General features: G+C 69.3%; 53 protein-coding genes, 2 tRNA genes and 2 pseudogenes (1 of these 57 running past the window's edge). 24 read left to right on the plus strand and 33 right to left on the minus strand.

All coding sequences use genetic code 11. From position 1 onward, the window contains the following. From EV193_RS31350 to EV193_RS31385, 8 genes are all read right to left on the minus strand, one after another. Positions 1–556: the 5' portion of a glycine betaine ABC transporter substrate-binding protein gene (locus EV193_RS31350; RefSeq protein WP_130348583.1), read on the minus strand. Its footprint begins 422 nt before the window's first position; the window shows 556 of its 978 coding nt (coding positions 1–556); its start codon is at positions 554–556; the stop codon falls past the left edge of the window. A 29-nt stretch (positions 557–585) separates the two neighbouring features. Next, positions 586–1392 carry an ABC transporter permease gene (locus EV193_RS31355; protein ID WP_242613802.1) on the minus strand — a complete coding sequence of 269 codons (807 nt, stop codon included), beginning with the start codon at positions 1390–1392 and terminating at the stop codon, positions 586–588. After that, complete coding sequence (locus tag EV193_RS31360) at positions 1389–2381, minus strand: ABC transporter ATP-binding protein (protein ID WP_130348584.1); 993 nt, start codon at positions 2379–2381, stop codon at positions 1389–1391. The genes EV193_RS31355 and EV193_RS31360 overlap by 4 nt, the downstream gene beginning before the upstream one ends. Then, positions 2371–2922: an ABC transporter permease gene (locus EV193_RS31365; protein ID WP_242613803.1), complete on the minus strand. Its 552-nt coding sequence runs from the start codon at positions 2920–2922 to the stop codon at positions 2371–2373. The genes EV193_RS31360 and EV193_RS31365 overlap by 11 nt, the downstream gene beginning before the upstream one ends. A gap of 652 nt (positions 2923–3574) precedes the next feature. Further along, positions 3575–4975, minus strand: a complete 1401-nt coding sequence (locus tag EV193_RS31370) for an MFS transporter (RefSeq protein WP_242613804.1) — start codon at positions 4973–4975, stop codon at positions 3575–3577. Positions 4976–4990: 15 nt separating this feature from the next. Then, on the minus strand, positions 4991–5497 hold the full coding sequence (locus tag EV193_RS31375; protein ID WP_130348585.1) for an SRPBCC family protein: 507 nt from the start codon (positions 5495–5497) through the stop codon (positions 4991–4993). Positions 5498–5609: 112 nt separating this feature from the next. Next, positions 5610–6827 (minus strand): RNA polymerase sigma factor, encoded by a 1218-nt coding sequence (locus EV193_RS31380; RefSeq protein ID WP_130348586.1) that lies wholly within the window; start codon positions 6825–6827, stop codon positions 5610–5612. Beyond that, entirely contained in the window at positions 6824–7159 is a 336-nt protein-coding gene (locus EV193_RS31385) for a YciI family protein (RefSeq protein WP_130348587.1), read from the minus strand. The genes EV193_RS31380 and EV193_RS31385 overlap by 4 nt, the downstream gene beginning before the upstream one ends. Positions 7160–7330: 171 nt before the next feature. Between EV193_RS31385 and EV193_RS31390 the strand changes: the two genes are divergently transcribed. Then, positions 7331–8386 carry a chitinase gene (locus EV193_RS31390; RefSeq protein WP_130348588.1) on the plus strand — a complete coding sequence of 352 codons (1056 nt, stop codon included), beginning with the start codon at positions 7331–7333 and terminating at the stop codon, positions 8384–8386. Between the two features lie 68 nt (positions 8387–8454). Here the strand turns inward: EV193_RS31390 and EV193_RS31395 are convergent. Next, a tRNA-Lys gene (locus tag EV193_RS31395) sits at positions 8455–8527 on the minus strand. Between the two features lie 241 nt (positions 8528–8768). Between EV193_RS31395 and EV193_RS31400 the strand changes: the two genes are divergently transcribed. Then, positions 8769–9962, plus strand: a complete 1194-nt coding sequence (locus EV193_RS31400) for a L,D-transpeptidase (RefSeq protein WP_242613805.1) — start codon at positions 8769–8771, stop codon at positions 9960–9962. Between the two features lie 15 nt (positions 9963–9977). On the opposite strand, the gene EV193_RS31405 is transcribed toward EV193_RS31400, so the two are convergent. Beyond that, on the minus strand, positions 9978–10193 hold the full coding sequence (locus tag EV193_RS31405; RefSeq protein WP_130348590.1) for an RNA-binding S4 domain-containing protein: 216 nt from the start codon (positions 10191–10193) through the stop codon (positions 9978–9980). A 215-nt stretch (positions 10194–10408) separates the two neighbouring features. Between EV193_RS31405 and EV193_RS31410 the strand changes: the two genes are divergently transcribed. Further along, entirely contained in the window at positions 10409–10651 is a 243-nt protein-coding gene (locus tag EV193_RS31410; protein WP_130348591.1) for a hypothetical protein, read from the plus strand. Positions 10652–10654: 3 nt separating this feature from the next. Here the strand turns inward: EV193_RS31410 and EV193_RS31415 are convergent, their stop codons facing one another. Then, entirely contained in the window at positions 10655–11662 is a 1008-nt protein-coding gene (locus EV193_RS31415) for a hypothetical protein (protein ID WP_130348592.1), read from the minus strand. 50 nt (positions 11663–11712) lie between these two features. Beyond that, positions 11713–12546: a dienelactone hydrolase family protein gene (locus tag EV193_RS31420; protein WP_130348593.1), complete on the minus strand. Its 834-nt coding sequence runs from the start codon at positions 12544–12546 to the stop codon at positions 11713–11715. Positions 12547–12684: 138 nt separating this feature from the next. Between EV193_RS31420 and EV193_RS31425 the strand changes: the two genes are divergently transcribed. Next, positions 12685–13611 carry a GlxA family transcriptional regulator gene (locus EV193_RS31425; RefSeq protein ID WP_242613806.1) on the plus strand — a complete coding sequence of 309 codons (927 nt, stop codon included), beginning with the start codon at positions 12685–12687 and terminating at the stop codon, positions 13609–13611. A gap of 2 nt (positions 13612–13613) precedes the next feature. Next, the gene (locus EV193_RS31430; protein WP_130348595.1) at positions 13614–14120 is read left to right on the plus strand and encodes a hypothetical protein; all 507 of its coding nucleotides are present in this window, start codon (positions 13614–13616) and stop codon (positions 14118–14120) included. A gap of 172 nt (positions 14121–14292) precedes the next feature. On the opposite strand, the gene EV193_RS31435 is transcribed toward EV193_RS31430, so the two are convergent. Beyond that, a tRNA-His gene (locus tag EV193_RS31435) sits at positions 14293–14368 on the minus strand. Positions 14369–14432: 64 nt separating this feature from the next. Further along, positions 14433–15038, minus strand: coding sequence for an oligoribonuclease (gene orn / locus EV193_RS31440; RefSeq protein WP_130348596.1), 606 nt, complete (start codon positions 15036–15038; stop codon positions 14433–14435). Between the two features lie 130 nt (positions 15039–15168). Between orn and EV193_RS31445 the strand changes: the two genes are divergently transcribed. The 5 genes from EV193_RS31445 to EV193_RS31460 are packed head-to-tail and all read left to right on the plus strand — an operon-like array spanning position 15169 to position 22459. Continuing rightward, the gene (locus EV193_RS31445; RefSeq protein ID WP_130348597.1) at positions 15169–16716 is read left to right on the plus strand and encodes a helicase HerA-like domain-containing protein; all 1548 of its coding nucleotides are present in this window, start codon (positions 15169–15171) and stop codon (positions 16714–16716) included. Between the two features lie 44 nt (positions 16717–16760). Beyond that, complete coding sequence (locus EV193_RS31450; RefSeq protein ID WP_130348598.1) at positions 16761–18236, plus strand: glutamate-cysteine ligase family protein; 1476 nt, start codon at positions 16761–16763, stop codon at positions 18234–18236. Between the two features lie 24 nt (positions 18237–18260). Then, a complete protein-coding gene (locus EV193_RS33570; protein WP_165401573.1) occupies positions 18261–18410 on the plus strand; it encodes a hypothetical protein in 150 nt (49 codons plus the stop codon). 27 nt (positions 18411–18437) lie between these two features. Then, complete coding sequence (locus EV193_RS31455) at positions 18438–19673, plus strand: AfsR/SARP family transcriptional regulator (RefSeq protein WP_130348599.1); 1236 nt, start codon at positions 18438–18440, stop codon at positions 19671–19673. Next, positions 19670–22459: an AfsR/SARP family transcriptional regulator gene (locus EV193_RS31460; RefSeq protein ID WP_165401574.1), complete on the plus strand. Its 2790-nt coding sequence runs from the start codon at positions 19670–19672 to the stop codon at positions 22457–22459. Before EV193_RS31455 ends, EV193_RS31460 begins: the two co-directional genes overlap by 4 nt. On the opposite strand, the gene EV193_RS31465 is transcribed toward EV193_RS31460, so the two are convergent. The 3 genes from EV193_RS31465 to EV193_RS31475 are packed head-to-tail and all read right to left on the minus strand — an operon-like array spanning position 22424 to position 24857. Further along, the gene (locus tag EV193_RS31465) at positions 22424–23212 is read right to left on the minus strand and encodes an ESX secretion-associated protein EspG (protein WP_130348601.1); all 789 of its coding nucleotides are present in this window, start codon (positions 23210–23212) and stop codon (positions 22424–22426) included. The two genes, EV193_RS31460 and EV193_RS31465, sit on opposite strands and share 36 nt — an antisense overlap. Continuing rightward, positions 23209–24420 carry a hypothetical protein gene (locus EV193_RS31470; protein ID WP_130348602.1) on the minus strand — a complete coding sequence of 404 codons (1212 nt, stop codon included), beginning with the start codon at positions 24418–24420 and terminating at the stop codon, positions 23209–23211. The genes EV193_RS31465 and EV193_RS31470 overlap by 4 nt, the downstream gene beginning before the upstream one ends. Continuing rightward, positions 24417–24857, minus strand: a complete 441-nt coding sequence (locus EV193_RS31475) for a hypothetical protein (RefSeq protein WP_130348603.1) — start codon at positions 24855–24857, stop codon at positions 24417–24419. The genes EV193_RS31470 and EV193_RS31475 overlap by 4 nt, the downstream gene beginning before the upstream one ends. Positions 24858–25038: 181 nt before the next feature. On the opposite strand from EV193_RS31475, the gene EV193_RS31480 reads away from it, so the two are divergent. After that, positions 25039–25476 carry a hypothetical protein gene (locus EV193_RS31480; RefSeq protein WP_130348604.1) on the plus strand — a complete coding sequence of 146 codons (438 nt, stop codon included), beginning with the start codon at positions 25039–25041 and terminating at the stop codon, positions 25474–25476. A gap of 39 nt (positions 25477–25515) precedes the next feature. Further along, positions 25516–26793: a hypothetical protein gene (locus EV193_RS31485; RefSeq protein WP_130348605.1), complete on the plus strand. Its 1278-nt coding sequence runs from the start codon at positions 25516–25518 to the stop codon at positions 26791–26793. 113 nt (positions 26794–26906) lie between these two features. Here the strand turns inward: EV193_RS31485 and EV193_RS31490 are convergent, their stop codons facing one another. Then, a complete protein-coding gene (locus tag EV193_RS31490; protein ID WP_130348606.1) occupies positions 26907–27128 on the minus strand; it encodes a hypothetical protein in 222 nt (73 codons plus the stop codon). A 217-nt stretch (positions 27129–27345) separates the two neighbouring features. Here EV193_RS31490 and EV193_RS31495 point away from each other — a divergent pair, with 217 nt between their 5' ends. Beyond that, the gene (locus tag EV193_RS31495; protein WP_130348607.1) at positions 27346–28578 is read left to right on the plus strand and encodes an NAD(P)/FAD-dependent oxidoreductase; all 1233 of its coding nucleotides are present in this window, start codon (positions 27346–27348) and stop codon (positions 28576–28578) included. Between the two features lies 1 nt (position 28579). On the opposite strand, the gene EV193_RS31500 is transcribed toward EV193_RS31495, so the two are convergent. Then, positions 28580–29329, minus strand: coding sequence for an SAVMC3_10250 family protein (locus tag EV193_RS31500; protein WP_130348608.1), 750 nt, complete (start codon positions 29327–29329; stop codon positions 28580–28582). Positions 29330–29364: 35 nt separating this feature from the next. Beyond that, positions 29365–30618, minus strand: coding sequence for a glycosyltransferase 87 family protein (locus EV193_RS31505; RefSeq protein ID WP_130348609.1), 1254 nt, complete (start codon positions 30616–30618; stop codon positions 29365–29367). Positions 30619–30826: 208 nt separating this feature from the next. On the opposite strand from EV193_RS31505, the gene EV193_RS31510 reads away from it, so the two are divergent. Next, positions 30827–32107 (plus strand): sulfatase-like hydrolase/transferase, encoded by a 1281-nt coding sequence (locus EV193_RS31510; RefSeq protein WP_130348610.1) that lies wholly within the window; start codon positions 30827–30829, stop codon positions 32105–32107. On the opposite strand, the gene EV193_RS31515 is transcribed toward EV193_RS31510, so the two are convergent. After that, entirely contained in the window at positions 32061–32987 is a 927-nt protein-coding gene (locus tag EV193_RS31515) for a LysR substrate-binding domain-containing protein (RefSeq protein WP_130348611.1), read from the minus strand. The two genes, EV193_RS31510 and EV193_RS31515, sit on opposite strands and share 47 nt — an antisense overlap. A gap of 118 nt (positions 32988–33105) precedes the next feature. Here EV193_RS31515 and EV193_RS31520 point away from each other — a divergent pair, with 118 nt between their 5' ends. From EV193_RS31520 to EV193_RS31530, 3 genes are all read left to right on the plus strand, one after another. Beyond that, positions 33106–34131, plus strand: a complete 1026-nt coding sequence (locus EV193_RS31520) for a tetratricopeptide repeat protein (protein ID WP_130348612.1) — start codon at positions 33106–33108, stop codon at positions 34129–34131. 144 nt (positions 34132–34275) lie between these two features. Beyond that, positions 34276–34935, plus strand: a complete 660-nt coding sequence (locus EV193_RS31525) for an HNH endonuclease family protein (protein WP_130348613.1) — start codon at positions 34276–34278, stop codon at positions 34933–34935. Between the two features lie 129 nt (positions 34936–35064). After that, a complete protein-coding gene (locus EV193_RS31530) occupies positions 35065–36231 on the plus strand; it encodes a lactate 2-monooxygenase (RefSeq protein WP_130348614.1) in 1167 nt (388 codons plus the stop codon). Between the two features lie 104 nt (positions 36232–36335). On the opposite strand, the gene EV193_RS31535 is transcribed toward EV193_RS31530, so the two are convergent. From EV193_RS31535 to EV193_RS31545, 3 genes are read right to left on the minus strand one after another with little or no spacing between them, the layout of a single operon-like run. Further along, positions 36336–38195: a Na+/H+ antiporter gene (locus EV193_RS31535; RefSeq protein ID WP_130348615.1), complete on the minus strand. Its 1860-nt coding sequence runs from the start codon at positions 38193–38195 to the stop codon at positions 36336–36338. 46 nt (positions 38196–38241) lie between these two features. Then, positions 38242–38415, minus strand: a complete 174-nt coding sequence (locus EV193_RS31540; protein WP_242613807.1) for a DUF397 domain-containing protein — start codon at positions 38413–38415, stop codon at positions 38242–38244. A 36-nt stretch (positions 38416–38451) separates the two neighbouring features. Then, entirely contained in the window at positions 38452–39297 is an 846-nt protein-coding gene (locus tag EV193_RS31545) for a helix-turn-helix domain-containing protein (protein WP_130348617.1), read from the minus strand. Positions 39298–39496: 199 nt separating this feature from the next. Here EV193_RS31545 and EV193_RS31550 point away from each other — a divergent pair, with 199 nt between their 5' ends. Beyond that, positions 39497–40009: a hypothetical protein gene (locus tag EV193_RS31550; protein WP_130348618.1), complete on the plus strand. Its 513-nt coding sequence runs from the start codon at positions 39497–39499 to the stop codon at positions 40007–40009. Positions 40010–40693: 684 nt separating this feature from the next. On the opposite strand, the gene EV193_RS31555 is transcribed toward EV193_RS31550, so the two are convergent. From EV193_RS31555 to EV193_RS31565, 3 genes are all read right to left on the minus strand, one after another. Beyond that, complete coding sequence (locus EV193_RS31555; protein ID WP_130348619.1) at positions 40694–41704, minus strand: hypothetical protein; 1011 nt, start codon at positions 41702–41704, stop codon at positions 40694–40696. 504 nt (positions 41705–42208) lie between these two features. Next, a complete protein-coding gene (locus tag EV193_RS31560; RefSeq protein ID WP_130348620.1) occupies positions 42209–42868 on the minus strand; it encodes an SAV_915 family protein in 660 nt (219 codons plus the stop codon). A gap of 217 nt (positions 42869–43085) precedes the next feature. Then, positions 43086–44693, minus strand: a complete 1608-nt coding sequence (locus tag EV193_RS31565) for a bifunctional 3'-5' exonuclease/DNA polymerase (protein ID WP_423202257.1) — start codon at positions 44691–44693, stop codon at positions 43086–43088. Between the two features lie 204 nt (positions 44694–44897). On the opposite strand from EV193_RS31565, the gene EV193_RS31570 reads away from it, so the two are divergent. The 3 genes from EV193_RS31570 (at position 44898) to EV193_RS31580 (ending at position 49397) form a co-directional block, all read left to right on the plus strand. Further along, positions 44898–46466 (plus strand): acyl-CoA synthetase, encoded by a 1569-nt coding sequence (locus tag EV193_RS31570; protein WP_207222891.1) that lies wholly within the window; start codon positions 44898–44900, stop codon positions 46464–46466. 6 nt (positions 46467–46472) lie between these two features. Then, positions 46473–47816, plus strand: coding sequence for an FAD-binding oxidoreductase (locus EV193_RS31575; protein WP_130348622.1), 1344 nt, complete (start codon positions 46473–46475; stop codon positions 47814–47816). A gap of 369 nt (positions 47817–48185) precedes the next feature. Further along, a complete protein-coding gene (locus tag EV193_RS31580; protein ID WP_130348623.1) occupies positions 48186–49397 on the plus strand; it encodes a S8 family peptidase in 1212 nt (403 codons plus the stop codon). Between the two features lie 270 nt (positions 49398–49667). On the opposite strand, the gene EV193_RS31585 is transcribed toward EV193_RS31580, so the two are convergent. The 5 genes from EV193_RS31585 to EV193_RS31605 are packed head-to-tail and all read right to left on the minus strand — an operon-like array spanning position 49668 to position 54136. Next, positions 49668–50327 carry a histidine phosphatase family protein gene (locus EV193_RS31585; RefSeq protein WP_130348624.1) on the minus strand — a complete coding sequence of 220 codons (660 nt, stop codon included), beginning with the start codon at positions 50325–50327 and terminating at the stop codon, positions 49668–49670. Beyond that, on the minus strand, positions 50327–51385 hold the full coding sequence (locus EV193_RS31590) for a phosphotransferase family protein (protein WP_130348625.1): 1059 nt from the start codon (positions 51383–51385) through the stop codon (positions 50327–50329). The genes EV193_RS31585 and EV193_RS31590 overlap by 1 nt, the downstream gene beginning before the upstream one ends. Next, on the minus strand, positions 51382–52131 hold the full coding sequence (locus tag EV193_RS31595) for an SDR family oxidoreductase (protein ID WP_278044239.1): 750 nt from the start codon (positions 52129–52131) through the stop codon (positions 51382–51384). The genes EV193_RS31590 and EV193_RS31595 overlap by 4 nt, the downstream gene beginning before the upstream one ends. Then, positions 52131–52931 carry an SDR family oxidoreductase gene (locus EV193_RS31600; RefSeq protein WP_207222884.1) on the minus strand — a complete coding sequence of 267 codons (801 nt, stop codon included), beginning with the start codon at positions 52929–52931 and terminating at the stop codon, positions 52131–52133. The genes EV193_RS31595 and EV193_RS31600 overlap by 1 nt, the downstream gene beginning before the upstream one ends. After that, the gene (locus tag EV193_RS31605; RefSeq protein ID WP_130348627.1) at positions 52928–54136 is read right to left on the minus strand and encodes an acyl-CoA dehydrogenase family protein; all 1209 of its coding nucleotides are present in this window, start codon (positions 54134–54136) and stop codon (positions 52928–52930) included. Before EV193_RS31605 ends, EV193_RS31600 begins: the two co-directional genes overlap by 4 nt. A gap of 76 nt (positions 54137–54212) precedes the next feature. Between EV193_RS31605 and EV193_RS31610 the strand changes: the two genes are divergently transcribed. From EV193_RS31610 to EV193_RS34865, 3 genes and pseudogenes are all read left to right on the plus strand, one after another. Beyond that, on the plus strand, positions 54213–54806 hold the full coding sequence (locus tag EV193_RS31610; RefSeq protein ID WP_130348628.1) for a TetR/AcrR family transcriptional regulator: 594 nt from the start codon (positions 54213–54215) through the stop codon (positions 54804–54806). Positions 54807–54844: 38 nt separating this feature from the next. Next, positions 54845–55009 (plus strand): annotated as a pseudogene (locus EV193_RS34340) (MerR family DNA-binding transcriptional regulator); the annotation flags it as partial. A 16-nt stretch (positions 55010–55025) separates the two neighbouring features. Beyond that, positions 55026–55262 (plus strand): annotated as a pseudogene (locus EV193_RS34865) (MerR family DNA-binding protein); the annotation flags it as partial. Here EV193_RS34865 and EV193_RS31620 read toward each other — a convergent pair. Next, positions 55263–55454 carry a hypothetical protein gene (locus EV193_RS31620; protein ID WP_130348629.1) on the minus strand — a complete coding sequence of 64 codons (192 nt, stop codon included), beginning with the start codon at positions 55452–55454 and terminating at the stop codon, positions 55263–55265. Positions 55455–55540: the final 86 nt, after the last annotated feature.

Here is a 55540-nt window from a genome sequence, read left to right on the forward strand (position 1 = left end):
TCGAGGCCGCCGCCGGGTCCCGCTTCGCGAGTGCGGCGTAGTCCGACAGCGTGGTGATGTTGTGCTTGGCCTTGGTGCCACTGCTGACCGCGATCGCGTAGGTGTTGTTGGCCGGAGCCGCCGGGAACCAGGTGACGCCGTTCGCCGCGTCGGCGGCCTTGACGGCGTCGAACATCTGCTGGGGTTCGGCGAACTTCTCGGTCTTCCGCAGGAAGCTCACCCACGCGGTGCCGGTGTACTCCCAGTACAGGTCGATCTCACTGGTGACCAGCGCCTTGCGCACGTTGTCCGAGCCGGTGATGTTGGTCTTGTCCACCGGGTCGGCGCCGGCCGCCCGCAGCGCGACGATCGCGATCTGGCCGAGCAGCAACTGCTCGTCGAACTCCTTGGAGCTGACGTTCAGTTTGACGCCGCGCAGGGAACTGATCTCTTTGATCGATCCCGAACCGGGTTTGGTGTCCGTCGAGCCCTTGTCCTCCTCGATCGTGCAACCGGCCAGCATGCCGGCTGCCATGGCCAGGCCGAGTACGGCGGTGAACATCCGGTGCTTTCGCATGCGGTCACTCCTGTGCTGCGGTGGGCGGGTCAGATGCCGTGCGGGCGCAGAACTTCCTCGATGATCAGCGCGAGCCAGTCGACGAGCAACGCGAGGGCGGCGACGATCACGCCGTAGGTGATGGACACCAGCGGACGGTTCAGGCTCAGCCCGACGACCAGGCCGCCGCCGAGTCCGCCGGCATCGATGAACGTGCCGAGTACCGCACTCGCGACGGTCAGCACCAGCGCGGTGCGCACCCCGGCGAGGATCACCGGAACCGACAGCGGCAACTCGACCCGGAACAGCACCCCGAGGCGGGACATGCCCATCCCGTGCGCCGACTCGATCACCGTTCGGTCGACCGCTTCCAGACCCGCGATCGTGTTGCGCAGCACGGACAGCGCCGAGTACGCGACGAGCGCGATCACCGCCGTCCAGAAGCCGATGCCGATCACCAGGGCCAGCAGGACGATCAAGCCGATCGACGGGATTGCCTGGCCGAGGTTGCCGAGGCCCAGACCGATCGGGCGCAGCCAGCGCAGGTGTGGCCGGGTGAGCGCGATCCCGAGCGGGATGGCGATCGCGACCGTCAGTACCGCCGAGACACCGGACAGGACGATGTGTTCGCGCAGCTCGGTGAGGATCGCGCTCATGGTCAGCGTGCGCGCCTCGATCGGATCGAGCGTCTGGCTGTTCACCACGAGGTAGAGCACGAGCATGGCCAGCGCGACGATCACCGGCCGCAGGACCAGCGCGCGCCAGTTGGCGGCCAGCCGGCCCGCGACGGTCAGCGCGGCGCCGTGATACCGGCCGCGCTCCGGCAGCACCTGTCCGGTGACCGGGTCGCCGCTCACGATGTCGCCCGCCCGGTGCCTTGGGCGATGCGCAACACCTCGGTCAGCCGGAGTAGCCCGACGGTGTCGCCGCCCTCCTCGACGACCGCGACGGCGTCGCTTCCGGTCCCGAGGAGCACGTCCAGCGCGTCGCGCAGTGAGCCGCCGGCGTCGACCCGAGGCAGGTTCGTGTCGTCCGCGCCGACCGGCTCGAGTGTCTCCTCGCGCAGCGGCATGAGCGTGAGCCGCTTGAGGTTGGGGCCGGCTCCGATGAAGCTCTCGACGTACTCGTCGGCCGGGTTGGCCAGGATCGCGGCCGGCGTGTCGTACTGCACGATCTCCGATCCCGGCCGCAGTACGGCGATCCGGTCGCCGAGTTTCAGCGCCTCTTCGAAGTCGTGCGTGACGAACACGATCGTCTTGCGCAGCTCGGACTGCAGGCGCAGGAACTCGTTCTGCAGGTGCTCGCGGGTGATCGGGTCGGTGGCGCCGAACGGCTCGTCCATCAGCATGACCGGCGGGTCGGCGGCCAGCGCCCGCGCGACGCCGACGCGCTGCTGCTGCCCGCCGGACAGTTCACGCGGGAACCGCTGCCCGTAGTCGGCGGGCAGGCCGACGAGTTCGAGCAGCTCGTCGACCCGCGCCCGGATGCGCGCACGGCTCCACCCGAGCATGCCGGGGACCAGGCCGATGTTGTCGCGCACCCGCATGTGCGGGAACAGGCCCGTCTGCTGGATGACGTAGCCGATGCCGCGCCGGTGCTGATCGACGTCGAGCTTGAGCACGTCGGTGCCGCCGATGGTGATGCGACCCGACGACGGCTCGATCAGCCTGTTGATCATCTTCATCGTGGTGGTCTTGCCGCAGCCCGACGGGCCGACCAGGACGACCAGCTCTCCGGCGGGGATGGTCAGCGACACGTGGTCGACCGCCGGCTGCTCCTGGCCGCGGTAGACCTTGCTCACGTCGTCCAGGACGATTTCCTGGCACTCGGTGCTGTCAGTTGCCACGGATTCCCCTCGAGGTGGTCACTCGGCCGATCACGACGTAGACGAGGTCGAACAGCAGCGCCAGCAGCATCACGCCGACGGTGCCGATCAGGACTTGGTTGAGCGAGTTCGCCGCGCCGAACCGGCCGAGCCCGCCGAAGATCTGGTTGCCCAGCCCGGGGCCCTTCACGTACGCGCCGATGGTCGCGATGCCGATGATCATCTGGGTCGACACCCGGATGCCGGACAGCACGACCGGCCAGGCGAGCGGGAACTTGACCTGGTAGATCAGCCGCCCGCGTCCGACGCCCATGCCCTGTGCCGCGCCGACGACCGCGGGGTCGACGCCGCGCAGGCCGACGATCGTGTTGCGGGTGATCGGCAGCAGCGCGTAGAGGACCAGCGCCACCACGACCGGCACGGTGCCGAGGCCGAACGGCCCGATCAGGATGCCGAGCAGGGCCAGCGACGGGATGGTCAGGAACGCCGACGTGGTGCTCGTCGCCAGCGACGCGAGCGCCGGCTGGGTGTAGGTCATCAGCCCGATGCCGACGCCGATCACGACCGCGATCGCGATGACTCCGATGGTGAGGTTGGCATGCCGGATCGCATCGTTGACGATGCTGATCCAGTTCTGCTGGAAGTACTCCCAGACCGACAGAGTGCACCCTCCAAGATCAGACGGTTGTCTGACGATACCGAAGTGATCAGCGTTCGAAGCCGTTTCTGGCAGATCGGAACGGATCAAATGAAGAATCGGGGCGGTCACAAGCCGTTCGGGCAAGCAAGCGCGTCGGGAGGCCGCGAGGGTGGACCGCTACACAGCGTATGAGGATCTCACCCCGATCGGGGTTCGCGTTGCCGGTCCAGCGGTGCGCCGTTCGAGTGCTTCGGGGACGAGTTCGAGATCTGCCGTAACTGACGACGATCGCGCCCTGGAGTCGCGCGCGCCGATAGCTCGGGCAGACCGCTCAGGAAGCTCCGGCCTACAGGCCGAGTCGGGCCTTGGTCCGCGGCAAGGGTTCGTCGACGGGAATGTCCTCGCCGGTCAGCTTCGCGGCCGCGCGACGGTGTCCGCTGCGGATTCGTCCTGACCGGTACTGCCGATTCGGCGCTCGCCGTGGGGGAGAGGTGCCCGTGATCACCGCACGGTCGAGCTGAAGATCAAACGGTCCTGCCCCACACGGTGAGTGCGAGGCAGGACCGTTTGGCGGTCAAGCAGTGCGTCGGAATCCGATCGCCGCGGTGATGGCGCCGAGACCGGCGAGGACGCCGATGGCGGCGAACGCCGTGTGGAAGCCGGCGAGGCCGGTTCCGGCCACGAGAACCGTGGACACGGCGGCGACGCCTGCCGCGCCGCCGATCTCACGCATCGTCTCGATTAGTCCCGAAGCGAGTCCTGATTCCGATTCTGTGACGCCGGACAGCGCGCCGATTTGCAGCGAGGGCACGCAGAGCCCGAAGCCGAGTCCGGCGAGCAGGAACGTCGGAAGCAGGTCGGAGACGTAGTCGGCGTCGGCGGGGACCCGCGTCAACCACACCATTCCGACGGTCAACAGTGCCAGGCCGATGACCAGTAGGCGCCGCACGCTCACGGCGGCTGCGAGGCGACCGGCGACGAATGAGGTCACGAGGACGGTCGTTGTCGTGGCCAGCCACGCCAGACCAGTATGTGTCGGCGAGTAGCTGAGTCCCTGCTGCATCAGCAGCGATCCGAGGAAGATGAACGAGAAGAACGCGCCGAACGTGAGCAGCGCGGTGAAGTTCGCCGCGATGAGCGTGCGGTTCCTCAGCGCGCTGGCCGGCACGAGGGGTGCTGGTGAACGCTTCTCGAGCCAGACGAACGCGGCTATCAGCACGCCGGCCGCGATGAACCACGCCAGTGTGATGGCGGAGGTCCATCCGTGGGTGGAGGCATGGTGGAGTGCGTAGACGAATGTCACAAGGCCGCCGGTCACCGTGCTCGCTGCTGCGATGTCGAGTCGCCCGGAACGGCCACGGGCCGCATCGGCCGCAAGGCCGATGGTGGCGAGTGCGATGAGCACGAGGCCGGTGGGAACGTTGATGAAGAACGCCCACCGCCAGCCCGGGCCGGCGGCGATGAGACCGCTCGCGACAACGCCGGCCGTTCCGCCCACGCTGGCGACGGCTCCGAGGATGCCGAGGGCTCGATTGCGTTCCCGCCCTTCGCGGAAGGTGACGGCCAGCAGCGACAAGGCTGCTGGTGCGGTGAGTGCCCCGCCCAACCCCTGGAGCCCACGGGCCGCGACCAGAATACCGACGTGCTGCGCCACGCCCGCCAAAAGCGATGCGGCGGTGAACAAACCAAGGCCGGCAAGCAAGATCCGGCGCGGTCCCAACAGGTCGGTCATCCGGCCACCGACGAGGAGGAATCCGCCGAGCAGGAGGCCGTAGGCGACGACGACCCACTGCACGCTGCTCTGGCTGACGCCGAGGTCGCGCTGGATCGAGGGCAGGGCCACGTTCACGATGGCGATGTCAAGGCCCACCATCGCCTGGGCGGCGCACGCCAGGCCCAGCACGAGCCCGTGGCGAGGACGTGCGCCGGTCGGCGGAGCGGCGGCGGTTTCCCTGGGGCTTTCGATGACAGTCATGGTTCGTCGCTCCTTTCAGCTCGCGGCGGGGCGGTGGTAGCTCTGAATGGGCTGACCGGTACCGGTCGTGATCAGTTGCGGCAGGCTCGTGGTGATGTAGAAGGTCCAGCCGCGCGAGCACGCGTCGAAGCACTCGGATTCGGCCGCGCTGAGCCCGACGTGGGTGAAACGCAGCGTCGTGCCGTTCTCGTCGGTGGTGATGTCGAAGACGACGTCGGTGTCGGTCCACTCGTCGCGGTCGTCGACGAAGGTGAGGTAGGAGTCCACGACGTGCCAGACCATCCGTCGGCCGGGCACGACCTCGGTGAGCTGGAACCGGGCGAAACGGATGCCCTCCTTGCCTTGGGCGGTCTCGCCGGCGTGGGTGAAGTCGTCGGTGAAGACGAACTCGTCGCGCGGGCCGGCGGTGTCGCCGATGATGTTCTCGTTCCACCATCCGCGCACGTTGGTGATGGCCGCGAAGACCTCGTCCGGCGTTTGGTCGACGGTCATGGTGGCGCTCAGGTACTCGGTGTTCGACATCGTTCTCGCCTCTCTGTCTGGTGGTTTGCCCCACCGACGCGGGAGGTCGCCCGGGATCGACATCGACCGGGAAGAAATTCGAAAAAGTTGGCCGCGATGGTGTTCGTGCAGGTCAGAGGCTGCGCAGGCGTGCGGCCAGGTAGCGACGTTCGGCCTCGGACGGTGCCAGCTCCAGCGCCTCTTCGTATGCGGCGGCGGCCTCGGTGAGGCGGCCGCCCCGACGGAGAAGATCGGCCCGGGTCGCGGGCAGCAGGTAGTAGCCGTCGAGTTCGCCGGACTCGGCGAGCTGGTCGACGATGGCGAGCCCGGCGGGGATGCCGTCGGCCATCGCGATCGCCACGGCGCGGTTGAGGTCCACCACGGGAGACGGCGCCAGGCGCGTCAGCTCGGCGTAGAGGGCGGCGATCTGTGGCCAATCGGTGGCTTCGGCGTCGGGTGCGGTGGCGTGACAGGCGGCGATCGCGGCCTGCACCTGATACGGCCCGGAACGCCGCATGGTCAACGCTTCGTCAAGCCTGGCTTCACCTTCGGCGATCAGCGCGCGATCCCACCGGGACCGGTCCTGGTTCTCCAACGTGACCAGCACGCCGTCGTCGGTGCGGCTCGCGCGGCGGGCCTCCAGCAGCAACATCAACGCCAACAGGCCGCGCGCCTCGGACTCGGTCGGCATCAGATGAACCAGTACCCGGGCGAGGTGGATCCCCTCGGCCGCCAGCGCCCTGCGCTCGTCCACCTCGTCGTAGCCCTCGTTGAAGATCAGGTACAGCACCGCGAGGACCGCGGTCAGCCGCCGCGGCAGCAGCTCGGCCGGGGGAACGCGGTACGGGATCCCGGCCTCGACGATCTTGCGCTTTGCGCGCACAAGGCGTTGCGCCATCGTCGGCTCGGCGGTCAGGAACGCCTTGGCGATCTCACCCGTGCTCAGCCCCGCCAACGTGCGCAGCGTGAGGGCGACGCGGGCCGGGAACGGCAGCGCGGGGTGACAGCACGTGAAGATCAGCCGCAACCGCTCGTCCGGAATCTCCTCCGACGACGGCTCGATCGAATCCCGCTCCAGCACGGCGAGCTGTCGCAGCTTCGCCGCCGCCGTCGTGTCCCGGCGCAGCCGATCGATCGCCCGGTGCCGGGCCGCCGTCGTGAGCCACGCACCCGGACGAGCCGGAACCCCGTCGCGCGCCCAGGTCGTCAGCGCGGCGGCGAACGCGTCCTGCACGCAGTCCTCGGCGAGGTCCCAGTTCCCGGTCAGCCCGATCAGCGTGGCGACCACCTGGCCCCACTCGTCCCGATACGCCGCGTCGACCGCGGTACGGATCTCCTTCGGCGCGGTCATTCCCACACGGGACGCACCTCGATGCAACCGTGCTGCGCGTAGGGATGCCGCGACGCGATCGCGATCGCGTCGTCCAGATCGGCGCACTCGATGATGTCGATGCCGCCGACGAAGTCCTTCGTCTCCGCGTACGGGCCGTCGGATACCAGCGTCTCGCCGTCACGGACGCGGACCGTCGTCGCGTCCGCCACCGGACGCAGCCGCGCGCCACCGAGGCTGGCTCCCCGCCGATCCAGCTCCGCCGCGTACGCGTGGTGCGCGGGGTCGGCGGCGATCTCCTCCATGGACGGCGACACTTTCTCATCGTCACAGATCAGCAGTACGTACTTCACGACGCCACTATGGCCCGGCGTCCCCTGTTCCGCACGCGCGTCGCCGGCACGTCGAGAAGACCATGGTCTAGACCACCCGATCGCCGGTACTCAGCGGCGGGCGCGTGTGCCTATGTTGAGCGGACGGCCGTTAACCGCTTTACGTCCGCCTGCTTCGAGATGGGAGTCGGGATGTTCGGTCGGAAAACACGCATGCTCGGAATCGCTCTCGCGGCCGCACTCGCCGTGCCGCTTGTCAGCCTGGCCTCGGCGAACGCCGCGGCCCCCGCTGACACCTGTCCGGTGAAGTCCCGGCCGGAAGGGAAGATCCTCCAGGGCTACTGGGAGAACTGGGACGGCGCCGCGAACGGCGTGCACCCGCCGTTCGGCTGGACGCCGATCACCGACAGCCGCATCAAGCAGCACGGCCACAACGTGATCAACGCGGCGTTCCCGGTCATCCGCTCGGACGGCACGGTGCTGTGGGAGGACGGGATGGACGCCACCGTGAAGGTCGCGACGCCCGCCGAGATGTGCCAGGCCAAGGCCGACGGCGCCACGATCCTGATGTCGATCGGCGGCGCGGCGGCCGGCATCGACCTCAACTCGGCCGCGGTCGCGGACCGGTTCGTCGAGACGGTCGTACCGATCCTCAAGACGTACAACTTCGACGGCATCGACATCGACATCGAGACCGGGCTCGTCGGTAGCGGGAGCATCACCACGCCGTCGGCGTCGCAGGCCAACCTCATCCGCATCATCGACGGGGTGCTCGCGCAGATGCCGGCGAACTTCGGCCTCACGATGGCGCCAGAGACGGCCTACGTCACCGGCGGCAGCGTCACCTACGGCTCGATCTGGGGCGCGTACCTGCCGATCGTCAAGAAGTACGCGGACAACGGCCGGCTCTGGTGGCTGAACATGCAGTACTACAACGGAAGCATGTACGGCTGCTCCGGCGACTCCTACCAGGCGGGCACCGTCCAGGGCTTCACCGTGCAGACCGACTGCCTGGACCGTGGTCTCGTCGTGCAGGGCACCACGATCCGGGTGCCCTACGACAAGCAGGCACCCGGCCTGCCCGCACAACCCGGCGCCGGCGGCGGGTACATGTCCACAGGTTTGGTGGCGCAGGCGTGGAACCACTACTCGGGCGCGCTGAAAGGCCTGATGACGTGGTCGATCAACTGGGACGGCTCGAAGAACTGGACGTTCGGCGACAACGTCAAGAGCCTCCAGGGCCGCTGAGAAAGGCCAGGCTGCTCGGAAACCGCAAAACCGCAGGCCAACATGAAAGTTGACCTGCGGTTTGGGGGTGCGCCGCCAGGGACTCGAACCCCGAACCCGCTGGTTAAGAGCCAGCTGCTCTGCCAGTTGAGCTAGCGGCGCTCGCACGAATGGTGTCGCACGAACGGCGAAACCGTAGCACAGCGCGACTCCCGGCTTGAAATCCGGGGGTGTGATCGCGTTGGCGTCTGCAAAACCTCGATCCGGTGACGCCCTGTCGGGGGCATCCGGCACACTAAGGGGTGGGGCCGGGTGCAGGCCGTTCGACAAGTCGGGACGGGGGTCTTGGATGTTTGCAACTGGAGGTGCTCGGCACCGCCGCCAAGGACGTGGCCGGAGCGCGTTGATCATCGCGTTCGCCGGTGCGTTGCTGGCAGCCGTGACGGCGTGTACGTCGGGTTCGCCCGCCGCGGAACAGCCGTCCGGGCAGAACAGCTCGTCACCTCCGAGTTCCGGGGCGCCCACCAGCTCCTCGGCCCCCAAACAGCTCGCGCTCGCCCTCACGCCGGCCGATCGCGCGGCCGATGTCGCCCCCGGCGAGCCGGTCACCGTCGCCGCCACCGACGGCAAGCTCAACCAGGTCACGCTCACCGGCCAGGACGGCCGCCAGGTCGCCGGCGCGCTGAGCCCGGACGGCACGAAGTGGCAGTCCTCCGAGCCGCTCGGCTACGGCAAGACCTACACCACCGTCGCGGTCGCCCAGGGCGCCGGCGGTGGCACCCAGGAGTCGCGGTCCACGTTCAACACGGCGCGCCCCAAGCGCCAGATCTCCCTGTCGGTGAACCCGCAGGACGCGCAGACCGTCGGCGTCGGCCAGCCGCTGGCGTTCTACTTCTCCTCCGCCGTCCCCGACAAAGCCGCGGCCGAGCGCGCCATCCAGATCAACACCACGCCCGCGGTCGAGGGCGCCTTCTACTGGATGGACAACAACGAGGTGCACTGGCGCCCGAAGGAGTTCTGGAAGCCCGGCACCAAGATCTCGATCAACGCGGCGATCTACGGCAAGCACCTCGGCGGCGGCGTGTACGGCCAGGAGGACAAGCGCTCCAACGTCACCATCGGCGACTCGGTGATCATCCGAGCCGACGGCGGGTCGCACCAGATGATCGTCGAGATCAACGGCGCGGTCGCCCGCACGATCCCGATCTCGATGGGCAAGCGCGGCCACGAGACCCCGCACGGCACCTACGTGGTGATGAGCGAGCACACCAACTACGTGATGGACTCCTCCACCTACGGCGTGCCGATCGACTCGCCGCAGGGCTACCGGACCCCGGTCGCGGTCGCCACGCGCGTGTCCAACAGCGGCATCTTCTACCACTCCGCACCCTGGTCGGTGAAGCAGCAGGGCCACTCGAACGTGAGCCACGGCTGCATCAACATGTCCACCGACAACGCCAAGTGGCTGCAGAGCATCTCCAACAGGGGCGACGTCTTCATCGTCGCCAACTCCGGCGGGCCGGCCCTGCAATCCTGGGACGGCCTCGGCGTCTGGCAGATCCCGTGGGAGCAGTGGCGGGGCGGCGGCAAGCGCTAGTCGTCGGGGCAGTCGTCAGCGCGGCCCGGTGACGCGGAACCGTTGCGTCCCAACGGAAATCACGTCACCGGGGTGCACCTGTCGGCCGCGCCGGTGCTCCGGCTCGTTGTTGACCGACACCTCGCCGTCCTCGAGCATCTCCTTGGCGTCGACGCCGTCCTCGGCCAGCCCGGCCAGCTTCAACAGTTGGCCGAGTCGGATCATCTCGTCGCGGATTTCCAGTTCTTGCACGTGACCATCATGCCGGTCCGCGCACGCGTGGGCGCGGCTGCTCGAAGGTGCCTGGGCGCAAGAGCGTTCTTACAGTAGCTTGCAAGAACACTCTTGTGGTGGATGCTGAGCATGCACGGCTTCCAGTCCTTCCCGCTCGGGCAGGAGTTCGCCTCGGGCTGGAGCGGTTTCGCGGACGCGCACAAGTTCGTCGTCACTGCGTCAACCAGAAGCGCGTGTACGCCTACGGCGGGGAGCAGTCGCGCGACGAGTGGGTCACGCGCGCGAGCTGCGACCCGGCACCGGTGGTCGAACCGGTGCCGAGCGGCCACGCGCAGAGCTACATCCGTTGCGCCGCAGGCGTTTCCGTCACCTGGCGGTCATACGCCGGCCTCGGCCACGAGTACCCGAAAGGCGCGGACGCGGAGGATTTCCGCGCCCGCGCCTGGTGGCACCTCAGCGCGCACTCGCTGCCGTAGCGGTTACGGGCAGGTCCAGTACACCGGCCGCTCGGACATCGGCGGGCGGTAGAACGTGTAGCCGCCGAACGTCTTGCCGTCCGGGCTGATCGAGCGCACTGCGTGCGCCGTGCGCTCGTCCTTCCCGGGAAGCTTGACCGTCTTGCCGTCGATCACCGCGACCGCGCCGACCGTGAAGTCTTGGCCGGCGACCCAGCCGTGCTCGTTGACCGCGTCCACCGACGACGGCAGCTCGGGAATCCGCTCCACCACATCGGTCTTGACGTTCCACCGCACCGAGCCGCGTGCCGAGCCGATCGCCCACTCACCGTTGATCTTGGCGGCGGCGGCCAGCTCGTTGGCCGGCAGGTCATCGGGCCGCTTGAGCAGTGCGTGCGTGCCGTCCGGCCGCCACACGTAGGCGTTGCTGCCCACCACGCCGACGATCGTGCCGTCCGCCGCGATGTCCTGCGCCCGGCCGGTCTGCTGGCCCGGCGGCGGCATCGGCAGGTCGATCGGCTCCTCGGTCGCCGACGGCCACATCACCGGAATCGCGATGTGCGGGCCGGTCGAGGTCGGGATCAGCCGGTAGCCGACGATCTGCCCGGTCTCGCCGATCGCGGTGACGGTCGCGCTCTTCCCGGCGAGATAGTGGATCTTGCCGTCCTGGTGCACCCAGGGGCGGGTCTCCAGCGGTTGATCCGTGCTCTGGGTGCCGGTCGCCGCGCCCTTGCTGTTCAGGTCGACCACCGAACTCGGCAGGTCGGGGATCTCCTGGACGATCTTGCCGTCGCGCCAGAGGACCGCCATGCTCTTCGGCGGGTCGAAGCTGATCGGGACGTTGCCGAACAGCGTCGTCCCGTCTGGCATCGCGCCCAGGACCGTGCCCGCCTGTCCACCCTGCGGCATCGGCAACTCGCGCAGCTCGCATGCCGCCGGTGCCGCGCCGGAACCGTCGGCGTGTGCCGTCGGGACCAGCGCCACCACCGCGGCCGTGGCGGCTAACGCACCCCCGATCGCCACCAATCGCACTCGTGCACCCCGTGTCACGTGAACCCCTCTCGTCGACAACCTTCTCCTAGTTAGTCGATCACACCGACCTTGAGGTTGCCCTGATCCGAAAACAATCGGTCGGCGAGGAAGCCGAGGATCTCGTCCCTCGCCTTCACCGTGGGGTGTCCGTCCTCGTCCACGAAATGCGCCGTGACCACGCTGTGCGGAGTCCCGACCACGTCACGGAAGAACGGTGTCGGCTCGGTGTTCGCGGCACTGTCGGGCAGCACACGTCCGTCGAACGCGTCGCCGAGGAGCGCCTGGTAGGCGGCGAACCGCTGGCCGGTGCACCAGCGGTCGCCCTGGAATCGGTACGCGAGCACGGTCAGCCCGTCCCGCGTGACACGGTCGCGGACCGCCCGCGCGTCCTCGTCGCTGATCTCGAGTCCGGCGGGGTCGTCGAGGGGGAGTGACGGGTGGTTGACCACCGGCGCGATGACGGCCGGCTCGAGTGCCATGGTGAGCGCGAAGTTTCCGGTGAAGCACAGCCCGATCGTGCCGACGCCCGGACCGCCGCATTCGGTGTGCGCCAGGCGCGCGAGCCCGCGCAGCCACGTCGTGACAGGGCTGGTGCCGCCGCCGGCAAACGCGCGGAACTCGGCACTCACGCACGCGCGCCGCACCACTTCCTCGCCGCCTTCGGCCGTCGGGTAGGCGCCGTCCCGCCCGAACAGGGAGGGGACGTAGACGGTGAAGCCCGCGTCCCGCACCCACCGCGCGAGCCGCAGGACGTCGGGGCTGATGCCCGGCATCTCCGGCATCAGCACCACGGCCGGCCCGGCGCCGCCCACGTACACCGTCTTCTGCATACCGCTCACGTCGATGCGGCGGCGGTCGAAGTCCGTGATCTCGTCATCGTTCATGCCGGACAGCCTGGACCACTGCGCCCGCGTCAGACGAGAGGCCACATCGCCAGGTACAGGGGTAATCTCGCCACCATGAGCGCGTTGCGGGTCGGTGTCCTGGCCTATCCGGGCTGCTTCGCCTCCGAGGTGTTCGGCGTGCCCGACCTGCTGACGATGGCGAAGCACATCGCCGGTCCGACCGGCGCCGGCTACGAGGTGGCCATCGTGTCCCCGCGCCGGCGCGTCATCGCCTCGGGTGGCGTGGCGCTGGCGGTGTCACCGCTGCGCGAGGTCGACGTCCTCGTCGTACCCGGCTTCGAACTCGTCCCCGGCCTCGACCTGGACGCCAAACTCGGCCCACTGGCCGCCGAAATCGCGGCGATCCGCGCACACGCGGCCACGGGCAACGCCGTCGTCTCGATCTGCGTCGGCGCGTTCCTGCTCGCCGAGGCCGGCCTGCTCGACGGCCGCGGGGCCACCACCGCCTGGCTGTTCGCCGAGGACCTCGCCCGACGTTGTCCCGCCGCCGAGCTGCGCCCCGACCACCTCGTCGTCACCGACACCGGCGTCACGACCACGGCGGCATTCAGCGCGATGTACGACTTCGCGCTGGACCTCATCCGCCAGCACAGCGGCGTGCGCGTGGCCAGGACGACCGCCCGCGTCACCCTCGTCGACGACGCCAGGACGTCACAAACCCCCTACGTCGACGCACGACTTCTCCCAGAACCCGGAAACGACTTCGCCCGCAAGGTCATGCGCCGGCTCGACCAGAACCTCGCCACCCGATACGACCTCGCCACCCTCGCCGACACTTTCAACGTCAGCACCCGAACCCTGCTCCGCCGTTTCGCCAACGAAGCCGGCCGCACACCCCTCGAATACCTCCAGTCGGCCCGTGTCCGCCGCGCCCGCCACCTCCTCGAAACGACCGATCGCACCATCGCCAGCATCGCCGCCGCCGTCGGCTACAAGGACCCCGCCACCTTCAGCACCCTTTTCGCCACCCACACCGGCCAACGTCCCACCACCTACCGCGCCGCCTTCAACCGGAGCGCGTCCGGCAAGGTCGATACGATCTGAACATGCCAGAGCGCGCGCGTGCCATCGTGATGGAGGAAGCCATTCAGACCGCATGGGAGAGCGTGCAACTGCTGAACAGATCGGAATCGCAAGAGGCGAATCACGATCACGTGCTGACCGTGCTCGAAGCGGCGGTCAACGCGTACGGCAGGCGGGAGATCGCCCGCGGAGTGATCCTCTTGATCGGCTCCCTCCTCGAGTCCGTGGCCGAGGAAGGCAAATCGGAGCCCCACGAGGACGATCCGCTGAGCATGTTGTATCCGGCACTGATGCGTCAGATCCGCATCAGGTTCCCCGGAATCCCGTCCGAAACCCTGCCCATGATCGGCGCCACAGTGACCGCCGCCCTCCTCGGCGAGGACGCCGTGGCCTGGCGCGACCAGTTCGGCGAACCCGACGGCATGGAGACGTTCGGCCTCACCTGCATGCTCTGGTTGATCGCCGACTTCTTCGACTCGCTCAAAGAACCAGGATTCACCGACCAACTAGTCCGAGACTTCCTCAACTAACCCAACCCAACGCCCCAAACGCCCCCAACGCCCCCAAACGCCCCCAACGCCCCAAACGCCCCAAACGCTGGAAGGTACCCCGGTAGGAACCTGGGGGTCTGGGGGCTGGGCCCCCAGAAATAAAGACGAGCCCCACCCTGGTCCGCGCGTTCCGCGGACAGGGGGAGCCCAGTGGGGTGAGTGACGGGACTTGAACCCGCGACTTCCTGGACCACAACCAGGTGCTCTACCGACTGAGCTACACCCACCATGTGCCACGCGTGGCGCGGCTGCGACATCGTATCGTGCCGACCCGGTCGAGCCGAAACGGGTTCAGGCTTCGGGGCTGGAGAGCTTCTCGGCGACCGCCTTGGCCTGCTCGCTCGTCGGGCCGGGGTGGGGCACGAACGCGGTGCCCCGGTAGTACCGCAGCTCCCGGATCGACTCGCGGATGTCGGCCAGCGCCCGGTGTGCGAGACCCTTGTCCGGCTGGGCGTAGTAGATCCTCGGGTACCAGCGTCTGCACAGCTCCTTGATCGACGACACGTCGACCATCCGGTAGTGCAGGAACCCGTCCAGCGCCGGCATGTCGCGCGCGATGAAGCCGCGGTCGGTGGCGATCGAGTTGCCGGCCAGCGGCGCGGTGCGCGGCTCCGGCACGTGCTCGCGCACGTAGTCGAGCACCAGTTTCTCCGCCTCGGCCAGCGTGGTGGTGGACGAGCGCGCCTGTTCGGTGAGGCCGGATTTCGCGTGCATGTCGCGTACGACGTCCGGCATCCCGTCCAGCAGCGCGTCCTCTGCGTGGATCACCAGGTCCACGCCGTCGCCGAGGACGTTCAGCTCGGAGTCGGTCACCAACGCCGCGATCTCGATCAAGGCGTCCTTGCCGAGGTCGAGCCCGGTCATCTCACAGTCGATCCACACCAGACGGTCCGTCACTCGAGGGAGCTTATCCCGACACGGCGGGTTAACCCGCGTTCGACTGGCGTACACGCCTGTCCGGACTAGGCTTCGCAACCGGCAATGGGGCGCTCGGCGCGGGTCCGAGCCAGAGTGCGAGGAGGCTCGCGTGGCAGAGAATTCCGCCGCGGCGCAGGAGATCGCCGCCGGCTACACCACCACCGGCAAGGCGCTCGAGCTCGGCACTGTCGTGGTGGACGGCACGGTCGATCCGTCGGCGAAGGTGCGCATTCCGCTGGCGATGCTGAACCGGCACGGTCTTGTCGCGGGCGCCACGGGTACCGGTAAGACGAAGACGTTGCAGGCGCTCGCCGGGCAGCTGTCCGATGCCGGTGTGCCGGTGGTGCTGGCCGACGTGAAGGGCGACCTGTCCGGTCTCGCCCAGGCGGGCCAGGCCAACGACAAGGTGACCCAGCGGTCCACGGACACCGGCGACGACTGGGCGCCGACCGCGTACCCGGTGCAGTTCATGTCACTGGGCACCGGTGGCACCGGCGTGCCGATCCGCGCGACGATCACCGGTTTCGGGCCGATCCTGCTGTCGAAGGTGCTCGGCCTGAACGAGACGCAGGAGTCCACCCTCGGGTTGATCTTCCACTGGGCGGACCAGAAGGGCCTGCCGCTGCTGGACACGAAGGACCTGCGCTCGGTGATCCAGCACCTCACCAGTGACGCGGGCAAGGCGGACCTGCAGGGAATCGGCGGAGTATCGGCGTCCACAGCCGGCGTGATCCTGCGCTCGCTGTCCAACCTGGAGGCGCAGGGCGGCGAGGACTTCTTCGGCGAGCCGGAGCTGGCGGTGGCGGATCTGATCCGCCAGGCCGAGGGCAGTGATCGCGTCCGGGGCATGGTCACGCTGCTGGAGCTGGACAACCTGCAGGCCAAGCCGCAGTTGTTCTCCACGTTCCTGATGTGGCTGCTGGCCGAGCTGTTCCAGGAGTTGCCCGAGGCCGGTGACCTGGACGCGCCGAAGCTGGTGTTCTTCTTCGACGAGGCGCACCTGCTGTTCGACAACGCGTCGAAGGCGTTCCTCGACCAGATCGAGCAGACGGTGAAGCTGATCCGGTCCAAGGGTGTCGGCGTGTTCTTCTGCACGCAGTTGCCGACCGACGTGCCGAACGCGGTGCTGTCGCAGCTCGGCGCGCGGGTGCAGCACGCGCTGCGGGCGTTCACGCCGGAGGACCAGAAGGCGTTGTCCCAGACGGTGAAGACGTACCCGACGACGCCGCACTACAAGCTGGACAAGGCGCTCACCTCGCTCGGGATCGGCGAGGCGATCGTGACCGTGCTGTCCGAACAGGGCGCGCCGACGCCGGTGGCGTGGACCAGGTTGCGCGCGCCGAGGTCGCTGATGGGCCCGATCGGCGCGGACGCGGTGAAGCAGGCCGCGGCGGCGTCCGACCTGCACGGCAAGTACGCCGAGACGGTGGACCGCGAGTCGGCCTACGAGATGATGGCGAACAAGGCGGCGCCGGCTCAGGAGGGCGCACCGGCCGAGGCGCCCGAACAGCAGGAAGCGCCGCGCGACAAGGACGATCCGGGATTCGCCGAGAAGGTGATGGGCAACCCGGCGGTGAAGTCGTTCTTCCGGTCCGCGGCGAGCTCGATCGGCCGGGAGGTCACCCGCAGCCTGTTCGGCACCCGCCGCCGTAGGTGAGCTGACCCTGGCGTGACCGGCGTCACACGTCGCACACTGACGTCATGGGCAAAGACGTTCAGGCGACCGTGTTCACCAGAGCCGACCGGCAGCGGTTTCGGCAGAAGGTGCGCACCTGCCTGGACGTCTTCGCACAGATGCTCGCCGAGGCGCGGTTCGACGCGGACCGGCCGATGGCGGGCCTGGAGATCGAGCTGAACCTGGTCGACGGGCAGGGCGATCCGGCGATGCGCAACGCGCGCGTGCTGGACGCGATCTCCGATCCGGCGTTCCAGACCGAGCTGGGCCAGTTCAACATCGAGATCAACATCCCGCCGCAGCGGCTGGACCCGAGTGGCCTCGCCGCGTTCGAGGACGGCGTGCGCGCGAGCCTGAACGTGGCCGAGCGGCACGCCGCCGAGGTCGGCGCGCACATCGTGATGATCGGGATCCTGCCGACGTTGCGGCGCCGGCACATGCACGCCGAGACGCTGTCGGCGAACCCGCGCTATGCCCTGCTCAACGAGCAGATCTTCGCCGCGCGCGGGGAGGATCTGGAGATCGACATCCGGGGCGTCGAGCGGCTGCTCACCCAGGCCGACACGATCGCGCCGGAGAGCGCGTGCACCAGCGTGCAGTACCACCTGCAGGTGGCGCCGGAGAACTTCGCGCGGTTCTGGAACGCGAGTCAGGCGATCGCCGGGATCCAGGTGGCGCTGGGCGCGAACGCGCCGTACCTGTTCGGCAAGCAGCTCTGGCCGGAGACCAGGATCGCGCTGTTCGAGCAGGCCACGGACACCCGGCCGGACGAGCTGAAGGCGCAGGGCGTGCGCCCACGCGTGTGGTTCGGGGACCGGTGGATCACCTCGATCTTCGATCTGTTCGAGGAGAACGTGCGGTACTTCTCCGCGCTGCTGCCGCTGATCGAGGACGAGGACCCGGCCGCCGTGCTGGCCAGGGGCGACACGCCGGAACTGGGGGAGCTGCGGCTGCACAACGGCACGATCTACCGGTGGAACCGGCCGATCTACGACGTGGTGAAGGGGCGGCCGCACCTGCGTGTGGAGAACCGCGTGCTGCCCGCCGGGCCGACGGTCGTCGACGTGCTGGCCAACGGCGCGCTGTACTTCGGCCTGGTGCGCGCGCTCGCCGACGAGGACCGTCCACTGTGGACCCAGATGAGCTTCTCGGCGGCGGAGGAGAACTTCCACGCGGGCGCGCGCGCCGGGTTGGACGCGCGGGTGTACTGGCCCGGCGTCGGTGAGGTGGGTGTGGCGGAGCTGGTGCTGCGGCGGCTGCTTCCGTTGGCGCACACGGGTTTGGAGCGCTGGGGCGTGTCGGCCGAGGATCGCGATCGGCTGCTGGGGATCATCGAGCAGCGGTGTATCACCGGGCGCAACGGCGCGGTGTGGCAGACCCGGGTGGTGCACGACATCGAGGAGACGACCTCCGCGGACCGGCCGGCCGCGCTGCGCCAGATGACGCAGCGGTACGCCGAGCTGATGCACACCAACGAACCGGTGCACACCTGGCCCATGTGATCGCGAGTCCCGCGCTGGAGCACGGTGAGTCCCGCGCTGTGCATCGTGCAGGGCGCGGGACTCACCGGTGCAGGGCGCGGGACTCGCGCCGACGCCGACCAGGCGTACTCGCTGGTGTTGCGGCCGCTGGCGCCGGACGAGGTGCGCACGGGGTTGCCGAACGGCGCGCGCTGAGCGGTGTGACCACGGCATACTCGGCGCGTGAGGCAGAGCGGTGGCACCACGTTCGCCGTGTTGGGCACGGTGGAGATGCGCGACGCCGGCGGCGAGATGATCTCGGTCGGCCGGCCGGGTCGCCGCGCGCTGCTCGCCCTGATGTTGTTGCGCGCCAACAGGGTCGTGACCGTGGACGACATCGTGCGGCAGCTCTGGGGCGATCAGCCGCCGGCCACCGCCCGTGCGCAGGTGCACGCGCTGGTGTCGGCGCTGCGGCAGGCGATCCCCGGCGGTCGGGACGTGCTGTGCACCCACGATCAGGGGTACGTCCTGCGGGTCGAGCCGGACGCGCTGGACCTGCTGCGGTTCGAGCACGGGCTGGCGCACGCCTCGGTCGAGCAGGACAAGTCGGTGGCGGCCGCCGCGTTCCGGTCGGCGCTCCGCCTGTGGCGCGGTACCCCGTTCACCGGCGTGGACGCCGCGTTCGTGGACCGGGTCCGGCGCCGGCTCGACGAGCAGCGGCTGCACGCGCTGGAGCAGGTGATCGACATCGAGCTGGGGTTGGGCCGGCACACCGAGGTGATCGGCGAGCTGACCGAGCTGGTCGCCGCGCACCCGCGCCGGGAGCGGCTGCACCGCCGGCTCATGCTCGCGCTGTACCGCGACGGACGGGCGGCCGAGGCGATGGATGCCTATCGTGCGTGCCAGGCCGCGTTGGCCGAGGCGGGCGTGTCACCGTCGGCCAAGCTCGACGCGCTGGCCAAGCGCGTGCTGGGCAGTGATCGGACGCTGAACCTGGTGTCCCGCAAGGGAAACAGCCGGCTACCCGATGCGCCCGCGAACGTGCCGCACGACGAGCGGCTGGGCGAGCTGCTGTCCGATGTGGACGGTGCGCCGAGGATCACCGCGATCACCGGGCCGCCCGCCGCCGGCAAGTCGGCGCTCGCCGTGGCGTGGGCGCACCAGGTCGCCGGTCGGTTCGCCGACGGTGTGCTCTACGTCGATCTCGCCGCCACACCCGACCCGGCCGACGCGCTCGCCGAGCTGCTCGACGGGCTCGGCGTCACCGAGCACCCCGAGGACCTCGCCGAGCGGGCGGCGCTGTTCCGCTCGACCGTGCACGGCATGCGGGCGCTGCTGGTGCTGGACAACGCGCGCGACACCGCGCAGGTGCGGAACCTGTTGCCCGGCAGCGACTCCTGCGTGGTCGTGGTGACCAGCCGCGACCGGCTCGCGGGCCTCGCCGCCCGGTTCGGCGCGCGGCGATTGGAACTGTCGTGAGCACCTGGTTCGGGGTGCTCGGCCCGCTGGAGATCCGCGACGGCGACGCGCCCGTGCCGATCACCCGCCCTCGGCAGCGGTCGCTGGTCGCCGTGCTGCTCGCCGAGCCCAACCGCGTGGTCTCCGTGGACGAGGTGATCAACCGCATCTGGGGCGACGACCCGCCGGCGACCGCGCGGCCGCAGGTGCACGCGATGGTGTCCGCGGTGCGCAGGGCGCTGCCGGACGGCGAGCGCGTGCTGCGCACCCAGACCTCCGGTTACCAGCTCGAAGTGACCGCCGCGACGCTGGACATGCTGGCGTTCGACGAGGCGGTCGCGGCCGGGCAGCCGCGCGAGGCTTTGCGACTGTGGCGGGGCGAGCCGTTCTCCGGGGTGGACGGCGAGTCGCTGGCCACGCCGAGGCGGGTGCTCACCGAGCGGTACCTGGCCGTCGTCGAGCAGCTCGCCGACGCGGAGCTGGAGGGCGGTGCACAGCGCATGGTGGCCGCCGAACTGCGGGCGCTGGTCGAGCGGTATCCGCTGCGGGAAGGCCTGCGGCGGCGGCTCATGATCGCGCTGTACCGCGACGGCCGGGCGGGTGAGGCGCTGGAGACCTACCGCGCCGGGCAGCGTGCGCTGGCCGAGGAGCACGGGTTGGACCCGTCACCGGCGCTGCACGAGCTGGCCGCGCGGATCGAGGTGCGGGACCCGTCGCTGGCGCGTGCCGTGCCCCGGCAGCTTCCGCTCACCCCGGCGGCGTTCACCGGGCGCGCGGCCGAGCTGGCCCAGCTGGACGAGCTGCGGCACGCCGGTGCGCGGGTGATCGGGCTGGCCGGGACCGGCGGTGTCGGCAAGACCGCGCTCGCCACACACTGGGCGCACCGGATCGCCGCGGAGTTCGGCGACGGGCAGCTGTACGTCGATCTTCGCGGGTACGACCCGGACGCGCCCCGGCACCCGGCCGACGCGATGGCCTCGCTGTTGCGCGCGCTCGGCGTCCCGGCGCCGGACGTGCCATCCGACGACGGCGACCGGGCCGCGCTCTACCAGTCCACTGTGGACGGTCGGAACCTGTTGCTGCTGCTGGACAACGCGCGCGACGCCGAACACGTGCGCCCGCTGCTGCCGGGTGCCGCGTCCTGCCTGACCGTGGTGACCAGCCGGCACAGCCTCGACGTGTTCGACTACGTCGTCACGCTGGACACGCTGGCCGCCGACGACGCGCTGGCCCTGCTCGCCGCGTTGATCGGGGAGCGGGTGCGTGGCGAGCCGGACGCCGCCGCGCGGCTGGCCGACCGGTGCGCCCGACTCCCGCTGGCGCTGCGCATCGCCGCCGAGCGCGCGGCCGAGCGGGCCGACGTGCCGCTGGCGGACCTGGTCGAGGAGTTGGCCGACGAGCGGACCGTGCTGCACGCGCTGGACACCGGGGACGACCCGCACACCGCCGTGGCCGCCGTGTTCTCCTGGTCCTACCGCCAGCTCGACGCCGAGCCGGCGCGCGCGTTCCGGCTGCTCGGCCTGCACCGCGGCCCGCACCTGGACGCCGCCGCGGCCGCCGCGCTGCTGGACGTCGATCCGGCGACCGCGGCCGATCTGCTGGATCGCCTGCGCCGGGTGCACCTGCTGGAAACCGTTGGCGCGCAACGGTTCGCCATGCACGACCTGCTGCGGGTGTTTGCCGCCGAGCTGGCCGCGACGGCGGAGAAGGAGCAGGTCAGGACCGCGGCGCGGACCCGCCTGGACGATCACTACCAGGCCGGCGCGGCCGCGGCGATGGACGCGCTGTACCCGGCCGAGCGGGGCAAGCGCCCTACCGCGTCGGGCCGACTGCCGAGCCCGTCGAGCGCGCGCCGGTGGCTGGACGTCGAGCTGCCGAACCTGATGACCGTCGGCGACACGCACGTAATCGGCCTGTGCGCGACCGTGTGGCGGCACCTGGAGACGATCGGCCGCTACGACGAGGCGACTGTCCTCTGTGGACGGTCAGCGGAGGTGGCCGTGCGCAGGGGCGACCGTGCCGCGCACGCGTTCGCCCGCACCGCCGGCGGGCAGGTCTGCTGGCGGCAGGGCCGGTTCGACGCCGCGCGCGAGCACCTGCAGACGGCCGCCGCGCTGTACCGCGAGCTGAGGGATCACGCCGGGCGTGCCTGGGTGCTGCTCAACCTGGGTGTGGTGGACGAGCGCGCGCGGCGCTACGGCCTGGCCGCGGCGCATCTGCGTGAGGCGGCCGCGCTGTACACCGAGCTGGGTGACGACGGCGGGCTGGCCGACGCGCTCGGCAACCTCGGCGTGGTGCACGAGCAGACCGGCGACTACGACCAGGCGGTGCGGCTGCAGAAGCGGGCGTTCGCGCTGCACCTGGACGGCGACAACCCGGCCGGGCAGGCCAACGCGCTGGGCAACGTCGGGATCGTGCACCACCGCACCGGCCGGCACGAGCCCGCGGTGTCCTGCCTGCGCCAGGCGCTGGCCCTGTTCGAGTCGATCTCCGACCGGGCCGGCGAGGCGGAGGCGCTGGCCTACCTCGGCGCGAGCCTGCACGCGCTCGGCGAGACCGCGGCGGCGGGCGAGCACCTGGAGCGGGCCATGGCGATCGCGCGGGACCTCGACAGCGCCCGCGTCCAGGCCAACGCGCTGAACGGGCTCGGCGAACTGGCCGCCGCGGCGGGCGACCCCCGCCACGCGCTCGCCGCACACACCGCCGCGTTGCGGCTCGCCGAATCCGTCGGGGACACCGAGCAGCGAATTCGCGCCGAGGCGGGAATCGGTTCAGCGGAGCTGGGAATCGACGATTCCCCGCAGTGACTGCTCGATTCGCGCGTTGTCCCCGGGAACGTACGTGGTCCACAACGCGCCGTTCCCGTCGGCCGTCGTCATGGCGAAATGGCGCGTGATTCCGCGCGGGCCCGAGGTGTCGAACCAGGTGAGCGGCTGCAGCAGTTCCCGTTCGGAGAACGGGACGAACGCGCCGCACCGCACGACCGGATTGCTGAATATCTTCGCCACCGAGGCGGGCGCGCCGGGCGTGCCGGCCCGATGCGCGCTCGGCGCGTCGATGTCGTCGAACAGCGCGAACTCCTCGTCCTCCCGCGTCTGGGGGACCTGCTGCCCGGACGGCACGGTCACCGACGTCCCGGTCGCCGGCTCGGCGTCCGGTATCAGTGCCACGACCGCGTTGACCAGCGACGACGTGCCAAGATCGGCCACGTAGACGGTGTCGCCGTGCTGCTGCGCGAGTACCGCGTCCCGGCGGTACCACGCGCCCCTGGCGAGCAGGTGCTCGCCGGGGAAGGTGCCCATCGCGATGATGCCGACCGGACCGGACGTGATCGCGGAGAACGCACGCTCGGCGTCCGGCACGAGCCCGCCGGCGCGCAGCACGCCGGCCGATTCCAATTCGCTCCGGGCTTTCGCGTGAAACGATTCCCGCTCCGCCGTCGTGGTGTACGGATAATCCGCCTCGAACGGCTGAGGCATGTCGCCCAATTCGAATTCGGCGAGCAACGCGGTCATCGCCGCGCGGCCGAGTGTCCAGGTGTGCACCGTCGCGCTGGTCATGACTGCTCGGAGCTTTCCTGATTCGCGTCGGCCGGTGGCGGCGCGGTCACGTCACTTCCGATGACCGGCGTCACCGGGCGCGGCAGATCGCCGTACCAGTACTCCTTCTCGTCCCATTCGTCGACGATGTAGGAGTTGCTGTGCTCGGTGTCGTCGTCGCCCCGCCGGCCGCCCATACCCGGCGCGCCGAAGAGCCCGGGGGACATGCCGGCCCGGCCGTGGCCCGCCATCCCGCCGGCGGCCGGCACCCCCGAGCCGCCGCTGTGGAACGGCATCGACGGGTTCGTGCGCCCGCTGCCGACCTGTGGCCCGCCGGCCAGCGCGTCGCGCCCCCGCGAACCCGATCCGTCGGACGACCCGGCCGAGCCAGGTGATCCGCCGGTCGAGGTCCCCGGCGGCATCGCGGCCGGGTCACCCGGCGCGAATCCGGCCGCCGAGGTGGTGCCCACCGGCGTGCCGCCGACCAGGGGAGTACCGCCGTACTGCGAGATCTCCGGTGTCGGGCTCGCCTTGCCGGACGACGCCAGCCGGGGCGGCGGCGTGAACAGCGGCTGGCGCGCCGCCGCGGTCTGCAGGCGCTGGTCGTAGTCGGTCATCACGACGACCGCCTCCCGCTTGGCGTCCTGGCTCGCCTGCTGCTGCTGGAGCGTCTGGAGCACCTGGGCGTTCAGGTTCTGCGGGTTCTGCGGCCACGACTCGAGCTGCGTGCGCAGGTCGAACGGCACCGGTTCGGGCATCTTGTTGTGCGCCGCGCTGGCCGCGTCGCCCTGCATGCTGACCTGGTGTGACACCAGTTGCGCGCCGCGGCCGGTCTCGTCGCTCCAGGTGGCCATCGACGTGGTGTACGTGCGCGCCTGCTCGGCGGCCTCGCCCTGCCACACCGCGTCCGCCCGGTTGATCTGCTCCCGCAGCCGGTCGGAGAACCGCGCCATCGCGTTGGCCAGCTTCGACCACGACTCGGAGACGTCGCCGACCTGGCCGGCCGACAGGTTCTCGGTCACCATGTCCTTGAGCCGGCCGTGCTCGTAGCCCTGGTAGGCCGACTCGGGCACCGGCGCGTCGTCGCGGAACTCCACGCCCTTGCTGAGCTGCTTGCGCTCCTCCCACCACGCGGTGGTGGACCACCAGCGCGCCTCGTTGGCGGTGCCGCCGGAGGCCAGGATCTCCGCGTTCATCTGGCGCTGGTGGGTGTACTCGTCCTCGCTCATCGGCCCTGCCTCCCGGCCTTGTTGAACGTGTCGACGGCGTCGCGCTCGCGTTCCACGTAGTGCTTGGCGGCGTCGCGGAACGCCCGCGCGCACTGCTTGCACGCGGTTTCGAGCTGCGTGATCGTGTCGAGGAAGGACTCGGCCGCCTCGTGCTGGTACTTGGCCACCCGCGTGGCGTAGGGGCTGGAGCCGAGCTTCGGGTGCTGGCCGGCGGTGAGCATGCCGATCTTGATCCAGTAGATCTCGTCGACCATCTGGTCGTACGCGTCGGCGATGCCCTTCGCGCTCACCGGGTCGACGGCGACGCTGCCCTTCGCGGCCATGTCGCGCAGCTTGTCGGCGTCGTCGGTCATCTGCTTCATCGACGCCGGTGCGAACCCGGCGCCGCCGGCCGTGGCGCCGCCGTGCGGCTGGAACCTCTTGTCCGGTCCGTCCATCGCGTGCCCCGCTCCCGTGTGCTCCTGAACTCAGACGGTGGTCAGTTCATCACCGTTCCCCTGTTGCCGGTAGCAGACCATTCCTCCGCTATGCGCCGGCTATACGCGGCGGTTCGGGATGTATAGCCGACGCATAGGACCGGTCGCATCTCATGTGTGCCGCCGACGAACGGGAGGGCACATGGGCAAGGAGACACCGCCCGAGCTGCGCACGGTGCTGCGCCGGCTGGAGGACATCACCGACATGCACAAGGAGCGGATCGACTTCATCAAAGGCAGGTGGGACACGCTGCGCCACAAGGAGCCGGCCGACGCCGAGGCCGTGCGCAAGGTGGCGGAGAGCCCGGACGCCAGCCCCGAGTTGAAGGCGGTCGCGAAGGCGGTGGCCGACGGCAAGACCACCTGGGAGAAGGCGGTCAAGGGCGAGGCCGACCACCTGCCTGAGGTGCAGGTGTTCTACCAGGCCGAGCGGGTGCGGATGGTCGAGCGGATCCGCGCCGCCACCGAGGACAGCGCCGGGGACAGCGCCGGGGAGCCCGCCGAACCGGCGCCGCGCCGCCCGAAGCCCACCGACAGCGGACTCGACGAGCACGAGCCCGCCGTCTTCCAGGACTGGTGACCGGACCGGGTCACCCCACAACCAACGAAGGGCATCACCATGCCAGAGGGATTCGACGTCGAGCCGGGGCACGTGTCCGGCTACTCCGGGCTGGCCGCCGTCACGGCGAACGACTGCCGCAGCATCGGGCGCTACATCATGGAGCACGCCACCAGCGACGAGAACTTCGGCGCCGTGATGGACCTGCTCAAGGCACCGGTGGACAGCTATGCGGAGATGACCGACGACCGGATCGGCGATCGGGGCCTCACGCTGGACTACGCCTCCGGCTCGCTGGAGGACACCGCGTGGACTTACCACCAGGCCGAGGGCGGCAACGCCGAGCGGTTCCGCTCATTCGAGGTCCACGGCGAGGACATGCCGCCCCGGATGGTCGAGCAGAGCCTGCCCGGCACCGTCAGCTACCAGCCCGAGCAGGACATCGGCGGCCTGCTCACCGCGCCGGACGCGCCGGAGGAGGCCGACGTCGAGGCGCTGGTCGAGGAGTACGCCAGCGACACCGTGCAGACGATCGACGGGATCGTGCGGTTCGTCACCGACAAGTGCCCCGGCATCGACGAGTGGAGCCCGGTCGAGGCGATCGTCAACCCGTTGATCGGCAACTGGAACGCCCTCAAGCAGAAGGGCGAGGCGATGGTGATCGCGGGCGAGGCGGCCGAGGCGGCGGCCGGCAACCTCACCACCGGGCTGACCACGCTGGACGGGCACTGGGACGGCGGAGCCGCGCGGAGCTTCGACGGCTACCTCGGCAAGCTGTCCGCCGCGCTGGACTACGAGGGCGCGCTGGCCCGAGTCGCCTCGCAGGTCTACAACGGCGTGGCCTATCTGGTCGAATGGATCGCGATCGGCGCGGTGAAGGCGCTCAGTTTCGGCGTGGAGATCATTCGCAGGTACACGCCGGGCAGCGGCTGGGTGTCGGTCGCCTCGGACATGTTCGGCAGCGTGCTCGGCGGCGACAATCCGCTCCAGGAGTTGATCGACGACGCGCGCGAGGCGTGGCACTTCTTCGAGGACGCCATGGCGATCATCGAGATGCTGCGGGAACTGCCCGGGCAGATCGAGTCGCTGCTGGGCATGCTGTCCGACCCGCTCGGCGCGCTGGAGCAGTACGGCGAGGACCAGCTGATGGAGGAGATCGAGCCGCTGCGCGAGCAGCTGAACGCGCCGGAGCTGGACATCGACCCGTCGGAAGTGCCCGGTGAGCTGTTCGAGTTCGGACAGGATCTCGCCGAGGTGGCCGACACCGACACGCTGCACGACGCGCCCACGCCGGAGGACCCGTGGGCAGCGGGGCAGAACCCGACTCGGGCCGGCTGAGGACAGGCCGGCCCTGTAGATAAGGGCTTGACAAACGCGAAAAGGGAATTCAGCGGGCTCAATCCCGGGGGGACCGACGGGATTCAGCGGGCTCGATCCCGGGCTGGGTGGGGTCAGTACCCGCCGTTGATCTCCTGCGGGCTGGTGCCGGAGGCGATCATCACGGCGTCACGCAGTGCGGCGCGGAGCCGGCCGACGTCGAGTGGGGACAGCACCGCCGCTTCGCCCGGCGGTGTCACCACCACGACCTGGCCGGCGCCGGCGATCACTTGAAGATCGCGCTTGCGCCCGGACATGTCCTTACAGCTGATGTGCCACTCGTTGCGGCTGCTCACGGTCCCCAGCCTCCAGGTAACCCTGTGCTCGGCCCGGCGCCTTTCGCCGGTGACAACGGTGGGACGCCCGGAGGCCGAACCCATGACGTGGATCATGACATACCTTCGCGTCGGTCCAGGAGTGGTCACGGTTTCGTTGTCACCGAAGGGTTTCCCGCGCGTCTGTCGGGCTGGCCCACTAGCGTCGTGAGGGGAGCGTCGCGAGCAGGAGGTGGTCATGACCGAGCCCGAGCGCATCGTGATCGTCGGATCCGGCCTGGCAGGAGCGTCGGCGGCGGCCGGCCTGCGGGAGGGCGGTTACTCCGGTGCGGTGAAGATCATTGGCCAGGAGTCGCATCGTCCTTACGAACTGCCGGCCCTGTCGAAGGACCTCCTGCTCGGCGATGCGGAGGAGCCCAACTGGGTGCACGAGGCGGGCTACTACGGCGAGCACGACATCGAGCTGATCGGTTCCACCGCGATCACGCAGCTGCACCTCGGCAACCGTGTGCTGGTCGACGAGAACGGCGGCGAGCACTCCTATGACCGGCTGCTGCTGGCCACCGGATCGCAGCCGCGCACCCTGCCGGTGCCCGGCGGCGCGCTGCCCGGGCTGCACCTGCTGCGCACGCTGGACGACTCCCGCGAGCTTCGGGCGACGCTCACCGAGGGCGCGCGGGTGGTCGTGATCGGCGCCGGCTGGATCGGCTGCGAGGTCGCCTCCGCGGCACGCAAGCACGGCGCGGAGGTCACCGTCGTCGAGCCGCTTTCCCTTCCGCTGCACCGGGTTCTGGGCGACACGATCGCCGGCGTGTTCCGCGACCTGCACGCCGAGCACGGGGTGACCTGGCGGCTGGGTACCGGGGTGACCGAGCTGATCGCCGGGGAGTCCGGCGAGGTCGGCGGGGTGCGGCTGGCCGACGGGAGCACGCTGGACGCCGACGTCGTGGTGGTCGCGGTCGGCGCGTCCCCGCGCACGGCGCTGGCCAGGCAGGCCGGCTTGGAGCTGTCCGAGGAGACCGGCGGCGGGGTGGACACCGACGCGACGCTGCGCAGTTCCGCGCCGGACGTGTTCGCCGCGGGTGACATCGCCGCGCACTTCCACCCGCGCTACGGCCGGCGGGTGCGGGTCGAGCACTGGTCCAACGCGAAGGACCAGGGTACGCACGTCGCGGCCAACCTGCTCGGCGCGCACGAGAACTACACGGCCAGCCCGTACTTCTTCACCGACCAGTACGACCTCGGCATGGAGTACCGCGGGCTGGCCGACCCGTTCACCGACGAACTGGTGGTGCGCGGCGACCTCGGCGCGCGGGAGTTCACCGCGTTCTGGTTGCACGACGGCGCGGTCGCGGCCGCGATGAACGTCAACATGTGGGACGACGGCGACGCGCTGCAGGCATTGGTGGACAACGCGAAGCAGGTGTCGGCGGACGACCTGCGGACCGCCGACCTCGGCTCGCTGGTCTGAGCTAACCGTCGCCGGGCGGCGCGTACTCGACGTAGAGCGGGCTCGCCACGACGCAGCGGACAGCACCGTCGCGCGTCGTCGACGGGGCGATGTCCGCGGTGACCCGCGCGAAGCCGGTCAGCAACGTGGCGGTCTCCGGGTGCAGCCGGTCGTCGACGGCGTGCAGCAGGCGTGCCGTCGCGTCCGGCAGGTGCGTGCGCGCCACCGCGGACGGCGCGTTCGGCTGGCAGTCCAGCGACGCGTTCGGCTGCGCCTCGAGAATCCGCAGCAGCAGTTCGATGCTGTCCTTGGTGAAGATCGACGCACCGCTGCAGCCGGACTCGGCGTCCCGCTGACGGTGATTGCCGAGGTCGACGTCCTCGCCGCGCGGCGCGGTGAAGACCGGTGGGTTGTCGATCAGCAGGTGCCGCGCCGAGCCGTGCAGGATCAGCCTGGTCGAGCTCTCGGCCGCCGCACCGTGGTCGACGAACAGCACGAGATCCCCGAACCGCTCGACCCGCAGGTGGTTCAGCGGCGCCTCGAACTGCACCCAGCGTCCCGGCGCGAGCGGGGCGGCGGTGTACCACTGGGCGTAGTTGCTGATGTCGTTGATGATCTTTTCGAGCCGAGCGTGCTTGCGCTCGCCGGCGGTCTTGGTGAAGTCCGCGTCGACGTGATCGGTCTTGATCTTGATCTGCGGGCGCGGCAGAGCCCGGACCTCCGGAAGGAACTGCCCCAGTTTGACGTCGCTCAAGTAGACGAGTTCACGCACGGCTCACCTCCAGTCGTGCTGGAGGCCAGAATACGCTAGCGGCTCGACTGATTACCGTGCGCCGTCGAGACAGGCGGCTCGTCGGCGGGTTCGTCGGCGCGCCGGTAGGTGCGCCACGCCAGCGCGATCAGGAAGGCGAGCCCGAGCCACACGTAGACGTTGCCGACCAGGTGCTGCCAGGGCGCCCAGGCCAGCTCGCGGCCGAACTCGTGCGGCAGGAACCACTGCGGCGCGACCAGGAACACCGCCACCATCGCGGCGAAGCCGATCGTGGTGAGCCGGCCGCGCCGGTGTAGCCGCAGCGCCACCCACAGTCCGGCCGGCACCGCCCACACCCAGTGGTGCGTCCAGGACACGGGGGAGGCGAGCAGGCCGGCGGTGGCCACGGCGAGCAGCGCCGCGGTCGGGTTGCCCGCCGCGCGTGCCCGCCGCACCGCGCGCCAGCAGATCAGGGTGACCGCCGCCGCGCCGAGCAGCCAGAGCAGCCGGGGCAGCGCCGCGCCGTCCAGGTCCAGCCGGTGCACGAATCCGCTGAGCGACTGGTTGCCCGCGTAGCTCGGGCCGCCGATCCGCTCGGTCTCGCCGAGCGCGCCGAACCAGTACGCCCGGGTGGCACTGGGCGCGGCGAGCCAGCCGATCAGCGTGGCGACCACGAACGTCACCCCGGCCACGATCGGGGGACGCCATTGGCGTGACGGCAGGAAGAACAGCACGAAGTACGCGGGCGTCAGCTTGATCGCCGCGGCGATGCCGATCAGCATGCCGCGCGGCCACGGCGTGCGGGGCAACAGACAGTCGGCGAGCACGAGGGCCATCAGGATCAGGTTGATCTGCCCGTAGCTGATCGTCTCCCGGACCGGCTCGCTGGCCAGCCCGATCACCGTCGCGGCGCCGGCGAACCAGGCGGCCTTCGACGTGCGGCCGTACCGCCGCCGGGCCACCGCGAACGTGACACCGCACAGTGAGAGCAGCGACCCGCCGGTGACCACGGCCGCGGCGACCACCCACGGCAGCACGGCCAGCGACACGAACAGGATCGCGGCGAACGGCGGGTAGGTGAACGGGTAGCCGGTGCCGGACAGTGTGCCGAAGTCCTTGGCGTACAACGGAATTCCGTCGAGCAACGCCTGCCCGCCGGCGCGGTACACGGCGATGTCCAGGAAGTCGATCAAGTTCCGCACGAGCCAGCAGAACAGCACCATCAGCTCGAAGAACAGCGCGAGCCCGCCGGCGATCCCGATCAGCCGTAGCGGCCGCCGCACCTCGGGGACGATCTCGATGACACCCACCCCCGACGGACCACGCCCCGCGCCGCTCGCTGGACGGGTGAGGAATTCTAGCCACCACGCGGCCGGCTACCACACGAGACATGGTCCCGGCCGTCTCATACTCGTTTCCCGGGCAATTCCGTCGTATTCGCATATGGATGATGACAGCCGCGGTCCTGCCGGCCGATGCTGAATTCGACCGAGCGTTCGGATCGAGGAGGAAAGACACATGCCGGTGATCAGCGGCGCCCGTTCGCCAGCCGCGCACAGTCGGCGACGCGTGCTGAAACTGGCCGGAGCCGGAATTCCCGCCGTGGCCGGCGGCGCGTTCGCCACGCGGGCCGCGTTCGGCGCGCCCGAGGCCGCGGCTGGCGTCTCGAGGAAGCCCGGCGGCGACGTGCGGCGCGTGATCGTCTTCCATATGGACTCCCTGCACCACGAGGCTCCGGAGCGCCTCGGCCTGGAGAACTTCCCGCGCGTCGCCGAGTGCGGTACCCGAGTGGCGGAGTGCCTCACCATTTCTCCGTGGCACCCCACCGTCAGCGGATACTGGCCGCTGTCGACGACGTCGTTTCCGAACCCCACCACGTTCGCGGGCTCGGTATTTCTCCAGCCGTGGCAGCGGCAACGTTATCTGCAGCATTGTTTTGACGGACACACCGCGCATATCGCCAACAGCGAGGCGTATCGCTCACTCAATCCGGGATTCGACTTCGTCCGCCTCAACAATGACGACACCGACGAGGACAATGTCCGTCTCGGCCTGCGCCAGTTGAGCGAGCACGCCGACCTGACCTTCATGCGGCTGCTGCTGCAGGACGCCAACGCGGCGAGCCAGCAAGTGGCCAACGCCCCCGCCGGCATGCCGTGGGCGCGTGACGTCTACGCGACCGGCTCGCCCTATCCGGAGGTGGTGCGCAAGGCGGACGCGTTGCTCGGAACGTTCCTCGACGGGCTGCGGCGGATGGGCATGCTGGACGACACGCTGCTGGTCGTCCTCGCCGACGGGCAGTCGCGCTACGGCTGGCATCCCGTGCAGGCGGAGGACTCCTGGCGCCTTCCGCTCGTCTTCGCCGGGCCCGGTGTGGCCGAGGGGCGCACCGTTCCGTACGCGGAGAACATCGACATCGCGCCGACGGTGGCCGCGCTCGCCGGGGTCCCGGCTCCCAGCGACGACGGCGGATCCGGCCGGGTGCTCGACGGGGTGCGCGCGGCCGGCCGGCACCGGGACGTGCCGCGTCGAATCGAGCGGATCAACCGGCAGATCGTGGAGTACCTGCGGCTCGAAGGATGGATGCGTGCCCACGCCCGTGCCTATCCCTTCCTCGACGTGCGGCTCATGGCGGCCCACAACGGGTTGCTGACCGACGCGCAGTTCTGGAGCCTCGATCGTGTGGACGAGTGGCCCCAGGCCGGGTCGTTGGACCGGATGATCGCGGACAACCAGTTCTCGCTCGATCTGCTCAACCGGGCGCTCCGGGAGTCGGGCGCGCCCCCGCTGCCCGCGTGACGTCGCGGGCCATCGCGACGAAGTTCGCCGCGACCGTCGACAGGCCGTCCTTGGGAACCGCCAGCGCCAGTTCGACCAGCGTCGTGGCCGGGCTGAGCTTGACGAACACGGTTCCCAACCCGGCGAGGGCCGCGACGGAGCCCGGCACGATGCTGACCCCGCATCCCGCGGCGACCAGGCCCACGATCGTCTGCATCTGCACCGCCCCCTGCACCACGGACGGCTCGAACCCGGCCTCCTGGCAGACCGCGGTGATGCGGTCGTAGAGCCCGGCGCCGAGGTGGCGTGGGAACAGCACGAACGGCTCGCCGGCCAGCGCCCTGGCGTGCACCCGGTCCCGGGTCGCCAGCCGGTGGTCCTTGGGCAGCGCGACGACCAGTGGTTCGCGGGAGACCGGGACGAGGTCGAACTCCGCGTCGGCGGGCGCGGGCAGCGGCGGCCGGACGAATCCCACATCCAGGGTGCGACCGCGAAGGCGCTCGAGCTGGCCGGCCGTCGGCAGTTCCGCGAACCGCACGGTGACATCCGGATAGCGGGCGCGGTAGGCGCGTACCACTCGCGGGAGCGGGTGCAGCGCGGCGGAGCCGACCATGCCGACGACGAGTTCGCCGATGTCGCCCCGCCCCGCGGAACGTGCGCGGGTCCGCGCCGACTCCACCATGGACAACGCCGTGCGGGCGTCGTCGACGAACACCACACCGGCCGCGGTGAGCCGGACGTGCCGGGTGTCCCGCTCGAACAGCGGGACGCCGAGTTCGCCCTCCAGCGCCTTGACCGCCTGACTCAACGGTGGCTGGGCGATGCCGAGCGCGGCGGCGGCGCGACCGAAGTGGAGGTGGTCCGCGACGGCCACGGCGGCACGCAGGTGCCTCAGTTCCACGGTGCGACGATACAGGTCGAATATCAGTCGGAGCTGATTGTGCTACATCCGTATAACACCGGATCCGGATCGGACCGGCGGCGCCGCCCTCCGAGTGGCGGCAGCGGGACCACCAGGTATGAAGGTAGCTGTGGTCGCCTCCCTCGCCGTCGTGCTGTTGCGCGCGGCTGAGCTGACCGCGGACGGTGAGCCGAAGGCGGCGATCGCGCTGCTGCGGCCCACCGTCGCGCGGTATCCGGACCATCCCGAGGCGTGGTGCCGGCTGGCCGCCGCGTACCTGGACGCGGGCGAGCCGTCCGAGTCGCTGGACGCGGCGAAGGCGGCGATGCGCCTCGGCGAGCGGTCCTGGGCGCACCGGCTGGCCAGCCTCGCGCTGATCGAGTTGGGCCGCGACGACGAGGCGGTGGTCTCCGCGCGCGAGGCGGCCCGGCGCGATCCGGCCGACTGGCGGTGTCACGTCACACTCGCGCAGGCGTTGCGGCGCAAGGAATCCGAGCACTCGCTGGCCGCCGCACGGCGTGCGGTGGACCTGGCCCCGGACGAGGCGCGCACGCACGAGGTGCTCGGCGACTCGGCGCTCGCCGCCCAGCAGTGGAGCCAGGCGCGCACCGCGTTCACCGAGGCGGTGCGTCTCGATCCGGAGAACGGGCACGCGCGGGAGAGCCTGACCAAGCTCGCCGGGGTGGCGCCGGTGCGCGCCACACCACGCGCGCCCGGCCGGCCGACGGCGCCCACCCGACTCGGCCGCGCGCAGCTCACCGCGCTGTGGCTGGTGGTGCGCCGCGCCGGCGTGTGGCTCGGCGCCGGGGCGTTCGTGCTGCTGATCGCGGGGATGCCGGAGCCGAGCACGTTCCTCGCCTGGTTCGGGCTGCTGTCGCTGGTGCTCGTGCTGGGCGTGCTCGGCCAGGGATGGCGGTCGTTGCCGCACAGCGCGCGGGTCACGCCGAGGGTGCTGCTCGCCGGGAGGCCGGCGCTGGCCGCGGCGGTCGGGCTGCTGGCGCTCGGCCTGATCGTGCTGGCCGTGTGGACCGCGGCGCTCGCGCTCGGTGCGCGCGGACTGCAGGCGCTGCCCGCGGTGCTGGTCTGCGGCCTGCTCGCGGCGGGACTCGGCTGGCTGGCCGTATCGAGGACGGCACGACGTTAGAACTCGTTGCGGGGAAAGGGAATTCGCCGGGAACCCCCAACCGTTCCGCAGCCGGATGGCACCGCGTCATCGCCACACAATGGTCGCGTCACCGAGCACGAACACCGTGTGAAGGTCGTATCGTCTGCCGGAAGGACGCACCACATGACGCTCTTACCGAGAATCTCGCTGCGTGGCTTATGGATCGTCACCCTCGCGGTGCTGCTGTTCGCCGCCGTCGCTGTCGTCGCCGCCCCGTCCGCTCTCGCGCTGCCGCCGGGAACGCCGTCCAAGGCCACCGCGCAGTCCGAGCTGAACTCGCTGTCCGTCCGCTCGGAGGAGTCGATGACCGGCTACTCCCGCGACAAGTTCCCGCACTGGATCACCATCTCCGGCTCCTGCGACACCCGTGAGACCGTGCTCAAGCGCGACGCCGATTCGGTCACCGTGGGCTCCGACTGCTATCCCACGTCCGGCCGTTGGTACAGCTACTACGACGGCGCCGTCTGGACCCAGGCGTCCGACCTGGACATCGACCACATCGTCGCGCTGGCCGAGGCGTGGCGCTCCGGCGCGAGCCACTGGACCACGGCAAAGCGCCAGTCTTTCGCCAACGACCTCAACGGTCCGCAGCTGATCGCGGTCACCGACAACGTGAACCAGTCCAAGGGCGACCAGGACCCGTCCACCTGGCAGCCGCCGCGTTCCGGCGCCCGCTGCGCGTACGCGAAGTGGTGGATTCACACCAAGTACCGCTGGGGCCTGCACCTGCAGTCGAGCGAGAAGTCCGCGTTGCAGAGCATGCTCAACACCTGCTCGTTCTGAGCGTGTCCAGCCGCGGCATCGTGGGCCCGTGCCCATGGTGCCGCGGTTGCGTGGTGCGCGGTTGCGCGTCCAGGAGTCCAGCATGCAGGATTCGCGAGAAGTTCTCCGTTTCCGCGAGAGGCATGCCACATGACGCAACCGTTCGGCAGCTACCAGAGCGAGTTGTACCTGGCCGGTCTCGGCGGGCAGGCGCCTGAGTTCACCACGAACGTGGCGGCACTGGACGAGTCCGCGCGCCTGAGCATGGACGGCGGCGCGTTCGGATACGTGGCCGGCGGTGCGGGCAACGAGGCGACCGTGCGGGCCAACCGCGCGGCGTTCGACCAGTGGCGAATCGTGCCGCGCATGCTTCGGGACGCGACCAACCGGGACCTGTCCACCACCGTGCTCGGTACCACCATGCCGGCGCCGGTCATGCTCGCGCCGGTCGGCGTGCAGTCGATCATCCACCCGGACGGCGAGCTGGCCACCGCGCGCGCCGCCGCCGAACTCGGCGTGCCGATGGTGCTGTCGACCGCGTCCTCGCACACGATCGAGGAGGTCGCCGAGGCCAGTGGCGAGGGGCCGAGGTGGTTCCAGCTGTACTGGCCGAACGATCCGGAGGTGTGCGTGTCGATCCTCGAGCGGGCGGCCGCCGCCGGGTTCACCACGCTGGTGGTCACGCTGGATACGTGGACGCTGGCGTGGCGCCCGCGTGACCTCGATCGGTCCTACCTGCCGTTCATTCGCGGTATCGGGACGGCGATCCCGTTCAGCGACCCGGTGTTCCGGGCCGGGCTCGCGCAGTCGCCGGAGGAGGACCCGACCGCGGCCGTGCTCAAGTGGGTGCCGATGTTCACCGGGACCGACAAGAGCTGGTCGCAGCTGCCGTTCCTGCGCGAGCACTGGGACGGGCCGATCGTGCTCAAGGGGATCCAGCACGTCGATGACGCGCGGCTGGCCGTGGAGGCCGGCATGGACGGCGTGATCGTCTCCAACCACGGCGGCCGCCAGGTGGACGGCGCGGTGGCGTCGCTGGACGTGCTGCCGGAGATCGTCGCCGCCGTCGGCCAGGACCTCGCGGTGCTGTTCGACTCGGGCGTGCGCACCGGCGCGGACGTGGTGAAGGCGCTCGCGCTCGGTGCCGAGGCGGTGCTCATCGGACGGTCGTTCGCCTACGGGCTGTCGCACGGCGGGCAGTCCGGCGTGCGGCACGTGTTGCGCAGCCTGCTCGCCGACACCGACCTCACGATGGCGCTGTCCGCTCAGCGGTCGGTGGCCGAGCTGAGCCCGGATCTGTTGCGCCGCAACGGTTAGCCGCAACGCGCTGACCTGCACCTCCTCCATGGCCGCCGTACTTTAGCGGGCTAAAGTACGCCAAACATGAACGGAGCGATCGCTAAGTTTCGGACACCGGGGCGCTAGCCGAGTTTCTCGTCCACGAAGCACCACCGCCACGCCTCGCCCGGTTCGATGCTGCGCATCACCGGGTGGCCGGTCTCGGCGTGGTGCCCGGACGCGTGCTTGCCGATGGACGAGTCGCAGCACCCGACGTGCCCGCAGGACAGGCACAGCCGCAGGTGTACCCAGGTCATCCCGTCGCGCAGGCACTCCTCACAGCCGCCGGGAGTACGCGCGGAGGTGACCCGTGGCGCTGAGCGCAGGTGCTCGCAGTCGCCGCTGGATCTCGACGGTGCGACCAGGTCGGCCTCCAGCCTGCTCTGCGCGTCCTCCACCCGGTCGAGCATGGATTCCTCCAGGTCGATCGCGTACAGCGCGCCGCGCAGCACCTCGTCGTCGACGTTGCCCGACGACCTGGCCTCGAGTACCGCTTCCCGCTCCGCGTCGAGCATCTGCATGCGCAGCCGGCGGTACGCCGCCGCTGGCGGCTCGACCTCGTCCTGGGATCGGCCGAGGCGCTCCCACATCGTGTTGGTGCGCAGATCGGCCCTGTTCCGCAGCCGTTCGATGACTTCGGGCGGGTCCTCCGGAGTCCTGATCGACTCCAGGTGCGCGAGTCCCGCTCTGGTCGCGTCGGTGACCAAAGCGGCCGACTGCAGCGCGTCCTCGGCCGGGTCGGGGCCGGGCATGCCGAGTCTGCGCACGAGCCACGGCAGCGTCGGCCCCATCACCAGTAGCGTGCCGGCCACGACCACGAAAGCGATGAGCCGCAACAGATCCCGCTGTGGCGCCTCGGGTGGGATGAGGAATACGGCGGCCAGCGTGACCACCCCGCGCATGCCCGCCCAGGAGATGACCGTGGCGACCGGCCACGACCAAGCCGACCCGGTGACAAGCCGGTACAGCGCGGTTATGACGTAGAGCCACACCACCCGCGTCAGCACCACGGCCAGCAGCACGACCAGGCAGTACACCGCGATCTCCCCGAAGGAGAACCCGAGCCCGTCGATGCCGTCCACGATGCTGCGCAGTTGCAGGCCGATCAGCAGGAAGACCGCGTTCTCCAATAAGAATTGGACGGTTCGCCAGTTCGTGTTCTCCGCGATCCTGGACGCCGCGGTTTGCAGGATCGGTGCCTTGTGCCCGAGCAGCAGCCCGGTCACCACCACCGCCAGCACCCCGGACGCATGGATCGCCTCGGCGGGCAAAAACGCGACGTACGGCGCGACGAAGGACAAAGTCGTGTCCAGCACCGGATCGGTGATGTGCTTGCGAATCTTGGCCAGCACGGCCGCGACCACCAGTCCGACCACGATCCCGCCACCGGCCGCGATCAGGAAGTCCAGTGCGACCTGGCCGACACTGATCTGCATGGAGATCGCCGCGATCGCCGTGTGCAGGGCCACGAGTGCGGTGGCGTCGTTGACCAGGCTCTCGCCTTCGAGGATGGAGACGATTCGTCTCGGCATGCCGACCTTGCGGGCGATCGCCGTCGCCGCGACCGCGTCCGGCGGTGCCACCACGGCGCCGAGCGCGAACGCGGCGGCCAGCGAGACGGCTGGAACGACCCACCACGCCACCAGCCCGATGACCACTGTGCTGAACGCGACCAGCCCGACCGACAACAGCAGGATCGCCCGCCGGTTGGCCCGAAAGTCGATCAGCGACGTGCGGATCGCGGCGGCGTAGAGCAGCGGCGGCAGGAACCCGATGAGTACGACATCGGGGTCCAACTCGAAGGACGGCATGCCGGGCGTGAACGAGATCGCCACGCCGACCACGACCAGAACCGACGGCGCCGACCAGCCATACCGGCGGGCGAGCCCAGCGGCGCACGCCACGACGATGACCAACCCGACGGTGAGCAGAGCGGGATTCACCGCACCATCATGCGTGCCGGCGGCCGGATTCGCCCGCCCTCAGGTGTCAGCGGCTGTTTTCCTTGGCCGCCAACAGGAATCCGTGCCACGCTCCCGCGTCCAGCACCATCGCCTGGCCGTTTGGTTGCTTGCTGTCCCGCACCGCGTGCGACCCGCGCACCACCGCCACCTCGACGCAGCCGTTCGCGGCGTTGCTACGGCTGCTCTTGCGCCAGGTCACGCCCGTCAGGGCAGAGGCCGACTGCCACATCTAGCCTCACTCCTTCATGATTCGTTCCACGAGCTTCCGCGTCTCGTCCTCGCTCAGCGCGGCGCCCAAGATGTGTTCGTACGCCAGGCTATAGACGTCGGTGTGTTTCGGCTTCGGCAGGTACTCCGCGTTGGTCAGCGTCTCGATGTGAGCGATCGTGCGGTCAGCGCGTTCCAGGTACAGCAGGGTGAACGGATAGCAGAGGCCGACGTGCGGACCACTGCTGGTCTCGATCACCCGGAACGTGATGTGCGGCTGCGCGCCGAACTCCAGCAGTCGGGCCAACTGGCCGCGCATCAGCTCGGGCGGGCCGAACGGCTTCCTGAGCGCCTGCTCGCCCAACACGATCCAGATCCGGCGTTGACCGTCTGACAGCAGCATGTCGCCGCGTCGCTCTCGTTCCCGTGCGTTCGGCTCGATCTCGGCCGGCGCGAGCACCAAAGACGTTTGAAGCTGCGCTCGCGCGTACTCGCGGGTCTGCAACGGTCCGGGTACGCACTCGCCGAACCAGAGACGGATCTCCGATGCCGACCGCTCCAGTCCGATGTGCTGCTTCGCCCAGTACGGCACCCGCGACGGTGAGGTCTTGCCGCGAGACTGCTCGCCGAGCTTGCGGACGGCCGTCGCCGCCTTGCCGGTGACGCCGTACAGATCGAGCAGAAGATCGACCTCGGCGGGCTTCGTGCGCAGCTCGCCGTTCTCCACCTTGCCGAGCTTTCCCTTGTACCACCCGGGAACTCGGGAGTTCGCCTCTTCGATCGTGAAGCCGGCCCGGTCCCGTAGCTCGCGCAGTTGATCACCGAGCAGGATGCGCTGAACGACCGGGTCATCGTCGTCGCGGTGCGTCGTCATGGCGCGATTCTCCCCTGAGTGGTCGTTCCGCTCCACACGTAACCCGATCGGGGGACTGTCCAACTTGAGTACTCATGTGAGACCGTAACTACGGCGGCGAGATCGGGTCTGCACCGCCACTGCCACGGGCGCTCCGCGCCAAGGAGGCACTCCTCCCGCCCCGGTCTCGCCGCCCTCCAGACTGGGACGGGGAGATCGCATGTCGATGTGTGAGTGGGAGCGCGACGAGCTGCTGGACGAACTGCGCAGGCGGCGCTGGACGTTCCACTACTTCGGGCGGCGCAACGACGACCTGGACGCGATCGCCGCCGTGCGCAGGCGCGGCGACTGGGTGACCGTGATCGTGCTGCGCGCCGAGGACCGCGCGTTCGCCTACCTCACGTTCGCCCCGCCCGAGGTCGACCCACTGGCGGCCGACCACATCGCCTGGCACTACATCGGCTCGGCGGTCTGGACGCTGCGCGCCGCGCTCTGCCTTTCAGCCGACCTTCAACCGTCCACGGTGTACAGCCGCCCGCCCGACCTCACGCTCACCGAGTTGGACCGCCGCCCGCTGTCGATCCGCCCGCCCCTGGTCGAGCCGTCCAGTGCGGGTGAGGAATTGAAACGTACGGAAGCCGGCTCGACGACGGTACGTCCACGCTCTTGGGGTGAAGGTCGCCGAGTGATGGGCGGTGCTGAGGGGCAAGAACAACCGGAACGGAACAGTTAGCTGGATTGCTCGGCCTTGGGCCGTGGCATATGTAGGGCACCGTGCAGCCTGCTGTTCGTTTCCGCGCCCCCTGCTATAACCGAGTGCAGTAGGCCGTTGTACGCCAGGTCGTGCACGTATGGATCAAGTTCCAGTTCAAGTAGTTGAATTCGGATCTTTCGGCCGTGCTTGTCGCGGGCATGCAGCCACATGTTCATGCCATGCGAGTAGACTTTAGCGCTGGTGATTTCGTACAGGGACACCCACTGACGATTTCGCCGAAGCCAGTCCGCTCCAGCCGAAACATTTTGGCGCCACTGTTGAAGTGTAAGCACGAGTGACGCGCCCAAGACGAACAGCCACATCCACGGTATCGATGCCCATGCGAGACTAAAGCCTTGTAACATCCAAATTCCGACAAACATGAAAACAGTCCAGAATGCCGCTATTCCGGCTAGCTCACGGAGACTGAACTCCGACCATGCAAGTGTTCTGCCGCATCCGTCCGGTGGTGCCGGCGGCTCGGATGACCTCTCTGTCTCCTTGTCGCGACCAAGAAGTGTCGGTGCTTGGGGTACACGCGGAAGCCCGGTTTCGGGGTCTGGGCGTGGAGGAAGGTCAGCGGCCGACAGGTGGGTCGGCGCCTGCTGCGCCTTCTTCCAGTTTCCGTGTACACCGTGACGTCCAGCCACTACGGTCCCCGTTCTACTTGAACAGATTTCCGACGCCGAACACGGCGACGAGTCCGCCGCCGATTCCTCCGACGACGCCGCCTACTACGTTCCCGACGCCAGGGAAGACTGTACCGAGGGCCGAGCCGAGCGCCGCGCCTCCTGCGATACTTCCACTGATACCCGCCGCCGTTTCGGCGGCAGCTTGTAGCGGAGGCTTGCCTATGAGGACGTCGCCAACTGCCGAACCCACTGCTGCCAGTGTGCCCGCGACGGGAAGGGCAGTCAAAAGGACCTTTGTTCCCTTCAGGATGGGACTGCTATGGCGAGTCACTGTAATGTGCTGTCCAGGGTTGTAAGATATCGCAGCTCGAGTTGACTCGGGAATCCATGAGACCGGCTTCAAGAGCCTTTCCGCGAGTTCCCTCATACTCTGAGCTCCCGCTGCGGACGTAGCAGCGACGCGCGCGGCGGCGACACGCGAAGCATGTGTACTGGACATTGCATTGGACGCGGCAGCAAACGTTGACGCCTGCGTGTCGAGGCTGCTCGCAAGATTCAGAAGATCCTTTGCGGTGGTGTGAAGGGATTTTATCAGGCTGAGGGTGCCACTCAGTGCGGTCACGCCGATCACCTTGAGCGCGTTAGCCTGGAAACGCGTAGGCTCAGCGATTCCCTGTAGCTTTCGATGGGCCTCAATCTCTATCTTGCGCGCGTCCTCTACCGTCGTCTTCGCCTCGTTGTAGGCCGCGACTTGACGCGCGTGCTGGGCAACCGCAGCGCCATGAGCATCGATCGCCCTGTTCAGCGCCTCCTCCACATGAGGCTGGATCGGCCCCTTGATCCGCACGGGAGCAGGCCCTGGCGGAAGGCCTGGCGGAAGAATTCTGTCCGGCGTGATCCCAAGCCCACCCTTCACCGCTACGTTGCGCGCCTGCGTCATCCGGGCTCGAACAGTATTGAGATCGGCGGCGAACACCAGGAGTGCCTGACCCGCGCGGTCCCCAATCGCCCTCAGGTCGTCAGCATCCTTGGCCGTACTCAAGGTCGAATTGCGGAAGGCATCGCCTGCCGGACCAGCCCAGCACGACTCAGATGAGCCGCGTGCACGGCGGATCGCAGAGCCTGTTTCGGTGACACTATGCCCAACCTTACTAAGCCAATCGGCCGTCGCACGGCACGACCCAGGGTCACCGTCAACCCTTGTGTCAAGTACCCCAGTCACGTCACATTCCCCCCGGAAGGCCGTCATCTTGCCGCTTGACGCGCGCCACGCGCGCCGCATTCGTATTGTCGACGTTGCCGTAGCTACCGCGACTGCTGTCGATATCCGCAGCCGTCTCCCCAACCTTCGCGACAAGCGCCGCCACAGCGTTCGTGATCGAAGACAGTGCCCGGCCGACCTCCGCAGTCGACTCGCCCGCATCGGGCATCGCGGGGGCAGCCTTGGCTGACCCCTCAAGCCCCTGCGGGCCTGTTTGAAGGTGACCAGAAAGTTCTGTCAGCCCTGCTGGATCAGCTCGAAACCCCATCTCCCCAGTCCTTTCGTTCAGTACTGCCCGTGCCGCAGCCATTCGGGTAGCGCTGTGTCCATCACAACCACATCCGCACCCGACTGGCGACGAACCTCTTCGATGTCACTCGAAGGGAAGGAAACCCACGCCTGATGCTCACCGCACCCCCATATCAGGAGCTCCAACGATGAGTAAGCAAGGAGTGCGACCTCGTCATCAGAGATCGGTTGCAATTCAAGTTCCGCACGCTTGTGGCCCTCGTGAAACGGCCGCGATGGCACGAACAGCATCCGATCCTCGTCATCGCCGAGCGTTGCGAACGGTGTCGGTTCCTCCTGACCCTCAGGTGTCGCCGGATGCCGTGTCTCGACTGGGAGCGGCGTGTCCAACGCAACGGCCTTGAACCCGGCCGAGCGCTTCAAGTTGGGCAGCTCGTGCGCGGGGACGCGTATCCAGGACTGCCCGCGGCCGCAGCACTCAACCAAAGCTTGCCTTGAGCTGTACGCCATGACGACCAACTGGTCGTTGACAGACTCGCGCAGCTCCAGCATCACGCGTTCGCCCACCGAACGGCCCGGATGGGTGGCAAGAAGAACCTCGTAGGGCATCCGATCAGCCTCATCGACGTCCAGCAGCATCGGACGCGGCATGCGCTCCCGCTGGCCCTTGCCCTTGTCAGCCGCGATGTCGATCACTCCCCCCAAACGCACAACCCGCCACGACCCCAGTGCCATTCCACCACCCAACGTCACAGCACGGCTCCGTTCCGAGATCGGTCACTCGAACGGCGTAGCCAGTGCGGCCGGGAACGCCAGTGTCGGCATCAGCGTCCGGGGCGCCACCACCGGGTGTGTGCGGAGCGCGGGACTCGCCGATGCACAGCGCGGGACTCGCGACTACCACCACGTCGGGTCACTTCGCGTCGGCGTAGCAGTCGACCGTGGACGCCTGCATGGGGAACACCACCGCCGTGTCGCCGAAGACCAGTCGGCTCGCTTCGGCGGCGGCCTGTTCCACTTGTGCCGCAACGGTTTCCGAGCACTCGGCCGGCGTGTGCACGATCACCTCATCGTGCTGGAAGAACACCAACTGCGCCCCAGGAGCAGCGGAGGCCAGTCCGCGCCGCAACACCGCCAACATCGTCAGCGCCCAGTCCGAAGCACTCGCCTGCACCACGAAATTGCGAGTGAACCGCCCCCACTCCCGCGCCGCCTGCCGCGACCGCCGCTCACCCGCGTCGTCCTGATCCGTCGCCTCCATCAACACCCGCCACCGCTCCGACGGCGCAGGCGAAGTCCGCCCCAACCGAGAGCGCACCATCCGCCCCGCCTCACCAGCCAGCGCCGCATCCTCCACATAGGACACCGCACGCGGAAACCGCTTACGCAGCACGGCAAGCAGCGGCCCAGCCTCCCCACTCGTCCCGCCATACATCGCCGACAACATCGCGATCTTGGCCCGCGCCCGGTCACCATCGAACGCATCCTCAGCCAGACCCGCGTACAGATCGACCGCACCAGCCACCTCAGCCAGCCGCGCGTCCGAGGACAGAGCGGCCAACACGCGAGGCTCCAGTTGCGCCGCGTCCGCGACGACCAGCCGCCACCCGGGATCAGCCCGCACGGCGGTGCGTAATGCCTTGGGCAGTTGCAAAGCCGCGCCGCCCCGAGTCGCCCACCGCCCGGACACCACACCGCCGACCACGTACTCCGGCCGGAACCGTCCCTTGTGCACCCACGAGTCCAGCCAGGACCACCCGTGCGCCACGAACAGACGGCTGAGTTCCTTGTACCGCAACAGAATCGGCGCGGCCGGATGATCGACCTCGCGCAACACGGCCGCCCGCGTGTTCGGGACGTCCACCCCCTCACGAGCGAACGCGCGCAGCACATCGGCCGGGTTGTCCGGGTTCACCGGCTTGCCGCGAAACGCCGAGGTGATCTCCTCGGCGAGCCCGGCCAGCACCGGCGGCCGGTTGCCCGGCGCCGGCCGCGCGCCGAGCGTGTCGGCCAGCAGCGTCCGGTGCACCTCCTCCGACCAGGGGAGCCCGTGGTGGGTCATCTCCGCCGCCGCGAGCGCGCCGGCCGACTCGGCGGCGATCAGCAGCCGCAGCCGGTCCGGGTGCGCGGTCGCGTCGACGCGGCGCATCTGGTCGGCGTACACCTGCTCGGCGGCGTGCACCGGGTCCACGTCCTCGGGCAGCAGCCGCGTCTCGGCGGCGAACAGGGTCGGCTGCTCGTCGCGCGTGGGCGGCGCCGGGTCGGGCGGCTCGACTCCGCCGCGCAGCCGCGCGTAGGCCGCGGCCAGATTGCGTGGCGAGCCGTGCCGGCCGTCGAAGGCCAGCAGGATGCCCTCGGCCAGCGCCAGGTCGTGACACCGGTCCAGCCGCACCCCCGAGGCCAGCAACTCCGGGTACACCGCGTCGATGGCCGGCAGAACCCACCGGGCGTCGGGGTGGTCGGCCGCCCGCGCCGCGAGTGACACCACCTCGCCACGCAGGGGTGCCACCACGATCTCCACGCGAGCATTCTGCGCCGTACCCCCGACGGTTCGGCTCACCCCGCGTCCCAGTTGACTCGGGAGTAACTTCTGGGGCACCGTTCTCCCGAACCGGGCAACCGTGTCCACCTGGTGGAACACCGTGGAGGAGTCGTGGCGAAGATCCTGTCCAAGGTCACCGAATACGCCGGCCGGGTGCCGACCGCGTTGCGCAGTGTGGACGTGATGCGCAAGGCCGGCCTGGTTCCCTTGCACCGCCCGGACTGGATGGTGCACGCGCTGGTCGCGATCCGCCAGTACGGCCCGATCGCCGGTGCCGCGAAGGTGGCCGCGCACCGCGATCACACCAGGATCGGCATCGTCGACGAACTGGGCCCGCTCACCTTCCACCAGTTGGACGCGCGGTCCAACGCGCTGGTGCGCGCGTGGGCCGCGCGCGGCATCGGCAAGGACTCGGTGATCGCCCTGCTTGCTCGCGACCACCGAGGCGCGGTCGACACGATGTGCGCGATCGGCAAGATGGGCGGGCGGCTGCTGCTGATGAACACCGGCTTCGCCAAGCCACAGCTGGCCGACGTCGCCGAGCGCGAGGGCGTGTCCGCGATCGTGTACGACGAGGAGTTCACCGACCTGGTCAGCGCGCTGCCGAGCGACCTGCCGCGGTTCCTGTCCTGGGTGGACTCCGAGTCCACCGCGGACCGCCCGGTCACCCTGGAGGAGCTGATCTCCAGCACCGAGGACCGGCAGGTACCCGTGCCGAGGAAGCCGGGCAGCATGGTGCTGCTCACCAGCGGCACCACCGGCACCCCGAAGGGCGCTCCCCGCCAGGTCCGCTCGCCGCTCGCGGCCGCACAGTTCCTGGACCGGATTCCGTTGCGGGTCAACGAGACCACGATGATGGCCGCCCCGCTGTTCCACGGCACCGGGCTGAGCCAGTTCATCCTGAGCCTCGCGCTCGGGTCGACCGTGGTGCTGCGCCGCAAGTTCGATCCGGAGGAGTCGCTGCGCGCGATCCAGGACAACAAGTGCACCGCCGTGGTCGTGGTGCCGACCATGTTGCAGCGGATCGTGGACCTGCCCAAGGACGTGCTCGACTCCTACGACGTGTCCTCGGTGAGGATCATCTTCGTGGCCGGGTCCGCGCTCGCACCCGATCTCGGCAACCGGGCCACCGCGTACTTCGGCGACGTGATCCACAACCTGTACGGCTCGACCGAGGTGGCGGTGGCGACCGTGGCCACACCGGAGGACTGGCGGGAGGCGCCTGGCACGGTCGGCAAGCCGCCGGTGGGCTGCCGGGTCGTGCTGTACGACGACGCCGGCGTCAAGATCACCACGCCGCACACGGTCGGCCGGCTGTTCGTGGGCAGCGACCTGTCGTTCGAGGGCTACACCGACGGCCGGAACAAGGAGGTCATCGACGGCCTGCTGTCCGTCGGCGACGTCGGGCACTTCGACGAGCACGGCCGCTGGTTCATCGACGGTCGGGACGACGACATGATCGTCTCCGGCGGGGAGAACGTGTTTCCCGGCGAGGTGGAGAACCTGCTCGTCGAGCACGAGCGGATCCTGGAGGCGGCCGTGGTCGGGATCTCCGACCCCGAGTTCGGCCAGCGGCTCAAGGCCTACGTGGTGACCGCCTCCGATGCGGAGCTGGACGCGGACGCGGTGCGTGAGTTCGTGAAGTCGAACCTGGCCCGCTACAAGGTGCCGCGCGAGGTTGTGTTTCTGGACGAATTGCCGCGCAACGCCACGGGGAAGCTACTGCGGGGCAAGCTGTCCGAGCTAGGTTGATCATTCGTGGACCTCACCTGTGAGCAGCTGCGGCCGGCCGACGACGGATACGACGCCGCGCGCACCGGCTGGAACCTGGCTGTCGAGCACCGGCCCTCGCTGGTCGTGTACCCCGAGTCGGTCGAGGACGTGGTCGCGGCCGTCGAGTACGCGCGCGCCGAGAAGCTGCCGGTCGGTGTGCTGAACACCGGGCACGGGCTGGTCCGGCCGTTCGCCGACGGCGTGCTGATCAGGTTGGAACGACTCGCCGATGTGACGGTCGACCCCGGTGGGCGCACCGCGATCGTCGGCGCCGGCGCGACCTGGCAGCACGTGCTGGACGCGTGCGCGCCGCACGGGCTGGCGGCGCTGTCCGCGTTCTCCTCCGACGTCGGTGCGGTCGGGTACACGCTCGGCGGCGGTATCGGCTGGCTGATGCGCAAGTACGGCGCCTGCTCGGACAGCGTGCTGTCGGCGACCGTGGTGCTGGCCGACGGCGAGGTGGTCACCGCGCGCATCGGCGACGAGCTGTTCGAGGCGGTGTGCGGCGGCGGGGGCAACTTCGGCGTGGTCACGAGTGTCCACATGGGACTGTACGACGTGGACAGCGTGTTCGCGGGCGGCACGTACTACCCGGCTTCGCGTGCGCCCGAGGTGATCGCGGCCTACCGGGAGTGGTGCGCGTCGGTGCCGCCCGAGGTCACCTCGGCGCTCGCGCTGGTGCGGTTCCCGGCGAGCCCGAAGCTGCCGGAACCGTTGCGCGGCGCCGATGTGGTGGCGTTCCGGGCGTGCCACACCGACGGGGTGGCCGGCGTGTGGGAGCTGGAGACCATGCGCACGCTGGGCGGCGAGCTGATCGACACGTTCGAGGTCCTGCCGTACTCCCGCATCGGCGAGGTGGCCATGGGCTCGCGGCAGCCGCAGGCCAGAGCGAGCTACGGCGCGCTGCTGGTCGACCTGCCGGATCCGCTGGACGTGCCGGCGCTGCTGGACACCGACGCGCCGTATCTGATGGTGGAGCTGCGGCACGTGGAGGGCGGCAACCGCCCGGCCCGGCCGGCCGGGCTGGGGCTGTGGGACGCGGCGTACGCGGTGTTCTCGATCGCGCCGACGCCGAGCGAGGAGGCGGCGGCCGAGGTAGGCGAGTACTACCGGCGGCTGCACGGCGAGCTCGGCGTGTGCCGGTCGAAGTCGAACACGGTGAACTACCTCGGCACGGAGAACATCGGGGACGGCGCGGTGCGCGGCTGCTACACGGCGGAGCACTTCGATCGCCTCACGCATGCGAAGTCGCGGTTCGATCCGGAAAACGTATTCTGTACGAACCACAACATCGCACCTGGCGGGACAACCCGCCGTTCGTCGGTTTAGCGCAACATCCGACGTATTTGCCTAGCATTTGATCTCGGCTTGACGGTACCTACCAAAGTAGGTTCCTCCGCCTGAGTTCTCACCGTTTGAAATCGGTTGATCGCATAATGCAGCCGGCATCGGTAACAAAATTCGCGAAGCTTGTTGTCGCAGGTCAACGTGGGTATCGCGAGCTGCTGAACCTTGTGTGTGCTACTCCGTTCGGAGTACATTGCTTGAGCTGATCAGCCCTGATAGGGCAACTGTGAATCATTGAGAGTGTTACACCGCAGGACTTCCATTAGGTGAGCAGGCAACAGCGAGAGGGCACGGAGAGACGTTTCGCGTTCAGGAAGTCGTTGGTTCGCCGAATTACCGAGGAAGGGTTCGATGACTACGAGTCGAAAGAGTCGGGGCCGGCTGCTTGTCGGTCTGGGGCTTGCCGGCGCGGTGGCCACCGCCACCGCCATCGCCGCGCTTCCCGCCCAGGCCGATCAGGTGGGCGAGATTCGCTCGGCAAACGCACAGGGCACCATCCCGGGCAGCTACATCGTCGTGCTGAAGGACGACGGGCTGCGCTCGGTGTCGGAGGTGACGTCCAAGGCGCAGGGCTTGGCGTCCAAGTTCGGCGGCCAGGTGAAGAACACCTACGGTGCCGCGCTGAAGGGCTTCTCGGTGAACATCTCCGAGGGCCAGGCCAAGAAGCTGGCCGCGGACTCCAGCGTCAAGTACGTCACGCAGAACAAGGCCTACAAGGTCTCAGACGAGCAGCCGGATCCGCCGTCGTGGGGCCTCGACCGGGTCGACCAGAAGGACCTGCCGCTGGACAAGAAGTACACCTATGACACGAAGGCGGACAACGTCACCGCCTACATCATCGACACCGGCATCCGCGCCAGCCACAAGACGTTCGAGGGTCGGGTCGGCCCCGGTTTCGACGCGGTCGACGGTGACGACGACCCGGCTGACGGCCACGGTCACGGCACGCACGTCGCCGGCACCGTGGGTGGCGCCGAGTACGGCCTCGCCAAGGGCGTCAAGCTCTCCGGCGTGCGCGTGCTCGACGACCAGGGCAGCGGCTCGACCGACGGTGTCGTGAAGGGCATCGACTGGGTCGCGCAGAACGCCAAGGCGCCGTCCGTGGCGAACATGAGTCTCGGTGGCCCGGCCGACCAGGCGCTGGACGACGCCGTCAAGGGCGCGGTCGCCAAGGGCATCACGTTCGCGGTGGCCGCGGGCAACTCCTCCGACGACGCCAGCGGCTACTCGCCGGCCCGCGTCGAGGAGGCGCTGACCGTCGCCGCGTCGGACGACAAGGACGCGCAGGCCGAGTTCTCCAGCTTCGGCTCGGTCGTCGACATCTACGCCCCGGGCGTGGACATCACCTCCGCCGGCAACACGGACGACACCGGCACGGACACCATGAGCGGCACCTCGATGGCCTCGCCGCACGTGGCCGGCGCGGCGGCGCTGTACCTGGCCGCCAACCCGGACGCCAAGCCGGACGCCGTGGCGAAGGCGCTGACCGACGCCGCCACCCCGGACAAGATCACCAACCCGGGCGAGGGCACGCCGAACAAGCTGCTCTACACCGGCAAGTGATCACCGAGTGATCCCCACAGTTCCGCTGAGCACCAACTGAATAAACAACTGAATCCCAACGCGCTCGGCCCCACCGGTTGTTCGGTCCGGTGGGGCCGAGTGTTGTGGCGTGAGGGTGAGTCAGCCCCGCGTTCCTCCCCCGAACCCGCGACGCCCTCATCTTCGCGCAACGCTCTGACCTGCACTTCTGCGCGTAGTCCCGGACTTTAGCGGGCTAAAGTACGCCGAACATGAATGGAGCGATCGCTAAGTTTCGGACACCCGGGCGCTTCAGCGGTAGGTGAGCAGGTCGCGATGGTCGCCGACGAAGTGGGCGTGCTCGTTGAACGACAGCAGCGAGGTGCCCGAGCGGCCGTGGGCCAGCCGGGTGATCCCCGCGTTGATGGACACTCGGTTCATCGCCACGTAGCCGGCGATCGGCGCGTCGAGCAGGCGGGCGCAGATCGCGCTGATCACGCCGCCGGAGGTGAACACCAGCCCGATGCCACCCTTGCCCAGTGAGCCGAGCAGCTCGTCCAGCGCACCGTCCACTCGGGACCGGAAGCCCTCCCAGGACTCGTCGGCGTCGGCCAGCGCGCCGCTCGCCCAGTCCACCAGCGCGTCGTCCAACATCCGCTGGAAACCTTGCGGGGTAAGGGGTTCGCTCGACAGCAGCGCTGCCTTGTGCCGCGCCAGCGCGAGGTGGTCGTACTCGTTCCAGCGCGCGTCGGTGCCGCACTCCACGTCGATCCCCGCCGCCGCGAGGCCGGCCGCCGCCGTGTCGATCTGCCGGCGCAGCGTGCCGGAGCGCACCACGTCCGGCCGCACGCCACGGCGGCGCAGCTCCTCGCCGACGATCTTGGACTGCAGTTCGCCCGCGGGGGAGAGCACGTCGTAGTCCGCCGCGCCGAAGGACGCCTGGCCGTGCCGGACCAGGTACACCGTCGGCATCAGGCGATCCCCATCGTCGTGCGGCAGCGCCACTCCAGGTACCCGACGAACATCCAGAAGTCCTTGTACGCCGGGTTGTGCGTCTGCCCATGGTGGTACCGGTAGTAGATCTGCTGCATGATCACCGCCAGCCGGAACAGGCCGAACGTCTCGTAGAACGTCCAGTCCTGAATGGACAGTCCGGTGCGCGCGGAGTAGTGCTCCACCACCTCCTGGCGGGTCGGCATCCCGGGCAGGTGGGTCGGCTGCCGGCGCGCCCTCTGGAACACCTCGTCGTCGTCGGCCTGGATCCAGTACGCCATCATGCCGGCGAGGTCCATCAGCGGGTCGCCGAGTGTGGCCATCTCCCAGTCGAGCACACCGATCACGTCCAGCGTGCCCGGCTCGAGCACCACGTTGTCGAACCGGAAGTCGTTGTGTATCACGCAGATGCGAGAGTCGCCGGGCTGGTTCGTGTCGAGGTAGGACATCACGGCCTCGAAGTCGGGCACGTTGTCCGTGCGCGCCTTGCCGAAGCGCTCGGTCCACCCGCGCACCTGCCGCCGCACATAGCCGGCGCCCTTGCCGAGAGCGGCAACGCCGTCGGACGCCGGGTCGATCTGGTGCAGGTCGATCAGCCGGTCCACGACGCCGAACGCGAGATCGCGGGTGGCCCCTGCGTCCAGCGACATCCCCTCCGGCAGGTCGCCGCGCAGGATGATCCCCGGAATACGTTCCATCACGTAGAAGTCGGAATCGATCACCGAGTGATCGGTGCACAAGCCCAGAACCGTTGGTGCGTAACGGTAGTACGGCTTCAATGTGGAGCACACCGCGTACTCACGGCGCATGTCGTGCGCACTGGCCGCCTTCTGCCCGGCCGGCGGCCTGCGCAGGATCAGCTCCCGGTCGGGATAGCTCAACAGATAGGTCAGGTTCGACGCGCCGCCGGGGTACTGGCGCACCTCCGGCAGACCGGTCAGACCGTCCACAATGGACGACAGCCACTCGTGCACGGCGGCGACGTCGAACGCGTCCTCCTCGCGGACGGCACCAGGCTGGTCGACCAGATCGGTCATGACAGCTTCTTCACGATGCCCAGTGGCAGGTTCCGCATGGCGAAGCCGATCACCGTCCACGGCCACGACGGGCAGTCCGCGGTCGCCCGCTCCTTCTCGATTGCCGACACCATCGAGGTCACGCCCTTCACGGTGTCCACGATCAGCGGCGTGTTCTTGACCTTCTCGTTCATCTCCGAGCGGATGTAGCCGGGCAGGATCGTGCTGACCCTGATCGGCGTGCCCGCGGTGTCCGCGCGGATGCCCTCGGCGAGTGCGGAGACCCCGGCCTTGGTGGCGGCGTAGGTCGTGGTGTTCTTGCCGAGGTTGCGGTACGCGCTCATCGAGGAGATCACCACGAGGTGGCCGGCCTTCTGCTCGCGGAAGATCTCCATGGCCGCCTCGCACTGCGCGAGTGCCGCGACGAAGTTGGTCTCCGCGGTGGCCTTGTTCGCGTAGAAGTACCCGGTGCCCAGCGGCTGGCCCTTGCCGAGCCCGGCGTTGACGATCACGCGGTCGATCGTGCCGAGTTCGTCGCGGAACGCGCGGAACACGGTGAAGACCGCGTCGTGGTCGTTCACGTCGAGCGGCTTGATCAGGATCTCGATGCCGGAGTGCTTGGCGAGCAACTCGTCGCGCAGCTTCTCCAGCTTCTCGGTGCGGCGTGCGCAGAGGGCGAGGTTGCGCCCCTTCGCGGCGAACTGCCGTGCCATCTCCTCGCCGAGGCCGGAGCTGGCCCCGGTGATCACGATGTTCCTGCGTACCACTAGCCGTCCCTTTCGATCTTGGCGCGCAACCGCTGCCAGTACTTCTCACGCTGTGCGTCCACCAGCCGGGGCATCAGCCGTTTGAGCCGCGCCGCCTTGCGTCCCTCTTTGTGGGTCAGCACCATGAACTGTCCACTGTGGACCGCTTGGAAAACCTGCTCGGCGACGTCGTCCGGGGTCACCGACGACGACTCCATCAACCGTTCCATCATCCGCTCGGCCGCGGGGTCGGCGCTGCGCATCCGGGCGCCGAGGTTGGTCCGCACGAAACCGGGACACACCACGGTGGTGCCGATGCCGTACGGCGAAAGCTCCGTGCGCAGCGTCTCCGACAGGGAGAGCACCGCGGCCTTGGACACGTTGTAGGAGGCCATGGCCGGCAGGTTCATGATCGCCGCGAGCGACGCCACGTTGACCAGGTGGCCGGACCCCTGCCGCTTGAACAGCGGCACGAACTCGCGGCAGCCGCGCACCACGCCGGTGAGGTTGATCGCCATGATCCACTCCCAGTCGGCCATGCTGATCCGCTCGAACCGCCCGCCGCCGGCCACGCCGGCGTTGTTCACCAGCACGTCGAGCCCGTCCCACTCGCGCTCGCACCACTCCCGGGCGGCCGTCCAGTCGGCGTCACTGGTCACGTCCAGCTTCACGAAGGCGGCCGAATCCCCAAGCGCGGCAACGGTTTTCTCGCCCGCTTCACCGTCCACATCGGACACGAGTACGCGGGCGCCGTCCTTGGCGTAGCGGTGCGCGATCGCCGCCCCCAGCCCGGACGCGCCGCCGGTGACCAGCACCCTCACGCGTACCGCCCCAACTCCGCACGAGCCACCAGCCCGAGGTGCACCTCGTCCGGCCCGTCGGCCAACCGCAGCGCGCGGGCGCCCGCGTAGGCGGCGGCGAGCGGGAAGTCGTCGGTCATGCCGGCGCCGCCGTGCAACTGGATCGCCATGTCGATCACGTCCAGCGCCATCGGGGGCACCGCGGCCTTGATCGCGGAGACTTCGGACCGCGCGCCGGCCAGGCCCTGCGTGTCCAGCTTCCACGCGGTGCTCAGGACAAAGAGGCGCGCCTGGTCGATGGCGATGCGGGCCTTGGCGATGCGCTCCCGGTTGCCGCCCAGGTTCGCCAGCGGCTTGCCGAACGCGGTGCGCGCGGTGGCCCGCTGGCAGGCCAGCTCCAGCGCATTCTCGGCGAGCCCGATCAGCCGCATGCAGTGGTGGATCCGGCCGGGACCGAGGCGGCCCTGGGCGATCTCGAAGCCGCGGCCGGGGCCGGCGAGCACCGCGTCGGCCGGCAGCCGCACGTCGGTGAAGCTGACCTCGCCGTGGCCGTACGGCTCGTCGTGCCGGCCGAAGACCGGGAGCATGCGCTCCACCTTCACGCCGGGGGAGTCCAGCGGGACGAGGACCATGGAGTGCTGCTGGTACTTGTGCGCACTCGGGTCGGTGACGCCCATGAAGATCGTGAAGGCGCAGTTCGGGTGGCCGATTCCGGTGGAGAACCACTTGCGCCCGTTGAGCACGACGTGGTCGCCGTCCATGGTCGCGGTGGCCGCCATGTTGGTGGCGTCGGAGGAGGCGACCTCGGGCTCGGTCATGCAGAAGGCGGACCGGATCTCCCCGTCCAGCAACGGTTTGAGCCACTTGTCGCGCTGCGCGTCGGTGCCGTACTTGACCAGCACCTCGGAGTTGCCGGTGTCCGGGGCGTTGCAGTTGAAGATCTCCGGCGCGATGAACGAGCGGCCCATCCGCTCGGCCAGCGGCGCGTACTCCACATTGGACAGTCCGGCGCCGCCGTACTCCACGTCGGGCAGGAACAGGTTCCACAGGCCGGCGTCGCGCGCCTTCTTCTTCAGGTCGGTGATCACCGGCAGGACGGTCCACGGGTCGTCCGCGGCGGCGAGCGCGCGGTGGTACTCGGGCTCGATCGGGTCGATCTCGGTGCGCATGAAATCGGTGACGCGCGCGAGGTAGTCGACCGTGCGGGCGGAGTGCGCGAAGTCCACGACAAGCCTCCTCTGGGTGCTCTGTTGAGGGTAGCCTCCCTATCGAGCAATGCTCAATAGCGGCTCGGGAGAGGTGATGACGGGCACGACGGATCGGCCGCCGAGGGTGCGCCGCACGGCGGAGGACCGCAGGCGGCAGCTCATCGGCATCGGGTTGGAGATGCTCACGACCATGGCCTTCCACCAGGTGACGGTGGACGAGGTGGCCCGGCGCGCGGGGATCTCGCGGAGCCTGCTGTTCCACTACTTCCCGACCAAGCGGGACTACTACGCGGCGGTCGTGCGCGCGGCGGCGCGGCGGCTGCTGCGCGCCACCGTTCCGCTGGAGGGCGCCGAGCCAGCCGACCGATTGCGTGCCACCGTGGACGCCTACGTCGCGTTCATCCGCCGCCGTCGCGAGGCCTACGTCTCGGTCTTCCGTGCGCCACGCCAGGACGAGTGGATCCTGGAGATCCACGAGGAGACGCAGAACGCGTTGTCCCACAAGGTGTTCGAGGCGCTCGGCATCGACAGTCCGGAGGAGACGCTGGTGCTCGCCGTGCGGGCGTGGTGGGCGTTCGCCGAGCACCTGTGCGTCGACTGGACCGCGCGCCGCGACGGCGGGGACGAGGAACTGGCCGCGATGCTCGTGGACACGCTGACCGACGTGGTGCGGCGCGCGGCAGTGTGATTGGCAATCCGTACTCAGGTACGGATTGCCCCTCGAATATGCGCAGTGGTGAGGTCGCTCGGGCGGCCGGCGTGCACGTCGAGACGTTGCGGTACTACGAGCGCCGGGGGCTGCTCGCCGAGCCCAGCCGCACGCTCGGCGGCCACCGGGAGTACCCGGAGTCGGCCGTGACCGTGCTCCGCGTGATCAAGGCGGCGCAGCGCCTCGGGGTTCCAGCTCGACGAGATCGCCGAGCTGCTGGAGGTCGGCAAGCACCGGCACGGCCGCCGTCCGGCCGGGCTGCGGGACCGGGTCACCGCGAAGGTCTCCGAGGTGGAGGCGAAGATCGCCGACCTGGAGATCATCCGCGGTTCGCTGCGCGAGGCGATGGCCGCCGGCTGCGACGACGTGCCGTCCTGTGCCGACCACCCGGACTGCCCGCTGCCGTTCGCCGAGGTGATCCGCCGCCTTACCTGATTACGCCACGCCCACGTGCATGGTGTTGCGGATGGCTTTGCGCTGCGGATCAACCCACGCTGGTGGGATGTAGTACGGGATCCCGTCTTGCATGATGATTTCCCAGTCTTGTTGGTGGATGGTGGTGTGGTGGTGTCGGCAGAGCAGTGTCATGAGTTCTGCCGAGGTTATTCCGCCGTCGATCCAGTGCACGATGTGGTGTGCGTCGGTCCATTCTGGTCAATACCACTAAGTTAAGCTTTGTTGGTTCCATGGAATGTTGAACACGCCGCGTTAAA

The organism is Herbihabitans rhizosphaerae, assembly GCF_004216555.1.
Lineage (GTDB): Bacteria > Actinomycetota > Actinomycetes > Mycobacteriales > Pseudonocardiaceae > Herbihabitans > Herbihabitans rhizosphaerae.

Bases quoted from the DNA above. Each gene is read 5' to 3' on its own strand.
- EV193_RS31530 (WP_130348614.1), top strand. From the start codon at position 35,065: ATGACGCAACCGTTCGGCAGCTACCAGAGCGAGTTGTACCTGGCCGGT.
- EV193_RS31545 (WP_130348617.1), bottom strand. From the start codon at position 39,297: ATGACGACGCACCGCGACGACGATGACCCGGTCGTTCAGCGCATCCTG.
- EV193_RS31450 (WP_130348598.1), top strand. From the start codon at position 16,761: ATGGGCAAAGACGTTCAGGCGACCGTGTTCACCAGAGCCGACCGGCAG.
- EV193_RS31390 (WP_130348588.1), top strand. From the start codon at position 7,331: ATGTTCGGTCGGAAAACACGCATGCTCGGAATCGCTCTCGCGGCCGCA.
- EV193_RS31380 (WP_130348586.1), bottom strand. From the start codon at position 6,827: ATGACCGCGCCGAAGGAGATCCGTACCGCGGTCGACGCGGCGTATCGG.
- EV193_RS31570 (WP_207222891.1), top strand. From the start codon at position 44,898: ATGCGCAAGGCCGGCCTGGTTCCCTTGCACCGCCCGGACTGGATGGTG.
- EV193_RS31610 (WP_130348628.1), top strand. From the start codon at position 54,213: ATGACGGGCACGACGGATCGGCCGCCGAGGGTGCGCCGCACGGCGGAG.
- EV193_RS31375 (WP_130348585.1), bottom strand. From the start codon at position 5,497: ATGTCGAACACCGAGTACCTGAGCGCCACCATGACCGTCGACCAAACG.
- EV193_RS31580 (WP_130348623.1), top strand. From the start codon at position 48,186: ATGACTACGAGTCGAAAGAGTCGGGGCCGGCTGCTTGTCGGTCTGGGG.
- EV193_RS31590 (WP_130348625.1), bottom strand. From the start codon at position 51,385: ATGACCGATCTGGTCGACCAGCCTGGTGCCGTCCGCGAGGAGGACGCG.
- EV193_RS31465 (WP_130348601.1), bottom strand. From the start codon at position 23,212: ATGACCAGCGCGACGGTGCACACCTGGACACTCGGCCGCGCGGCGATG.
- EV193_RS31550 (WP_130348618.1), top strand. From the start codon at position 39,497: ATGTCGATGTGTGAGTGGGAGCGCGACGAGCTGCTGGACGAACTGCGC.
- EV193_RS31510 (WP_130348610.1), top strand. From the start codon at position 30,827: ATGCCGGTGATCAGCGGCGCCCGTTCGCCAGCCGCGCACAGTCGGCGA.
- EV193_RS31430 (WP_130348595.1), top strand. From the start codon at position 13,614: ATGCCAGAGCGCGCGCGTGCCATCGTGATGGAGGAAGCCATTCAGACC.
- EV193_RS31525 (WP_130348613.1), top strand. From the start codon at position 34,276: ATGACGCTCTTACCGAGAATCTCGCTGCGTGGCTTATGGATCGTCACC.
- EV193_RS31520 (WP_130348612.1), top strand. From the start codon at position 33,106: ATGAAGGTAGCTGTGGTCGCCTCCCTCGCCGTCGTGCTGTTGCGCGCG.
- EV193_RS31475 (WP_130348603.1), bottom strand. From the start codon at position 24,857: ATGGACGGACCGGACAAGAGGTTCCAGCCGCACGGCGGCGCCACGGCC.
- EV193_RS31480 (WP_130348604.1), top strand. From the start codon at position 25,039: ATGGGCAAGGAGACACCGCCCGAGCTGCGCACGGTGCTGCGCCGGCTG.
- EV193_RS31420 (WP_130348593.1), bottom strand. From the start codon at position 12,546: ATGAACGATGACGAGATCACGGACTTCGACCGCCGCCGCATCGACGTG.
- EV193_RS31370 (WP_242613804.1), bottom strand. From the start codon at position 4,975: ATGACTGTCATCGAAAGCCCCAGGGAAACCGCCGCCGCTCCGCCGACC.
- EV193_RS31495 (WP_130348607.1), top strand. From the start codon at position 27,346: ATGACCGAGCCCGAGCGCATCGTGATCGTCGGATCCGGCCTGGCAGGA.
- EV193_RS31470 (WP_130348602.1), bottom strand. From the start codon at position 24,420: ATGAGCGAGGACGAGTACACCCACCAGCGCCAGATGAACGCGGAGATC.
- EV193_RS31585 (WP_130348624.1), bottom strand. From the start codon at position 50,327: ATGCCGACGGTGTACCTGGTCCGGCACGGCCAGGCGTCCTTCGGCGCG.
- EV193_RS31485 (WP_130348605.1), top strand. From the start codon at position 25,516: ATGCCAGAGGGATTCGACGTCGAGCCGGGGCACGTGTCCGGCTACTCC.